At 63.7% G+C, this 50,359-nt stretch carries 36 protein-coding genes, 3 tRNA genes and 2 pseudogenes; 27 read left to right on the forward strand and 14 right to left on the reverse strand.

Annotated features, from left to right (window positions below):
• The first annotated feature begins 256 nt into the window (after positions 1-256).
• The 4 genes from AC1AZA_RS06365 (at position 257) to AC1AZA_RS06380 (ending at position 5,538) form a co-directional block, all read left to right on the forward strand.
• Positions 257-1,567, forward strand: coding sequence for a sugar ABC transporter substrate-binding protein (locus AC1AZA_RS06365; RefSeq protein ID WP_043164773.1), 1,311 nt, complete (start codon positions 257-259; stop codon positions 1,565-1,567).
• 10 nt (positions 1,568-1,577) lie between these two features.
• Positions 1,578-2,513 carry a carbohydrate ABC transporter permease gene (locus AC1AZA_RS06370; RefSeq protein ID WP_170114959.1) on the forward strand — a complete coding sequence of 312 codons (936 nt, stop codon included), beginning with the start codon at positions 1,578-1,580 and terminating at the stop codon, positions 2,511-2,513.
• Positions 2,513-3,382 (forward strand): carbohydrate ABC transporter permease, encoded by an 870-nt coding sequence (locus tag AC1AZA_RS06375; RefSeq protein ID WP_043164770.1) that lies wholly within the window; start codon positions 2,513-2,515, stop codon positions 3,380-3,382. The genes AC1AZA_RS06370 and AC1AZA_RS06375 overlap by 1 nt, the downstream gene beginning before the upstream one ends.
• A 134-nt stretch (positions 3,383-3,516) precedes the next feature.
• Entirely contained in the window at positions 3,517-5,538 is a 2,022-nt protein-coding gene (locus tag AC1AZA_RS06380) for a beta-N-acetylhexosaminidase (RefSeq protein ID WP_150378756.1), read from the forward strand.
• 123 nt (positions 5,539-5,661) lie between these two features.
• Here the strand turns inward: AC1AZA_RS06380 and AC1AZA_RS06385 are convergent, their stop codons facing one another.
• Complete coding sequence (locus AC1AZA_RS06385; protein WP_150378757.1) at positions 5,662-6,939, reverse strand: tyrosine-type recombinase/integrase; 1,278 nt, start codon at positions 6,937-6,939, stop codon at positions 5,662-5,664.
• A 384-nt stretch (positions 6,940-7,323) separates the two neighbouring features.
• On the opposite strand from AC1AZA_RS06385, the gene AC1AZA_RS06390 reads away from it, so the two are divergent.
• The 4 genes from AC1AZA_RS06390 (at position 7,324) to AC1AZA_RS06405 (ending at position 10,534) form a co-directional block, all read left to right on the forward strand.
• A complete protein-coding gene (locus AC1AZA_RS06390) occupies positions 7,324-7,701 on the forward strand; it encodes a hypothetical protein (protein WP_094667167.1) in 378 nt (125 codons plus the stop codon).
• A gap of 114 nt (positions 7,702-7,815) precedes the next feature.
• Positions 7,816-8,778 carry a hypothetical protein gene (locus AC1AZA_RS06395; RefSeq protein ID WP_476513841.1) on the forward strand — a complete coding sequence of 321 codons (963 nt, stop codon included), beginning with the start codon at positions 7,816-7,818 and terminating at the stop codon, positions 8,776-8,778.
• On the forward strand, positions 8,775-9,845 hold the full coding sequence (locus AC1AZA_RS06400; RefSeq protein WP_044089003.1) for a hypothetical protein: 1,071 nt from the start codon (positions 8,775-8,777) through the stop codon (positions 9,843-9,845). Before AC1AZA_RS06395 ends, AC1AZA_RS06400 begins: the two co-directional genes overlap by 4 nt.
• A 14-nt stretch (positions 9,846-9,859) precedes the next feature.
• On the forward strand, positions 9,860-10,534 hold the full coding sequence (locus AC1AZA_RS06405) for an ABC transporter ATP-binding protein (protein WP_052382033.1): 675 nt from the start codon (positions 9,860-9,862) through the stop codon (positions 10,532-10,534).
• A 50-nt stretch (positions 10,535-10,584) separates the two neighbouring features.
• Here AC1AZA_RS06405 and AC1AZA_RS06410 read toward each other — a convergent pair whose 3' ends face one another.
• From AC1AZA_RS06410 to AC1AZA_RS06420, 3 genes are all read right to left on the reverse strand, one after another.
• The gene (locus AC1AZA_RS06410; RefSeq protein ID WP_223847562.1) at positions 10,585-11,322 is read right to left on the reverse strand and encodes a hypothetical protein; all 738 of its coding nucleotides are present in this window, start codon (positions 11,320-11,322) and stop codon (positions 10,585-10,587) included.
• Positions 11,319-11,819 carry a hypothetical protein gene (locus tag AC1AZA_RS06415; protein WP_476513842.1) on the reverse strand — a complete coding sequence of 167 codons (501 nt, stop codon included), beginning with the start codon at positions 11,817-11,819 and terminating at the stop codon, positions 11,319-11,321. Before AC1AZA_RS06415 ends, AC1AZA_RS06410 begins: the two co-directional genes overlap by 4 nt.
• Before the next feature lie 296 nt (positions 11,820-12,115).
• Positions 12,116-13,360 (reverse strand): tyrosine-type recombinase/integrase, encoded by a 1,245-nt coding sequence (locus AC1AZA_RS06420; protein ID WP_094667163.1) that lies wholly within the window; start codon positions 13,358-13,360, stop codon positions 12,116-12,118.
• An 853-nt stretch (positions 13,361-14,213) separates the two neighbouring features.
• On the opposite strand from AC1AZA_RS06420, the gene AC1AZA_RS06425 reads away from it, so the two are divergent.
• The gene (locus tag AC1AZA_RS06425; RefSeq protein ID WP_476513843.1) at positions 14,214-15,557 is read left to right on the forward strand and encodes an NAD(P)/FAD-dependent oxidoreductase; all 1,344 of its coding nucleotides are present in this window, start codon (positions 14,214-14,216) and stop codon (positions 15,555-15,557) included.
• A 554-nt stretch (positions 15,558-16,111) separates the two neighbouring features.
• On the opposite strand, the gene AC1AZA_RS06430 is transcribed toward AC1AZA_RS06425, so the two are convergent.
• Positions 16,112-16,184: transfer RNA gene (locus AC1AZA_RS06430), tRNA-Arg, on the reverse strand.
• A gap of 438 nt (positions 16,185-16,622) precedes the next feature.
• On the opposite strand from AC1AZA_RS06430, the gene AC1AZA_RS06435 reads away from it, so the two are divergent.
• Positions 16,623-17,678 (forward strand): endonuclease/exonuclease/phosphatase family protein, encoded by a 1,056-nt coding sequence (locus tag AC1AZA_RS06435; RefSeq protein WP_476513844.1) that lies wholly within the window; start codon positions 16,623-16,625, stop codon positions 17,676-17,678.
• A gap of 183 nt (positions 17,679-17,861) precedes the next feature.
• Complete coding sequence (locus AC1AZA_RS06440) at positions 17,862-18,062, forward strand: hypothetical protein (RefSeq protein ID WP_476513845.1); 201 nt, start codon at positions 17,862-17,864, stop codon at positions 18,060-18,062.
• A 385-nt stretch (positions 18,063-18,447) separates the two neighbouring features.
• Here AC1AZA_RS06440 and AC1AZA_RS06445 read toward each other — a convergent pair whose 3' ends face one another.
• Entirely contained in the window at positions 18,448-18,753 is a 306-nt protein-coding gene (locus AC1AZA_RS06445) for an exodeoxyribonuclease VII small subunit (RefSeq protein ID WP_476513846.1), read from the reverse strand.
• Positions 18,750-20,027: an exodeoxyribonuclease VII large subunit gene (xseA, locus tag AC1AZA_RS06450; protein ID WP_476513847.1), complete on the reverse strand. Its 1,278-nt coding sequence runs from the start codon at positions 20,025-20,027 to the stop codon at positions 18,750-18,752. Before xseA ends, AC1AZA_RS06445 begins: the two co-directional genes overlap by 4 nt.
• Before the next feature lie 286 nt (positions 20,028-20,313).
• Between xseA and nrdD the strand changes: the two genes are divergently transcribed.
• Both nrdD and nrdG read left to right on the forward strand, forming a co-directional pair.
• Positions 20,314-22,704 (forward strand): anaerobic ribonucleoside-triphosphate reductase, encoded by a 2,391-nt coding sequence (gene nrdD / locus AC1AZA_RS06455; protein WP_476513848.1) that lies wholly within the window; start codon positions 20,314-20,316, stop codon positions 22,702-22,704.
• A 175-nt stretch (positions 22,705-22,879) separates the two neighbouring features.
• Positions 22,880-23,578, forward strand: coding sequence for an anaerobic ribonucleoside-triphosphate reductase activating protein (gene nrdG / locus AC1AZA_RS06460; protein ID WP_476513849.1), 699 nt, complete (start codon positions 22,880-22,882; stop codon positions 23,576-23,578).
• A 162-nt stretch (positions 23,579-23,740) separates the two neighbouring features.
• Here the strand turns inward: nrdG and AC1AZA_RS06465 are convergent, their stop codons facing one another.
• The 3 genes from AC1AZA_RS06465 to AC1AZA_RS06475 are packed head-to-tail and all read right to left on the reverse strand — an operon-like array spanning position 23,741 to position 26,613.
• Positions 23,741-25,102 (reverse strand): ferric reductase-like transmembrane domain-containing protein, encoded by a 1,362-nt coding sequence (locus AC1AZA_RS06465; RefSeq protein WP_476513850.1) that lies wholly within the window; start codon positions 25,100-25,102, stop codon positions 23,741-23,743.
• Positions 25,103-25,124: 22 nt separating this feature from the next.
• Entirely contained in the window at positions 25,125-26,075 is a 951-nt protein-coding gene (locus AC1AZA_RS06470) for an FAD:protein FMN transferase (protein WP_476513851.1), read from the reverse strand.
• Between the two features lie 13 nt (positions 26,076-26,088).
• The gene (locus AC1AZA_RS06475) at positions 26,089-26,613 is read right to left on the reverse strand and encodes an FMN-binding protein (RefSeq protein WP_476513852.1); all 525 of its coding nucleotides are present in this window, start codon (positions 26,611-26,613) and stop codon (positions 26,089-26,091) included.
• 638 nt (positions 26,614-27,251) lie between these two features.
• Between AC1AZA_RS06475 and AC1AZA_RS06480 the strand changes: the two are divergent.
• The 6 genes and pseudogenes from AC1AZA_RS06480 to AC1AZA_RS06505 all read left to right on the forward strand — a co-directional run.
• A pseudogene (locus AC1AZA_RS06480) lies at positions 27,252-30,629 on the forward strand (acyl-CoA dehydratase activase-related protein); the annotation flags it as partial.
• Positions 30,630-31,076: 447 nt separating this feature from the next.
• Positions 31,077-32,435 (forward strand): annotated as a pseudogene (locus AC1AZA_RS06485) (acyl-CoA dehydratase activase-related protein); the annotation flags it as partial.
• Between the two features lie 464 nt (positions 32,436-32,899).
• On the forward strand, positions 32,900-34,171 hold the full coding sequence (locus AC1AZA_RS06490) for a glutamate-cysteine ligase family protein (RefSeq protein ID WP_476513853.1): 1,272 nt from the start codon (positions 32,900-32,902) through the stop codon (positions 34,169-34,171).
• A gap of 312 nt (positions 34,172-34,483) precedes the next feature.
• Positions 34,484-34,984, forward strand: coding sequence for a MarR family winged helix-turn-helix transcriptional regulator (locus AC1AZA_RS06495; protein WP_476513854.1), 501 nt, complete (start codon positions 34,484-34,486; stop codon positions 34,982-34,984).
• Positions 34,981-36,846, forward strand: coding sequence for an ABC transporter ATP-binding protein (locus tag AC1AZA_RS06500; protein WP_476513855.1), 1,866 nt, complete (start codon positions 34,981-34,983; stop codon positions 36,844-36,846). The genes AC1AZA_RS06495 and AC1AZA_RS06500 overlap by 4 nt, the downstream gene beginning before the upstream one ends.
• Positions 36,846-38,879, forward strand: a complete 2,034-nt coding sequence (locus AC1AZA_RS06505; protein ID WP_476513856.1) for an ABC transporter ATP-binding protein — start codon at positions 36,846-36,848, stop codon at positions 38,877-38,879. Before AC1AZA_RS06500 ends, AC1AZA_RS06505 begins: the two co-directional genes overlap by 1 nt.
• A 99-nt stretch (positions 38,880-38,978) precedes the next feature.
• Here AC1AZA_RS06505 and trmB read toward each other — a convergent pair whose 3' ends face one another.
• Positions 38,979-39,866, reverse strand: coding sequence for a tRNA (guanosine(46)-N7)-methyltransferase TrmB (trmB, locus tag AC1AZA_RS06510; protein WP_476513857.1), 888 nt, complete (start codon positions 39,864-39,866; stop codon positions 38,979-38,981).
• Positions 39,867-40,013: 147 nt separating this feature from the next.
• Here trmB and galE point away from each other — a divergent pair, with 147 nt between their 5' ends.
• The 6 genes from galE to fucO all read left to right on the forward strand — a co-directional run bounded on the left by galE (position 40,014) and on the right by fucO (position 44,810).
• Positions 40,014-41,027, forward strand: coding sequence for a UDP-glucose 4-epimerase GalE (galE, locus tag AC1AZA_RS06515; RefSeq protein WP_476513858.1), 1,014 nt, complete (start codon positions 40,014-40,016; stop codon positions 41,025-41,027).
• 209 nt (positions 41,028-41,236) lie between these two features.
• Entirely contained in the window at positions 41,237-42,094 is an 858-nt protein-coding gene (locus AC1AZA_RS06520; RefSeq protein WP_476513859.1) for a YwqG family protein, read from the forward strand.
• A gap of 46 nt (positions 42,095-42,140) precedes the next feature.
• Entirely contained in the window at positions 42,141-42,845 is a 705-nt protein-coding gene (locus AC1AZA_RS06525; RefSeq protein WP_476513860.1) for a DUF4190 domain-containing protein, read from the forward strand.
• A 158-nt stretch (positions 42,846-43,003) separates the two neighbouring features.
• Positions 43,004-43,077, forward strand: a tRNA-Asp gene (locus tag AC1AZA_RS06530).
• Positions 43,078-43,102: 25 nt separating this feature from the next.
• A tRNA-Phe gene (locus tag AC1AZA_RS06535) sits at positions 43,103-43,178 on the forward strand.
• 480 nt (positions 43,179-43,658) lie between these two features.
• Positions 43,659-44,810 carry a lactaldehyde reductase gene (fucO, locus tag AC1AZA_RS06540; protein ID WP_476513861.1) on the forward strand — a complete coding sequence of 384 codons (1,152 nt, stop codon included), beginning with the start codon at positions 43,659-43,661 and terminating at the stop codon, positions 44,808-44,810.
• 101 nt (positions 44,811-44,911) lie between these two features.
• Here fucO and AC1AZA_RS06545 read toward each other — a convergent pair whose 3' ends face one another.
• Positions 44,912-45,793 carry a glycosyltransferase family 2 protein gene (locus AC1AZA_RS06545; RefSeq protein WP_476513862.1) on the reverse strand — a complete coding sequence of 294 codons (882 nt, stop codon included), beginning with the start codon at positions 45,791-45,793 and terminating at the stop codon, positions 44,912-44,914.
• A 79-nt stretch (positions 45,794-45,872) separates the two neighbouring features.
• Between AC1AZA_RS06545 and AC1AZA_RS06550 the strand changes: the two genes are divergently transcribed.
• Both AC1AZA_RS06550 and AC1AZA_RS06555 read left to right on the forward strand, forming a co-directional pair.
• The gene (locus AC1AZA_RS06550; RefSeq protein ID WP_476513863.1) at positions 45,873-47,342 is read left to right on the forward strand and encodes an AI-2E family transporter; all 1,470 of its coding nucleotides are present in this window, start codon (positions 45,873-45,875) and stop codon (positions 47,340-47,342) included.
• A complete protein-coding gene (locus AC1AZA_RS06555) occupies positions 47,342-48,565 on the forward strand; it encodes a glycosyltransferase family 2 protein (RefSeq protein ID WP_476513864.1) in 1,224 nt (407 codons plus the stop codon). The genes AC1AZA_RS06550 and AC1AZA_RS06555 overlap by 1 nt, the downstream gene beginning before the upstream one ends.
• 180 nt (positions 48,566-48,745) lie before the next feature.
• On the opposite strand, the gene AC1AZA_RS06560 is transcribed toward AC1AZA_RS06555, so the two are convergent.
• Together AC1AZA_RS06560 and AC1AZA_RS06565 are read right to left on the reverse strand one after the other, a co-directional pair.
• The gene (locus tag AC1AZA_RS06560; protein ID WP_476513865.1) at positions 48,746-49,312 is read right to left on the reverse strand and encodes a hypothetical protein; all 567 of its coding nucleotides are present in this window, start codon (positions 49,310-49,312) and stop codon (positions 48,746-48,748) included.
• Positions 49,313-49,620: 308 nt separating this feature from the next.
• Positions 49,621-50,067: a hypothetical protein gene (locus AC1AZA_RS06565; RefSeq protein ID WP_476513866.1), complete on the reverse strand. Its 447-nt coding sequence runs from the start codon at positions 50,065-50,067 to the stop codon at positions 49,621-49,623.
• Between the last annotated feature and the right edge of the window lie 292 nt (positions 50,068-50,359).

The following is a 50,359-nucleotide window of genomic DNA, read 5'->3' on the forward strand; positions in this document are numbered from 1 at the left end:
TGAAACCAACTAAGGGAATTAAGCAAGGATGACTAACAAAATTCTGGTCATTCATGCCGTGATGTCATGTCGAGGAACGATGTGACATCACGTTCCCAGGCGCTGTTTCGGGCGCCGGCGACGGCGTCCGAAACAGCATCGTCCACGCATGGCAGCGCGGGCGGATACGGACCCGGGACCGTCGTGCGCAGCGGCACGTCGCGCCATTCCTCCGAACGGCGGCGTCGGGCAGGCATTCCAGGAAAAGGAAACCACCATGAGAACGAAGAGGATTTCCGCGGCCATCGCCTTGGCGGCCGCGTCAGCGCTCACCCTGTCGGGATGCTCGATGGGAGCCCCGTCCGGCGGATCGCAGCAGGATGCGTCCGCGGGCGGCAAGCTGACGGTGTGGATCATGCAGGGCGACCAGAGCGAGGACACCATCAAGGCGATCAACGAGCGGTTCACCAAGGAGACGGGCGTCAAGGTCGATGTGCAGACCCAGGTGTGGGCCGACATCAACACGAAGGTGACGACCGCGCTGTCCACGGACACGCCGCCGGACGTTATCGATCTGGGCAACACGCAGGTCGCCGGGTTCGCCGTGAGCGGCGGCCTGCTGGATCTGACGGACAAGGCCGACGACATGAGGCAGGGGCACACCTGGCTGTCCGGTCTTGAGGAGCCCGCCACCATCGACGGCAGACTGTACGGCATCCCCGCGCTGGGGGCCGCCGGCGCCGTGATCTACAACAAGAAGATGTGGTCCGCGGCCGGAATCGACAATCCGCCGAGCACGTACGAGGAGCTTGAAGCCGACCTGCAGAAGCTCCGGGACGCGAACACCGACAAGGACTTCTCCCCGTTCTACATGCCCGGCCGCGATTGGAAGTCGGCGGCACGGTGGATCTGGGATGCCGGCGGCGACTTCGCCGAGCAGCAGTCGGACGGAACCTGGAAGAGCACCCTGTCGAGCGACAATTCGCTCAAGGGCATCGACCAATGGCTGGAATTCCAGCACAAGTGGTCCTCCGAGGCGTCCCGTTCGCTGGATACCGGCAACCCCGACTTCAGCCAGCTGCTGGCCGAAGGCAAGACCGGCGCGATCCTGAACAACAGCGCCGGCATCCGCACCATCCAGCAGTACAACCCCGACCTCACGACCGACGATCTGGGATCGTTCCCCATGCCCGGCGCCAGCGGCAAGCTCCAGCCGGCGATGATGGCCGGTTCGGTGTGGGGCGTTGCGCAGAAGAGCAAGCGTCAGGAGCTGGCGCTCAAGTGGATCAAGATCGCCGCGAGCCCCGAGATCCAGAAGGACTACGTGTTCGCCAAGGACGGGTGGATGCCCAACTACGTCGAAGGCCTCGACGAGGTCATGAAGTCCGCGGACTTCCCGTCCTACCTGACCGGCTTCTTCGAGTCGGCGAAGAACACCAAGGCCACGCCGGCGTCCCCGCAATGGCTGACCATCGAGAACGACAGCTCCCTGAACTGCTTCGGCGACATCGCCACCGGCGCGACCACGGCCAAGGCCGCGGCCAAGTCGTTCGACGAGCATGCGGACTCCCTGTACGCGAAGAAGTAGGGGAAGCGTGATGAGCAATGCGCAATCGACGGCTGCCGCCGTCCCCGTGGTGAAGCGGCGTCGCAATCTGACGCCCCTGTGGCTGCTGACGCCCGCCGGCGTGATCATCGTCGCGCTGGTCGTGGTGCCGTTGGTCTTCCTGGTCTTCACGTCGTTCACGGACTTCAACCAGAAGACCCTGTTCACGGGCTCGTTCAACATCGTCGGGTTCGACCAGTACGAGAACGTGCTGGCCGACCCGGAGTTCTACAAGTCGCTGGCCCGCACGTTCGGGTTCGCGGCCGCCCTCGTGGCCGGCAGCGTGCTGATCGGCATGGGCGTGGCCCAGCTGATGACCAAGCTGGGGCCGGTGATGCGCTGGCTGGTCACGTTCGTGCTGATCTTCGCGTGGGCCATGCCGAACGTCGCCTCGTCGGTGGTGTGGAAGTGGCTGTTCCAGCCGGGGTACGGCGTGGTCAACTGGCTGCTGACCCAGACCCGGCTGTTCGGCGACGTGACGAACCTGTCGTGGACCGACAACACGTGGCTCGCGTTCCTGGAGATCTGGCTGCTGGTCGTCTGGCAGGCCGTCCCGTACATCGCGATCAACCTGTACGCGGCGACCACGCAGGTGGACAAGTCCTGCCTTGAGGCGGCCCAGCTGGACGGCTGTTCGAAGCTGCGCTGCTACTGGCAGATCACCGTGCCGCTGATCAAGCCGAGCCTGATGGTCATCACGATGCTGTCGGTGATCTGGGACTTCAACGTGTTCAACCAGATCTGGCTCGTCTCCCAGGGAGGACCCCGCGAGACGACCGCGACGATCGGCATCTTCACCTACAAGAAGGCGTTCGTGTCGTTCGACATCGGCACCGGCGCCGCCGCGAGCGTGCTGGTCACGCTCATCCTGCTCGCCCTGACGAGCGTGTACATCCGCTACCTGCTCAAATCCGGGGAGGACCTGTGATGACCACCGCAACCATAACCTCTGCCGCGCCGCGAGCCAAGCGCAGCCTTTCCTCACGGCTGCGCCGCATCGGCACGATCGTGTTGGCCGTCGCGTTCTGCATCGTGTGGATCTTCCCGGTCTACTGGATGTTCGTCACGTCGATCAAGCCGCGCAACCAGATCATGACCGCCACTCCCGTGTTCTGGCCCGCGAAGCTGTCGATCGACAACTTCATGGTGGCCGTCACCCAGACGTCTTTCCTGACGAACCTGAAGAACAGCGTGATCGTGACCGCCGTGTCGATCGTCCTGTCGATCGTCCTCGCGTTCTTCGCGTGCGCGGCCCTGACCCTCTACCGGTTCCGCGGCCGCAAGGCGATCATGGTGTTCGTGCTGGCCATCCAGATGACCTCGGGCGGCATCATCCCGCAGTTCATCATCTTCAACCAGTTCGGCCTGCTGAACAAGTACAGCGGCCTGATCCTCGCGTACATCGCCATGGTCCTGCCGTTTGCGATCTGGAACATGCGCGGCTTCTTCCTGAACATCCCGAAGGACATCTTCGAGTCCGCGGCCGTTGAGGGGGCCAACGACTGGCAGATCCTGTGGAAGATCACCTTCCCGCTGGCCGCGCCCGGCATCGTGTCCACGTCCGTGTTCGCGTTCATCAACGCGTGGAACGACTATATGACCGCTTACACGTTTATGAAGGATCAGGCGAAGTATACGTTGCCCGTGTGGCTCTCCTCGTTCTCCACGCCCACCATGGGCACCGACTTCGGCGGGCAGATGGCCGCATCCGTTATCTTCTCCCTGCCCGTCGTGATCTTCTTCATGATCATTCAAAGGAACATCATGAAGGGCGTCACCACGGGAGCCGTCAAATAACCCAACCGAATCGATCGGCAGCATGTGCGGTGTCGGGACCATATCCGCGAAATGGCCTCGACACCGCACTGCCATCTCAGGGCCAAACGAACCTCACAACAATCCTTAGCGATATGCCAAGAAAGGAACTTCCCATGAACGGCCAAATACTCCTGCAAGGATGGACCATCATCCCCACGCCGCAAACCATGCAGCATAAAGCAGGCATCGCATTGCTGCCAATGTGCGGACGAATCAACGAAGCGCGCACGGTCGGTGACGATCGGCATATACTCGCCGCACAACTCATCGACGACATCCGCGCAGCCACCGGATTGGAATGGGACATCGCGACGGGCGACCGCTGGCCGGGATTCATCACCCTGACCATACTTGACAATCCCCATGCACACCCGTCCGGCTCGTATACGCTCGATGTCACCCCGGATGGCGTGACCGTCGCGGGCGTGGACTTCGAGGGCGTGCGCAACGGCGTGCAGACCCTGCGCCAGCTCATCCGCCAATGCGGCGCCGCCCTGCCCTGCCTGCACATCGAGGACCGGCCCGCCTTCGAAACGCGCGGCTACTACCTCGACGTCACCCGCGGGCGCGTCCCCACCCTCGACTGGCTCAAGACCTGGGCCGACAAACTCTGCCTCTACAAGTACAACCAGCTCCAGCTCTACGTCGAACACACCTTCGCCTTCGACGGGATGAGCGAGACCTGGCGCGGCTCCAGCCCGCTCACCCCGCGCGACATCCTCGACCTCGACGACTACTGCGCCGAACGGGGCATCGAGCTGGTGCCGTCGGTCTCCACGTTCGGCCACCTCTACATGGCCCTGCGCACGCAAAGCCTGCGCGACCTCGGCGAATTCCCCGAGAGCGCCGACGAGCCGTTCGGGTTCATCGACCGCATGCGCCACCACACGTTGAACATCAGCGACGACCGCGCCTTCACCCTGTCCACGAAGCTCATCGACGACTACCTGCAATTGTTCCGCTCCGACAAATTCAACATCTGCGCCGACGAGACCTTCGACCTCGGCAAAGGCCGCTCCAAACCCCTCGCCGAGAAGGTCGGCGTCGCCGCCATGTACGCCGACTACGTCACCCGCCTGTGCCGCCACCTCGAAACCCAGGGCAAAAAGCCGATGATGTGGGGCGACATCACCCTCGAACACCCCGAAATCCTGAAAAGACTCCCCGAAACCGTCACCCTGCTCAACTGGCAGTACGACCCGCAGGTCACCGACGAGAAGGTCCGCACCGTCGCCCGATCCGGCGCCACGCAGATCGTATGCCCCGCCGTATGGTGCTGGAACGCGCTCCTGCCGCGCATCGACGACGCCTGGAACAACATCACCCGCATGGCCCGCTACGGCACGCAATACGGCGCGCAGGGCATGCTCGTCACCGACTGGGGCGACCTCGGCCACGTCAACGACCCGCGCATGGCCATCCCCGGAATGATCATCGGCGCGCAGGAGGCATGGAACCCCGGACGCATCCCCGACGAGGCCGACATGCTCCGCCGCATCTCCCGACTCGAATACCGCGACGCCAGCGGCGAACTGCTTGATATCCTCACCCATGCCAGTCATGCGGCCAGCTTCGAATGGAACCATCTGATCACATGGCTGGAACTTGATGACGGACGGGGCGGCGTCAACACCGGGGTCCTGCAAACCATCCCAGGACTGCTGCCGGAAGACGAACGACCGGACGACGTGGTCCGCGCCCTTCAGGACGGAAGCCGGGCACCGTCACTTGCGGAATCCCGACGGATGCTGTTCCGCTATCTGAAACATCACGTCACGCTCGGCGAAACCGCAGATCACCTTCTACAGACCAGTGCCCGTCGAATCTCCGCAATCGCCGCGACCTCAGGACCTTGGACCAACGGGGATGCCGCTGCATTTCGCGTAGCCATCGAGGGGCAGCGACTTCTGAACCGAGTTGGCCTCCGACTCGCGTCCGAGACCGGGGTCATTGGCACTGTGCAATCGGGTGAGGCGATTCAGCATGACGACGCGGTGAACCTTGCCGAAGCATTGGAGATCTGGATGGAGGCGTATGCGGCGCAATGGCGTACTCTCAGCCGAGACTCCGAACTCCGTCGGCTGCAAGATACGGTGTGGGAGTTAACGGACTATCTGCGCTTCCAATCCGTCTGATGCTGCGATTGTGAGACTTCGACCAGTCAGATACCGAAATGCCGTGAGGGACCAGATTCAGATCCCTCACGGCATTTCCTATACGAAGGTGAGTCACGTATCGCGATGGTGCATCACTTTGGTCTAGAATTCACGCCGCTGGATACCGCTCATAAATGATTCGGCAAGCTCGTCAACCACTTGACTCTGATGTGAGGCGACGGTGAGCTGGTAGTACCGGATGGCAACCTTCTCACTGACGTGTCCCAATTGATTCATGACTTCCCGCAACGTTCCACCCTGAATCATGAGTAATGTTGCATGGCTGGCTCGTAATGCTTGGAATGTCAGATCAGGGCGTCCTGCTTTCAACCGGGCTTTGGCGAACTGGCCGTCCAGCGTTGTCTGGGACATGATTCTTGCACGTTTGGGCACGAACACCGGCGAATCCGGTCGGGTCAGATCGCAGTAATCAGAAAGGTGCTGTCGAATAAGAGAAATCAGCGTATCCGGGATGTGTACGTTCCTGATGCTGGATTCCGTTTTCGTCTTACCGAATTGGAGATCCCCTCTGTCAGCGTCACCGCGATTCACGGAATGCCGGACGTGAAGTATCTGCCTGTTCAGATCGATGTCTTGCACCTGCAGCCCACATAGTTCGCCACATCGCAGACCACCCACTAAAGTCGAGAGGAATACGGACAGTCTGGTGTAATCGGGCATGGCATTCGCCAGCAGGATCAATTCGGAAGGAGTCACCGGCGGCACGTTGATGCGGGCGGGCTGTGGCGCTGGCGGAATATGGAATATGAAGGGATTGAAGGACAGCAATGGCTCCGAACCATCCAATCCGCCACGGGTGGCTGACTCAAGTACCGCCTTCAGCCGCATGCATGAGCGTCGGAATGCCCACCGGCCTTCCGGGTGAGGCGCATCATACCAAGCCTTGATGATGGACGGAGTGATCTCGTTAAGCGGCAGGTCTCCAAGACTTGGCAGAAAATGGCCAATGTCCAGATAAAGATTGCGACGCGTGCCACCGGCGATGCCATTGCCGTCGGGCAGCCGGTATTCCTCGGCCCATCGCATCACATAGTCGCGGAACAGCATATTGCGTTGTGTCCGGCTCTTTTCCGCGACGGCTTTTCGTCGGCTTCGTTCTGTTGGATGAACCCATTCGGCGATGCCGTTACGATGGAGGCTGACAAGGTACTTTTCGGCTTCCAGCCATCTACGGGCTTCGAGCTCCTGATCCGGCTTGAACTGGCGTTGGACGCGTTTGCCGGGTTCTAATGGATTCGGATATCGAACCTGCCATGCGATTAGCATGCCGGTTCTGTCATAACGGGCCAGCACGGTTCCCCACTTGCTTCGCGGCGGCTTCTGCGGATGGTTTCCATGGGAATGCCTGATTTTCGGCATATTGATCTCCCTCGATCGCGAAAAGGCGCACCCTGCGTGCGCCTTGTGGGGAGATTGAAACCAAGGAACAGTGTAAGTGAATATGCTGAAAGAGCCGTTGTTTGTTTTTGTCATCTTGAGATGACAAAAACAAACATAATCAGTATTAGGTTGGCTATAGAAGCAGCTAGTTGTAGCTTTCCCCTTCTCCGATTGACGTATTGCGAGTCATCTCTAGATGTCAATAACTCCTTCTCTGATTGTTTCTATCTCGCTGGGGTAGAAGACTGAATCTTGCAAGATGAAGTCATAGGGCTTCGACACCTAGCAGAAAGGAAAGTAATTATCATCTAGTTTTTTTACGCATGTCTTTACACATTCCAAATTTCCAACAAAGGAGTAATCATGATTGTTCGAAAGAAATTTACGGCAATTGTCCTTGCGGCAATTCTGGGTATCGCTGGCATCGCATTGCCTTCTACCGCTTTTGCCGGCGGTCCGAATTATGGTCGCACATGGGAAAGCAGCATTGGCGGCATCAAGGTGAATGGCTACGTACAGATTCAGGCTTCCTATAATGATGGCGGGCGTCACGCGCGTCGCGGATATCAGCGTTTCACCCGACAGGCCGGCCCCAGCTTGGATACCGGACGACTGTATACATCAGCCGCTTCCTATTCAGGAGACACTCAGGTTCGAAGCAGGACGGACTCCGTCTGGGATTCCGTATTGTGGGGCGATAAGTACGTCACGCACTATTACTGGGGTGTTGAATACTTCTGACGCATTTCTTATTGCACCCATCTAGAAATACCGTGATTGGAAAGATACGGAATGCTAAAAATTACCCGTCATCTAAAGTTTTTTTCTACATCCATTTGCGCAATATCGTTGCTGTTGGGTGTGTTGTCTTCGTTTCTTGCCTGGGCGGTGTACTGGAGCGTTCTTGATTGGCGTGGATCGCAATGGGGCATGTCCGATGCGCGGACGCAACTGGTGCTGACCGCGTCGGCGGATGCCGGGCACGACGACGGGAAGAATCTTGAGGCGACGCGTGATCTGGCCGAGTATCTTTCCGGTCACGGTATTTCCCTGTTGGAGGGTTCCGTGGGGGACGGTTGGCCGGCGATCGTGTTCCAGTCGTCGGGGGCCTCCATCGGATGGGCCGATGCGCTTCCGCGCGGATGCCGGGACATGGACAGTCGCGTGGCTTGTGTGATCGAGTCGTCGTTCTCGGCCGGGCAATGGCGTGAGCATGGGGATGCACCGCTATTGCCCGCCGGGTTTTCCGTCGGCGGTGTCGTCAGGGTTCCGGGGGTGAACGTGGGCGGCAATCTGCAGTATGTGCTCCCGTTGGGGGCGGTTCCCTTGTTTCCCGGCAGCGTGTATGTGAACACGAGCGACCCGCAGCGGCTCCGGGAGATTTCGGATCTGTTCGCGCGCTGTGGCATGGACGTGACCCAACCGCAGGCGCAGTCGTTGTGGTCGTCCCTTGCCGGTGATTCCTTCGTGGGCGTCACCTTGTTGTTCCTCGTACTGGCGTTGGTCTGCGCCTGCGTGTGCGTGACGACGATGGAGACGGCGAGGAAGGCCGACCTGCATGTCAGGCGATTGTTCGGTGCCACTGGCAGGCAGGTGTGGGCGGGCCGGGTGCGCGGGGCCGTTGCCTCGATTGTGACGGGCGTGCTGGCGGGAACCATGTTGAGTGCCGTGCTCATCACCGTGGTGTCGGGCAGGACCGGCATCGGCCCGGCTGTCGCGTTCGCCGCGGCCTTCATCGGCGGGACGGCCCTGACGGTGCTGGTGACGGGTCTGGCCGAATGGTTCGGCATACGATCGAATGACGAGGTGGAACGATGATCCATGAACTGATGACCGGCGTCCGTATGGGATTGAGGCGATGGGGATCGATTCTCGGCATCACGCTGCTCGTCGTCTTCGCGGGAAGCGTGTTCACGATGACGCTCAGCGATGTGCTGACCGAGTCCAGCGTGATCGGCGGCGAGGCTCGTCTGCGGGCCGTCGACGCGGTCACGTTCTCCCCGCAATACCTCCTGCAGTCCCCGAGCAAGACGGACCCCAAGGTGGCGGATGGCCTGCGGGACATGCTGGAGCAGGGCAGGGCGTACTCCGCGATCGTCAACAACGTCGAGATCGACGATCCCGGGTTCGCCAACGGCATACCGGCCATCGTCCTGATGGGCAACGTCGATGACGTGTTCCCCCGATTGGGCTTGTGCTCCCACGCGCCCTGCGCGTCCATCGGCTACCGGGTGGACCGGGCGCAGGCGCCCGACAGTGTGCATATCGCCGGCACCGACGTCAGGGTAACCGGCACGCTGCCGGCCTCGGCGGCCATATTCGACCCGAACACCGCCGGCATCAACCTGGACCGGTATCTCGTCATCCGGCTCGACCCGAGTTCGTTGAACCGGCTCAACGACATCGAACTCGAAGAGGCGGTGACCAAAACGGTCATGTTCAACCCGTCCCGGACCCGGCTCGACGGTTTCATCACGGGAAGCCGCGACGCCGGCCTGATACTCGTGCCGCACCGGCTGAACACGGAGCAGCCCCAACGCGACAGGGATCTCATCGTGCGCGCGCTGATGTACCTGCTCGGACTGTCCGCCTTCCTCGCGCTCACCGTCATCGTGATCATCCAATCATTGTCCGTGACCCTCGCACGGGAGCGGCCGGCGATGCTCGTCCGCCGGCTCTACGGCGCCACCGCCGCGGACGAGGCGATCCGCGTCGCCGGACTCATCCTCATCATGCTGCTGCCCGCCGCCGTGGTGCTGGCATGCTTCCAGCTGATAGGGGAACCGGTGGCCACCGCATCCCGGACGATGATCGCCGTCATCCTCGCCATGGCGGCCCTGGTCTGGACGATCGCCGTACGACGCGCAACCACACACATTCAATGAAAGAAGCACCGACCATGCCACAGACGACCATAGACGCCCGAAACCTGACCAAACGATACACGGACGGGCAGGCGCAGCTCCTCGCCGTGCGCGACGTATCCCTGCACGCCTCGGCCGGGGAGTCGATCGCCATCATGGGACCGTCCGGATGCGGCAAATCCACCCTGCTGCGCATGATCGGACTGTCCATGCAACCCACCTCCGGCTCCCTGCTCCTGCAAGGACGCCCGACGCCGGAAAACGACAAGGACCGGTCCGCATGGCGCAACCGCATGTTCGGCTTCATCCCGCAGGACTACGCGATCCTCGAAGACGAGCCCGCATGGGCCAATGTCGCCATCCCCATGGAATACGCGAAACCCAAGATCAAGCGCGCCGAACGCCGGCAACGCGCCACAGCCGCTTTGGAACAAGTCGGGCTCGCCGGCAAGGCGCGACGCATGCCCGGGCAACTGTCCGGCGGCGAAAGGCAACGCATCGCCATCGCCAGGGCGACCGTGATGCACCCCGCCATCATCATCGCCGACGAACCCACCGCGGCACTCGACACGCACACCGCCGACACCATCATGACCATGCTCCTCGCGCAATGCAGGCAAGGCGCCACGCTCATCCTCGCCACCCACGACCCACGCGTCGCAGCCCAATGCGACACCACCCTCACCATGCGAGACGGCGCATTCATCTGAAGGTTTTCGCAAGGTACAACTGGATCTGCAAGAAAAGGAATTGCCGACAATTACCATGTGGAGAGCGTTTCAATAGTGTCGAGCCCGTCTTGACGGTGTGATTCATCGAGGTTGTCCCAGTACGGGGAATCCTCGATGAGCTTGTCGTGCAGGAGTCTGATGCGTTTGCGGTCGGTGCCGCTGTGCAAGCGTGCGAGCTCCGCATCGGGATCCGGGATGAGGGATGCGAGCATGGCTGCATCATAGAGGTGACGGTCACCGTAGCCGGCGTGGTCGGCGCTGTAGGCCGCGCTCTTGAGTATCAGCGCGCCGAGCAGGTCCGGGATGCGAACCACGACTTCGGCGCCGTCCTTGTCATCGATGAGTTGGACCTGCATGCTGCGTTCCACTGCCTGCGCGCCGCCCGGCATGGATAGCACCGGTGTGCCGGCGATGGTCGCGTCAGCCCCAAGGAACTTGGGAAGGTGATCGGCGACCAGCAGGTCCACGACGTCGCCGTTCGGCGCGATCATGCGGGTCGTGTATCCGGTCAGCGTGCCCGGCTGCGTCTCGAACCCGCGAGAGGTGAGAATGCCGCGCAGTCTGGCGATGCCGCGTCGATCCGCCATGAGGTCGGCGAGCAGGTCGGCGTCGGTGGTGGGTCGTGCTGTCAATCCGCCCATGATGGCGTGCAGCTGGACCATGAGCCCGCCCGTAAGCAGCCATGATTCCGGGATGTTCGCCGCGGCTACCGCGTACACGGTATTCCACGGATGGCCCGTGTTGGGGATGCGGATTGTCGGAATCATGCCTGGTGCTCCTTGCGATGATATTCGTCGATCAGCTGTTGAAGGGTTTCCATGCCGGCGCGGCGTTCTCTCGGGTCGTTGGATTCAGCCAGGTCGGCCGCGCATACGCCGAGAGGCATCGGCCCCTCGCCGGCGGGAAGATCGTCGGCGACGTGGAGCCGTACCCGGACCGGAGTCGCGCCTTGCTTCAACCGGCATTGCCGAATGGCGTCGTTCAGAGCATCGGCGGTGACGTAGCCTTCCACCACGTCTGTGGCGGTCAATTGGAACGAGGCGGCCAATGCTCCGGTGGCGGCGGAGGGACGGATGAGGGTTTCGACCTTGTCGAGGTTGGAGCCCCTGCACCAGTATTCGACCGTCGTCGCACGCCTGCGCGCGAGACGGGTCAGATTCTCCGCATCCATCTGCCTCAGGTATCCCCTGAGCCGGTATCGCTGCTGTCGGCCCAGCCATGGCGCGTCGAGCCCGCTGAGCATGTATAGCGCCCCGAACGCCATGTCTGGTGAATAAGGACGCCCATCCGCACCCTGCCACTGTGCTTGGCGACGTACGGAATCCTCCGTAATCAGCGAGCCGCCTCCCACGGAAAGAGATTCAAGCCGGCCAGCAGCGCGAAGCGCGCTGACCCGTCGCTCGCTCACTCCGAGTCTACGGGCGGCTTCCCGCCGTGTGAGCAGCGTCCGATTCGTTCTGATAGCCATATTCCTATTGTATACAGAACTATTCCAGATTGGGAATAGTTCTGTATACACAGGGCAACAGGGCGTCTCAATCCGTATTCGTCTGCATGTGGTCATTGCGCTGCTTTGATGAAGTCTTCGGCGAGTTGGTTGACGATCTGGTTGCGGTGTCGGGCGACGATGCGCTGGTAGTGCTTGATGGCGACCTTCTCGCTGACGTGACCGAGTTCGTCCATGACTTCCCGCAGGGTGCCGCCCTTGAGCATGAGCAGTGTCGCGTGACTCGCCCTCAGGGATTGGAAGGTCAGGTCGGGGCGGCCGGCTTTCTCCCTGGCTTTGCGGAACTGGGCCTCCAAAGTGGTCTGGCTCATCACCGAGGCTCGTCTGGGGCGGAAGACCATGGCTTCCGGGTCCGTCCATTCGCAGTGCCTGAGCAGGTGGTCGTGAATCAGGGGCACGAGCCCGTCGGGGATGGGCACGGTGCGCCGGCTGGAGTCGGTCTTGGTCCTGGCGATGCGTGTCGAACCGCGATCCGCATAGCCCCTGTTGACGGAATGTCGCACGGTCAGGCGTTTGGCCTTCAGGTCGATGTCCTTGATCTGCAGGCCGCACAGCTCGCCGCAACGGAGGCCTCCGACGAGCGTGGCGAGTATCACCGCCAGTCTCGTGTAGTCGGGCATGTTCTCCGCGATCAGCTTGAGTTCCAGCGGCGTGACCGGTGGAACGTCCTCCCTGGCGGATCGTGGCGCGGGTGGTATGGGCAGGATGAACGGGTTGTCGCGGATCAGCGGCGGGGAGCCGTCCATACTCATCTTCGTGGCGCTGGCGAACGCCGCCTTCAGGCGCATGCATGAGCGGCGGAACGCCCATTGCCCCTCAGGGTGCGGCGCGTCGTACCAGCGTTTGATGTCCTTCGGCGTGATCTCGGTCAGGAGCTTGCCCTTGAAGCCCGGCATGAAGTGCGCGATGTCGAGATACAGGTTCCGGCGCGTGCCGCCGGCTATCCTCTCGCCGTTCGGCAGCCGGTATCCTTCCGCCCACCGGGTCACGTAATCCTCGAACGAGATCAGGTTCGCGCGCTTCCTGCGGCGGCGTTCTGACGGATGGACCCATTCCTGGATGTTCTTGCGATCCAGTTCCACCAGATGCCGTTCCTCTTCGAGCCACTGGTGCGCCTCGTGCTCCATGTCCGGCTTGAACTGACGCTGGACCTTCTTGCCCGGTCGTTTCGGGTCCGGGTACCGCACCTGCCAGGCGACGAGATTGCCTGCGGTATCGTAGCGCGGCGTCACGGTGCCGAACCTGCTCCGCCGTCCCGGCGACGGCCCCATACTGTCCTTCTTCGTCCTTGCGGACATGATGATGCTCCTTGTGCTGAATCCAAGATCGATGGCATGGCATAACGGCCTCGGAAAAATGCCACCAAAAATGCCACCAAGTGGCCGAATACGCTCTCAGTGAGCCATTGCACCTAAAAATGCACCTCTAGTGCCTTAGGCCTTGCAATCATTGAGGTTTAGGCTGATTCGATCACTCGTCACAGGTCGTTTCGACCATCAGCCGCATGAAGATGACGATAAGGAGCAACACTGCTTGCGTGTCTATTGGAAGAAAGCGGGAACCGTTGCTATGATTGATTTTGTAAGTAATGAAGGTAAATTTATTTGCCCCCGGAGTGGTGGAGATGGACCTGTACGACGCTGGGCCGTATCCCCCTCTCTGGGGGTACTTGCGGCATCTGCCATGAAAAGCACCGGAATCCTTGGGTTCCGGTGCTTTTCTGTTTTTCTTCCCTGCTTTCCGGACTGGACGGAGCCGTCCGCTCGCTCAATTGTCCGCTCAATCGGTCCAACCTGTGCCCTCAAATTCGCAGGTTGGACCGATCGCGTGATTTTCGGCCCCGAAAACGGCCGACTTTTCGCATGATCGGTCCAACCTTTGCGAAAGCAGGCGCAGGTTGGACCGATCGGACAAAAAGGAGGGCGATTTCGGCATGGCAGTGCTCGGGCTGCGGGTCCGGGCTGCGGCGGTCGACCCCGCCATGCCGACACGGTATGCTGCATTCGCGGTATCTGGTCAACGAGCCGGTCGGTTGCCTGATCGTGGGGCATGACGGCTGTCTCCTCATGGGCCTGCTCCGCATCATCGCCATGCCTTGCTAGGCTGGAATGCGACAGACATCGCAGTCCTCGAGACAAAGGAGCCCCTCACATGACCACCGTAGCTGTGATCGGATGCACGCACGCCGGCACGTTCGCCGCGCAATCCATTCTGCAGGAACACCCCGATTGGCAGGTGCACGTGTTCGAACGCAACGCCACGCTGTCGTTCCTATCCTGCGGCATTGCCCTGTGGGTGGGCGACCACGTCTCCGACCCGAAGAAGATGTTCTACTCGTCGCCCGAGGCGCTTGCTGCGGCCGGAGCCACCATGCACATGCGCACCGACGTGACCGCCGTGGACGCGGCCGGCAAGACTCTGCACGCGCGGGATCTCGAAACCGGCGAGGAGAAGGACTACGCGTTCGACAAGCTCGTCGTGACCACCGGCTCCAAGCCCGTCATCCCGCCCATCCCCGGAATCGACTCCGAGCATGTGCTGCTGTGCAAGAACTGGGACCATGCGCTGGCCATCAAGGAGCGCGCGAAGCACGCCAAGTCCGTGGTGGTGGTCGGCTCCGGGTACATCGGCGCCGAACTGGCCGAGCAGTTCAGCCTCGCCGGCGTGAAGACCACGCTCGTGGACGCCATGGACCGCGTGCTGGCCAACAACTTCGATGCGCCGATCACCTCGCAGGTGGAACGCGCCTTCACCGATCACGGCGTGGAATTGGCGCTCGGCCAGAAGGTCACCGCGTTCGAGGACACAGGCGACGGCGTGACGGTCGTCACCGAAAAGGGGCGTCATGCCGCCGACTTCGCCATTCTCGCCGTCGGCTTCCTGCCGGCCACCGAATTGCTCAGGGGACAGGTGGACATGCTGCCCAACGGGGCGATCGTGGTGGACGAATACATGCGCGCCAGCATTCCGGACGTGTACGCGGCCGGCGACTCCGCCACCGTGTTCTACAATCCCACCGGCAGGCACGACTACATTCCGCTTGCCACCAACGCCGTGCGGCAGGGTCTGCTCGTTGGCCGCAACATCGCCAAGCCCACGCGCAAGTACATGGGTACGCAGGCCACGTCCGCCGTGCAACTGTACGACCTTTCGCTCGCCGCCTCGGGGCTCACGCAGGGCGGTGCCGAGCGTCGCGGCCTTGACGTGCGGCTCACCGAACTCACCGAGGACTACCGGCCCGAATTCATGCTCACCACCACGCCGGTGACCAGCCTGCTTGCATGGGACCCCGCCACCCGCGAGGTCAAGGGCGGACAGTTCCTCTCCCGTGCGGACATCTCCGGCGCGGCGAACGTGATTTCCATGGCCATCCAGGCGCATTTCACCGTCGACGATCTGGCCAACGTGGACTTCCTGTTCCAGCCGAACTTCGATAAGCCCGTCTATTACGTGGGTGCCGTGGCCATGAAGGCCGCCGCCGAAGCGGGGGAGTAGCGCAGAGAGCCCGAGTCGGTGCCTCTCAAGCTGCCGCTGTGTGCCTATCTCGCGTTCCGGGGGTATATTTCGGCCGTTGCGGAATGCTATCTGCGTTCTTGGGGTACCTTGAGCGGCCCATCGCCGGGTCAAACCCGCTGTCCGTGCTGTGGGATTGACGGAATTCCGCCAATCCCACAGCAGTCATTCGGGTGGCTGTTCGACGAGAAGTACCCCAGGAACGCAGATAGCATGCTGCAAGAGGTGAAATCTACCCCACGAACGCAGATTGCGCGCAGAATGCGCGCGAGAAGTGAGCGGAAGGGGGTGCGGCCGCTTCGCCACACATTTGTGCCGGTTGCGATGCGGTCGCGTTCGCACCCGTATTGCCGGGACATTCCGACGTGACGGAAACCCTGAACAAGTACGCCGGGCTATGGCCCGATCGCATGGACGAGGTGAGTGAGGCTCTGGAATTGGAGCGTGCGGCTGTCATCGTTCCCCATCGTCCCCGGAAGGAAGGCGGGCAACAGGGTGCGACAGCTAGGAATCCCCATGGTTCCAATGGCTCAGAGTGCCCCGGATGCGATTCGAACGCACGACACCTTCTTTAGGAGAGAAGTGCTCTATCCCCTGAGCTACCGGGGCAACGGTGTTCCATTGTACATGGATTTCGCACGGGGACGCGCTGGCGCGGCTCAAATGTTCCAATCTGCGGCCGCCATTTTGCAGATTGGAAGGAATGACCGCAACACGGGCTGTTCACGTGGCCGATCGTGGCGCACTCTTTCCAACCGGCATTGCGCGAACCACGGATTGGAAAGCGTGGACGGTGGAAGTGCGGTAAATGATTCTCGGGGATGATGGCGGGCAGGCGTGCGAGGTCGGTAGGGTGTCGCAAGTCGATGCAGAAAGGTGGCGGGCATGATACGGGAATCCGCGAAACGAGGCACAAGGCGGGCTGGAGGGAATGCCGGGGTGACCGTCGCAACTGATGCAAGGGCGAACGTTGCAGGTCGCTCTGCCGGAATGCCGCATTCCGTATCGCGCGACGGTGCCGGCAGGCGAACGCGGCGTACACACGATATGCGGGACTCCGGTCGGGCTTCCCGGCCCTCCGGGCGGCAGCCCCGTCGCTCGCCGCTGCGCATCGCACTCGGCTGGCTGGCGCTGCCGCTCGGCGTGCTGACGGCGCTGGGTACGCTGGCCCGCACGCTGCCGGGCGAGCTCATGGCACTGCCGTACGTGCCGATCGTGGTTTCGTTCGAGCCGTGGTTCGCGCTCGCTGCGCTCCTCGTGCTGCTGCTGGCGCTGGCATCCCGCCGTTGGTTGACCGCACTTGTGATGATCGTATGCATCGCGGCGCAGGCGTGGTGGCAGTACCCGTTCTTCCAGCCGTCCGCCACATTGCCCGCCGGGGCCACGCGCGCGTTCGCCACGGCCAATCCGAATCCGATTGATGACTATGCCCGCGTGATGACCTGCAACGTATATAAAGGTGCGGCGGACGCAGAGGCGATCGTGGAAACCGTGCGCGACGAACGCGTGGAGGTGCTGGCACTGCAGGAGACCACGGCGGATTTCGTGGCGCGGCTTGAGGAGGCAGGCATCGGTCGGTATCTGCCGTACAGCAAGGTGTCGTCGTCGGACGGGGTGTATGGCAACGGACTGTGGTCGGTGACTCCGCTCGGCAACGTGACGGACGACGAGGTGCATTCGAGTGCGTCGGCCATGCCGGCTGGCACGGTCATGTTCGGCGACGGCAAGACGGCCATCCGCTTCGTTTCCGTGCACACCACGGCTCCGGTGCCGAAGTATTGGGGGTTGTGGCGCAAGTCGATTGACGAACTGGGCATGATGAAGTCGCGCACGGACCAGCGCTACGTGTTCATGGGGGATTTCAACGCCACGTTCGACCATGCGCCGTTCCGGGAGTTTCTGGGCGAACGATTCGAGGATGCGGCGCGGCAGACAGGGCGCGGGCTCGCGTTCACGTGGCCGGCGGACAAGTCGCCGGTGCTGCGGTTCGCCGGCATAGACCATGTGGTGGTCGACCGGGGGATTGTGACCGGACGCGTAGAAACCAAGGTGATCGCGGGGTCGGACCACGCCGCGTTGCTGGCGACGATCGCCGTGCCCTGACGGTGGGCATCGCGGTCGTGGACGGCTGGCTGGCGGAAGGTGCCAGTGGCAAGCGTGCGGGCAAACGGTGGCACGTTGTTTTGCTATGGGTGAAATCTCTGGCTGCACGTTGTGCGACGGATTAATACGGGAGGTGACAGGAGCCTGTGATGGAAACGGGCCCGGAAGTGATTGGAGTTTCTCATGGCTGAGAAGGAATTGATCGCTGAATTGAGCAACGCTCAGGTGGTTCAGGATGTGCTGGCCATCGCCGAGAAGCACGGCAAGAAGCTTTCTTTCGAGCAGGCCGATAAGCTGTTCGGCCACATCCTGCAGACCAAGTCGGATACCGCCGCTCTGGATGGTGATACGCTGGAGAAGCTGGTTGACGAGGTCTTCGCCTGATCGCCGCACACGGTACGTCAGAGGCCGGTTCGCATGGTTGCGAGCCGGCCTTTTGCGTTTCCGGATATCTCAGATATTTCAGGAGATTGTCCTGGGCCGAGCCGTGGGGCGCGTAGCCCTGTGGGCTGCGCGTAGGCTCGGCCTGAGCGGCCGTTGTGGCCGCGAAGGTTGGGTTGCGTCTCGCCTGTGGGGCGAGTCCATAGTTGCGGGGCCGGAGGTGAGCCGTGGGGCGCGTAGCCCTGTGGGCTGCGCGTAGGTGAGGTGAGGGGCCGCTAAGGCCCCGAAGGGTACTCAGGACAGATTGTTCTGGGCCGAGCCGTGGGGCGCGTAGCCCTGTGGGCTGCGCGTAGGTGAGGTGAGGGGCCGCTAAGGCCCCGAAGGGTACTCAGGACAGATTGTCCTGAGTACCAGCAGTCGCCTCGTTGGCGCGTTGCTCGGCCTGGGCGGCGTCGAGCTTGGCGCGCACCTCGTCGAGCAGGGTTTGCGCGCGCTTGGCCAGCGCCTCGCCCAGTTCCCACTGGCGCATGGACTGGTCGAGGTCCAGTCCGCCGGTTTCCAGCGCCTGCACGGCCTTGATGAGTTCGTCGCGCGCCTGCTCGTACGGCATCTTCGCGATGGCCTCGCGCTCCTTGTCGGTCAGGCTGGATGCGGGGGCGGGGCTTGCTGCGGAGGTCTTGGTTTCGTCGGTCATGATTGGTCTCCTTCGTTGATGGTGTTTGCGGTGGCAACGATGTGGCCGCGGCGTAGGGTGAGGGTGAGTTCGTCGCCGGGACGGACCGTCGAGGCGTCGGCAAGTACGTGTCCGTTCGCGCCCTGCACCACCGCGTAGCCGCGGTCCAGCGTGGATTGCGGACTCAATGCGGTGAGTGAGGCGCGCAGCTTTTCCACGGTCATGGTCTCGTAGTCCGTGGTGCGTCGCAGGGCGATGTCCATGCGCTGGTGGGCGTCATTCACGAACCGCTGGTAGGGTTCGAGCATGGTGAGCGGCTGGGTGAGGCTCGGCCGGTTTGCGTAGCCTTCCACCAGACGGATCTCCCCGGCGATCCGCCCTTCGATGCGCAGACGCATCTGTTGGCGCGCCCCGGCGATGAGCTGCATCTGTTCGTGTACGTCCGGCACCACTCTCTTGGCGGCATCGGTGGGGGTGGAGGCCCTCAGATCGGCGGCCAGATCGATGAGCGTCCAGTCGTCCTCATGGCCCACGGCGGTGACGAGCGGGGTTTCGCAGGCGGCTGCGGCGCGCACCACGCCCTCGTCGGAAAAGCCGATGAGGTCCTCGAACGAGCCGCCGCCTCGCGCCACGATGATCACGTCCACGTCCGGATCGGCGTCGAGCATGCGGATCGCGGCGATCACGTCCGCAGGGCATTGCTCGCCCTGTACATGCACGTGCGCCACCTTGAACCGGGTGGCCGGCCAGCGCAGCTTGACGTTGGTGATCACATCGCCCTCCGCGCGGGCCTGCGGCGCGCAGATGAGACCGATGCAGCGGGGGAATTCGGGCAGCGGCACCTTGCGGTCCGCGTCGAACAGGCCTTCGCCCTTGAGCGTTTTGCGCAACTGGTCGATCTGCGCCTTGAGACTGCCTCCGGCGCCCACGCGAACGATCGCGTCGCCACGCAGGCTCAGAGACGTACGTTTCATCCACACGTTCGGCCGGCCGTGGATGGTTACGCGGTCGCCCTGCACGAACGCGGAGGCCGCGGCGGCGAACTGACCGAAACCGTTGACCTCCAGCGCCACGTCCTCGAAGTCGTCGCGCAGGGTGAGATATACGGACCCGGCGCGCCGCGCGTTGATCTGTGTGATCTGGCCGGTCACCCACGCCTCGGGCCAACGTTCCACGGCGTCGTGGAACTTCCGGGAGAGCACGCTCACCGGCCATGGCCGGTCCACCGTCGTGTCCCGGGCGAGACGCGGCAGTTCCGGCGTTGCGCCGGTGGTGGTGTTTGACATGTCGATCATGGTCATTACTTTGGGTCACCGGCCCGACAATCATGGGGCGCTTTCGCCGGGCACGGAGCCTGTCCTGACACCGGGGCGAGCAACACGCCGGGTGTTTCGCGGGCAGGGGGTGAGGTTTTGGCGGAATGACGCCGAAATCACTAACTCTAGTGGTTGCGTGGAAAAAGTGAACTAGATATTGGGGTCGGGTTGTCGTACATTCTTCTATAGAACCCACGACTTACACGAATGTAATTTGCCGCGCCTCGGGGAGGGGCGCGGTCCAGAGAGGAGCATCAGAAGCGCCATGGAGACCAACATGCTTGAGCGTCCGCGGACCAACGCCGCAGCCACCACCGTGCTGGTGGAGAAGCGCGACGGCCGCGTGGTGGACTTCGACCCGGTGAACATCATCAATGCGGTCAAGGCAGCCTTCGGCGACCTCAGCAAGCAGGTCGGTCCCGAAGAGGACGCCATGATCCGCGGCTTCGCCAATCAGGTGGAGGGCGAGATCAAGGAACGCTACGCCGGCCCGGCGAAGATCGAGGACATCCAGAACCTCGTGGAGCATGCGCTCATCGACGCCCACCTGTACGACGTGGCCCGCGCCTACACCAACTACCGTCTCGACAAGGACATCCAGCGAGCCAAGGCCACGGACGTCAACGAGGCCGTCGCCCGGTTCATCAACCAGGACCCGACCCTCATCCACGAGAACGCCAACAAGGACGCCAACGTCTACGCCACCCAGCGCGATCTGCTGGCCGGCGCGGTCTCCAAGGCCGCTGCGTTCAACATGCTGCCCCCGGCCGTCTCCAACGCGCACATGAAGGGCGACATTCACTTCCATGACGCCGACTACTCGCCGTTCACCGCGCAGTCCAACTGCTCGCTGCCCAACTTCTGGGATATGCTCGCCAACGGCTTCACGCTCGGCAACGCGCCCATGGCCTCGCCGAAGTCCATCGCCATCGCCGCCACGCAGATCACGCAGATCATGAAGGACGTGGCTTCCAGCCAGTACGGCGGGCAGACCGCCAACCGCGCGGACGAGCATCTGGCCGCCTACGCGAAGAAGGACTACGAGAAGTTCCTCGAAGAGGCCCGCGAGACCATCCCCGACGGCATGCCGGTGGAATTCGCGCGCCGCCAGGTGGAGAACGCCAAGAAGAACGAGCCCGCCAAGCTGCACTTCGGCTCCCGCGAGCCGTTGCCCATGGACACGCCGTTCCATACCGACGTGGACGAGCTCGAGCAGGAGCGCGAGATCCTCGCCAAGATCCGCACCCGCAAGTCGATCTACGACGCCATGCAGACCATGGAGTACCAGATCAACTCCAACCGCGTCTCCAATGGCCAGACCCCGTTCGTGACCGTCGGCTTCGGCCTCGGCACCGACTGGTTCGCCCGCGAGATCCAGCGTGCGATCCTGCTCAACCGCATCCGCGGCCTCGGCAAGGAGCATCACACCGCCATCTTCCCCAAGCTCGTGTTCACCCTGAAGCACGGTGTGAACGCGGATCCGGGCGACCCGAACTATGACCTGAAGCAGCTGGCCCTCGAATGCGCCACCAAGCGCATGTACCCGGACGTGGTGTTCTACGACAACATCGTGAAGATCACCGGCTCCTTCAAGGCGCCGATGGGCTGCCGTTCGTTCCTGCAGGGCTGGATCAACCCCGAGACCGGCAAGGACGAGGAGGACGGCCGCATGAACCTCGGCGTCGTCTCCGTGAACGTGCCGCGCATCGCCATCGAGTCTCACGGCGACAAGGCCCGCTTCTGGAAGCTGTTCAACGAGCGCATGGAAGTGGCCCATCAGGCACTCCAGTTCCGCATCATGCGTTGCAAGCAGGCCACGCCGGTCAACGCGCCCACCCTGTTCCGCTACGGTGCGTTCGGCCGCCTCGGCGCCAACGACAGCGTGGACAAGCTGTTCCGCGGCGAGCGTGCCACCGTCTCGCTCGGCTACATCGGACTGGCGGAGGCCACCGCCGTGTTCTACGGCAAGAACTGGATCCGCGACCACGGCTGGGACCCGGAAGGCAAGGAGTTCGCGCTGTCCATCGTCAAGCGCATGAGCGAGCTGTGCAAGCAGTGGAGCAAGGCGGAGGGCTACCACTACTCCGTGTACTCCACGCCTGCCGAGTCGCTCACCGACCGCTTCAACCGCATGGACCGCGAGAAGTTCGGTGTGATCGAAGGCGTGACCGACCACGACTTCTACACCAACTCCTTCCACTACCCGGTGTGGCTGCAGCCCACCCCGATGGAGAAGCTCAACTACGAGAAGGACTTCCCGTACTACGCGTCCGGCGGTTTCATCAACTACTGCGAGTACCCGTGCCTGCAGGACAACCCGAAGGCGCTCGAGGCCGTGTGGGACTACGCGTACCACATCGGCATCGGCTACCTCGGCACGAACACCCCGATCGACCACTGCTTCGTGTGCGGCTTCCAGGGCGACTTCGAGCCCACCGAGGAAGGCTTCAAGTGCCCCGAATGCGGCAATGCCGACCCGGACAAGTGCAACGTGACCAAGCGCACCTGCGGCTACCTGGGCAACCCGGTGCAGCGTCCGATGGTCCACGGGCGCCACGAGGAGATCGCGCACCGCGTCAAGCACATGGCCGGCGAGACCGGGCGCGTGACGCTTGCCAACGGCGAGACGCGCGAATGGTTTGAAGATACGAAGTGACGCGTCAATAGCAATAGGCGCTCCACACGGATCGGGACACATGTCCTGCGACCGTAGGCTCGGCCGAACGGCCTCGAGTATGTCGCGGGGCTTGTGTCCCGATCCGTGTTCCGCTATTCATTGAGCGTCACGGGTTCGGTGGAGCGCAGGAATCCGGAGCAGGGAGGAGAGTGCCATGCCGGGAAGGGACTTTGCGGCCGGGGAGGCCGATCGCGGGCCGGGCGTGCCCTCGCGCGGGCTCGCCAACGATCCGAAGGCCGGTCAGTGGGACGGGCGCGTGCTCTCCAAGTGCATGATCGCCGACTACAAGCCGTTCGTGGTGACCGACGGCGAAGGCATCCGCTGCTCCCTGTACGTCTCCGGCTGCCCGTTCCACTGCGACGGCTGCTTCAACGCCTCCATCTGGGACTTCCGCGCCGGCCACGAGTACACGCCCGAGCTGGAGGCGAAGATCATCGCGGATCTCGCCCAACCGTGGGTGCAGGGCATCACGTTCCTCGGCGGCGAACCGCTGCTCAACACGCCCGTCCTGCTGCCGCTTGCGCAGCGCATCCGCCGCGAATTCGGCCATGCCAAGGACATCTGGTGCTGGACCGGGTACACGTGGGAGGAGCTCATGCGCCCGGGGGAGACGCCGGACAAGCGCGAACTGCTGGGCCTCGTGGACATTCTCGTGGACGGGCGGTATTTGAAGGACCGTCACGACTCGCTCCTGCAGTTTCGCGGCTCCTCCAACCAGCGCATCCTCGACGTGCCGGCCTCTCTCGCCGCCGGCAAACCGGTCATCTGGGCCAAGCTGCACGATCAGGAGCGTGACGTGCCCGAAATCTACCTGAAGGACCGCGTGGCAGGGGAGTCGCAGCAGGCGTCCTGAGCCTGACCGTGTGCGTGTCGGCCGCGCAGCATGACCGTCCGTCCGATCGCGGCCAAACTCGAATCGGTGGCGATTCGGGACACGGAAGGGGCCGTTCCTGTCTCAATCCGCCACCGGAATTGTCGCCGGGGAGTTGCCGCTGCGGTGACGGACCCCGCTCGACTACATGCTGAACGGCTCGTAGTAGATGGCGTCGGCCGGCACGCCATGCGCGGCGAGGATGCGGCGTACGGTGACCATCATGGCGTGGGGCCCGGCGACCAGATAGGCGGCTCCCGGGCGGATCATCGGCGCGATCGTTGACTCGTCCGGACGCTGCGCCAGCAGGCGTACGCGCACGGAGGGGTCGTTCGTGCCGAACCGCTGCAGCTCATCACGGTAGATGAAGTCACGTTCGCTGCGGGCCGTGTACAGGAAGTCGACGGGACGGCCGGTACCGGCGTATGCGGTGAGCACGCCGAGCAGCGGGGTGATGCCGATGCCGCCGCCGATGAGCACCAGCGGAACGGCCTTGCCGGTGCCCGTGCCGCTGGTGGCGGCATGCCGATCGCGCTCGGCTATGAACTGCGCATACCGGCCGTACGGCGGCATCACGCGCACGGGCGTACCCGGTTCGAGCGAGGCGATGCGGGCGGTGAAGTCGCCATCGGCGCGGATGGCGAACGTCATGGTCGGGGTTGCTGCGGCGTCTGCCTGCTCACCGGCGGCACCCGGCCGCACGCGCGCATTGGTGAGTGAGAACGGATGATATTCGTGCATGCCCGCGACGGTCGGGAACGCGATGAACGCGAAGTCGCCCGGATTCCACGTGGCCTGCCGTTCGGAACGGCCGGGTAGCGCGATCGCCAGCTCGCTCACCCTCTCCGCCAACGGCCGTACGGAGGCTACGCGCCCCTGCAGCGCGTACGCACGGCGGCTCACGACGCTCCACACGTAGTAGGCGAACACGGCGATGGTCAATGCGTCGAACAGGAAGATGAACGGCTTGACGGCCGCAACGTAGTCGATCACGTGCACGTGCAGCACGATCAGCGCGATCGCCACCAGATTGAGCCTATGCAGCCATACGCTCATCTCATGGCGGAACAGACGCTCCAGCGTGCGCTTGAGCCGGGCGAGCCACGCCACGCGGCTCGTGAGCCAGCCGGCCAGAAACACCAGCGACCACACCGCCACGGCCATGAACAGGTAAAGCCCCGCATGACCGGTCAGCCCGATGAGCGCGCCCGCGCCCGGCAGCAGCGACTGATGGAGGAAGGCGGCGGCGATGGCCAGAATCGCCAGCATGCCGTGGATCATATACATGTGCGGCAGCCCCACGGTCCGGTCCACCCATCGCGGTCGGCACGCCAGATACACGGCGGCCAGCATCCACGTGTAGGCGACCACACCGATCTCGATGCCGAACAGCTGGCCGGCATAGATGGATGGCAGACCGTAGGCGAGCGTGGCGAGCAGCGGTAGCGGCACAACGAATAGGATGACCGCCCAGGCGAGCGTGACGGTGGTGTTGAAACGTTGCATGATGCGAAACTCCTTTGAAGGTTTACGGTCGGGAGACGTTGCTGGCTGACGGGATGTTGCAGGATGACGGGATGTTGCCGGCGGATGGCGTCGGCTGTACGGGCGGCGCGGGCTGCGCAACGGGTCCGTCCGGCCCGGGCAGTTCGGCCACGGAACGGTCGGCGCGCACGAGCACGGCCATGACCCGTCCCCGGCCGTGGCGGTCCAGCAGGTCGCGGAACGTGCGTTCGCCGGCGGCGACGGCCGCGGTGGCCCACACGTCTGCGAAGGTCAGCCGATTGTCGATCACCGTCGCTTGGACGAGGTCATGCGCGGTGCGGGTGATGTGCTCGCCGCGGCGCGAGGTACCGGACGTGGCCACGGCACCGTTGCGCAGACGGACTGTGCGCAACGTGGGGAAGCGCTGCCCGGTACCGTCCGCGCTCGCGGAGAAGGGATCGTCCACGCCGATGCGCCAGACGAAGTCGGAGTCGTCCGCCACCGCCGTCTGAACGTCCCCGCCGCCGCCCAGCGCGGCCGCCGCAATTTCGCCGGAGCGCACGAGTGGCATGAGGAAGCGTTCGTGAGCCCGCTCCACGGCCCATCCCTTGACCAGTCCGGTCGGGTCGTAGACGCCGGCATGCGTGGCGTTGAAATGCCCGCGGGTGAGCTGCTCCGCCTGCTTGATGAGCATGTGCACTTCGGCGAAGTCGGGATCCGTCAGCAGGGCGGACCAGTCACCGAGCCGGGCGCGGGACACCGCTGAATCCGCGCGGAACGGGGAGAACACGGTTTCCGCATGGTCGAGCCACGCCTTGCATTGCACTGCGGCCCGGTCGGCCAATGCCTCCAATCGGTTCGGCGGCATGCCCGGGGCGGCGACCAGCTGCAGGGTGAACGGGACGGTCATGGCGTGCACCACGCGTGCGCGGATGAGCGGTGCGGGCACGTGTGCTGCACCTGTGGGGGCGGGTATGGATGGGCTGACGGCCATGGCTGGGCTCCGTCTACTTTCCGGCGTTGAGCGACTGGTTGATGGCATCCTGCAGCGAATTGGCGAATGCCGTGGAGGTCTCGGTCGCGCCGGAGACGAACTGGATGTCCGAGCTTTGCGCGCTGATTGCCCGGTCGATGAGCTGCGGGATGGCCTGCGCGCTGATGCCCTGCGACCGGCTGGTGTGGTTCGGGTAGGCGATGGCCGCGATGTCGGTGATCCTGCCGCCGGAGACGGTGACCTGTAGCTGCACCTCGCCGTATTCGTTGGGTGTGGCGACGCTGGTGTACGTGCCGTCCGCCAATCCTGCGTCGGTCGTGTCTGTGCCGGAGGAACCCGAGGCCGAAGAACCGACCGATGGGGAGGCGGACCCGCCGGTCCCCGACCCGGCGGACGATCTTCCGATCGTGCCCGAAGCGGATGCGGAAGCGGAGCCCCCTGCGTTCAGATGCGGCTTGACGAGCAGCAGGAAGGCATCGCCGATCACGGCGAGTCCTGCAACGACGGCGATGAGCGTTTTCGTGGCGTTGGCGTTCATGCGTTCCCCCCTGACGAAGCGATGATGCGATGCGAATGGTTCTGCGGTTTGCGCCGCGTGGCGGGACGGCTCCCGACCGTCCGACGGTTCCGAGCCTAAAAATTGCGGTTGGGCGTTCGGTGTAGGAAATCTGGGAACCGGCTGAAAATCAAGCCAGTGTGAGATATGTCTCAATTCGAGGGATTATGTGGCCGTGCAGGGTGACCGGGCACGGTGGCTGTGCGTGGCGATCGGGTGCAGTGGCCACGTGGAACGGCCGTGCGCGGAATCGGTGGCGATTCGAGACGCGGGAGGGGCCGTTTCTGTCTCAAACCGCCTCCGTTACGTGGATCGGTGGCGATATGAGACACGGAAGGGGTGCGCAAGTGCGCCGTCATACGCCCGTGATCGCCGCCGCCGTTCCCGTCAATGCGTGAAGCACTGTCGGGTTTGGCGTTCTTTGTTGGCTAAATCACACCGGGAGGTTCGGCGCTTGGCACGGCGCGGACTAGATTAGCTACTAGTGGGCAGCCGGGCCCAAGGACGGTTTACGCCCGCACGTCCGTCGTACGCCACCCGTACGGCATTCGTGCGGCGGACAGTGCGGCATTCTCGTCGCAGGCCGTCCAGTCCCGGACCAAGAGACGATTGAGGTAAGTATGGTTGAAGCGACGGGAACGCTGCGCGTGGGACTGGACATCGGTTCCACGACGGTCAAGGCCGTGGTGCTGGGCGACTCCAACGATCTTGCGGACGCCCTGTTCTCCGATTACCGCCGCCATCACGCGAACGTGCGTCAGGCCGTGTCCGGTCTGCTCTCGGACGTCAAGGAATCCCTGAAGGCCAAGGGCATGGAGAACCGTCCGATCCGCTTCGCCATCACCGGCTCCGGCGGCTTGGAGCTCGCCAACCAGCTCGGTTGCGAGTTCATCCAGGAGGTCATCGCGGAGACCGACGCGATCAGCGCCACGCATCCCGAGGCGGACGTGATCATCGAGCTCGGCGGCGAGGATGCGAAGATCACGTACCTGAAACCCGTGCCCGAACAGCGCATGAACGGCTCGTGCGCGGGCGGCACCGGCGCGTTCATCGACCAGATGGCCACGCTGCTCAACACCGACGCGCCCGGCCTCAACGAATACGCCAAGCACTACAAGACGCTGTACCCGATCGCCTCCCGCTGCGGCGTGTTCGCCAAGTCCGACCTCCAGCCGCTCATCAACGACGGCGCGGACAAGGAGGATCTGGCCGCCTCCATCTTCCAGGCCGTGGCCACCCAGACCATCGCCGGCCTCGCCTGCGGGCGCCCGGTCAAGGGCAACATCGTGTTCCTCGGCGGCCCGCTGTTCTTCATGTCCGAGCTGCGCGAGGCGTTCAAGCGCATCCTCGAAGGCAAGGTGGACAACTACATCGTGCCCGAGAACGCCCACCTGTACGTGGCGTACGGCGCCGCGCTGGAGGCCGGCGAGGCTGCCAAGGCGACCGTGGAGCGCACGGCCGGCGTGGAGGGCAACCCGCTTTCCGAGGACGTGAACGACCCGTTCGGCCCCGCGTTCTGCATGCTTGAGGACATGAAGGACGGGCTTGCCACGCTCAAGGTCAAGCGCCACGGCGACGGCAAGGCCTCGCAGGAGACCGCGGAGGCCGTGGATGCCAGCAACCCGCTGCACTTCTCCAACGAGGAATCCCAGACCCTCTCCGAGGTCGAATCGCAGGGCCACTTCGACCTTGCTACCCTCGACGGCGTGCTCGCCGCACTGGACTCGCTCAAGAACCGGCCCAACACCGCGCGCACCATCCGTCCGCTGTTCCTCAACGACGCGGAGAAGCGCGAATTCGACGAACGCCACGCCAAACAGAAGATCGCCGTGGGCAACCTCGAGGGCGCGCACGGCCCGCACTTCCTGGGCATCGACGCGGGCTCCACCACCATCAAGGCCACGCTCGTCAACGACGACAAGACCATCGTGTGGTCCTCCTACGCCACGCACAAGGAGAACCCGCTGCTGGCCGCCGCGGACATCGTCAAGGCCATCACCGCCGCCATGCCCGAGGGGGCGTACATCGCGCGCGCTTGCGCCACCGGCTACGGCGAGGGCCTCATCACCGCCGGTCTGCACATCGACGAGGGCGTGGTCGAGACCATGGCCCACTACCGCGCGGCCGAGGAGATCAGCCCCGGAGTCACGGCCGTGATCGACATCGGCGGTCAGGACATGAAGTACATGGACGTCAACGACGGCGTGATCGATTCGATCTGCGTCAATGAGGCCTGCTCGTCCGGCTGCGGCTCGTTCCTGCAGACCTTCGCCCAGTCACTGGGCCTGACCATTCAGGAGTTCACCCAGGAGGCGCTGCGCTCCAAGGCGCCCGCCGATCTGGGCTCGCGCTGCACGGTGTTCATGAACTCGTCCGTCAAGCAGGCGCAGAAGGAGGGCGCGGCCCCGGAGGACATCGCCGCCGGACTGTGCTACTCCGTGGTGCGCAACGCGCTGTACAAGGTGATCAAGCTGCGCGACGCCAACGCGCTCGGCCCGGTCGTGGTGGTGCAGGGCGGCACGTTCCTCAACGACGCCGTGCTGCGCGCCTTCGAACTGCTCACCGGACGCGAGGTGACGCGACCGAACATCGCCGGCCTCATGGGCGCGTACGGCGCGGCCCTCACCGCCCGCATGCACTGCCCGGCCGAGTCTGAGGACGGCAGCCACCCCGTGTCCACCATGCTCACCGGCGAGGCGCTCGACCACCTGAGCATGACCACCACGCACGACGTGTGCAAGCTGTGCCAGAACCACTGCAAGCTCACCATCACCGAATTCGAGGACGGCTCGCGCTACGTGACCGGCAACCGCTGCGAGCGCGGCGGCGACAAGAACAGGAAGCGTTCCGACCGGCCGAACCTTTACGACTTCAAGTACAAGCGCGCATTCGCCTACCGCCGCCTCACTCCGGCCAAGGCGACCCGCGGGGACATCGGCATTCCGCGCGTGCTCAACATGTACGAGGACTACCCGTTCTGGTTCACGCTGCTGACCAACCTGGGCTTCCGCGTGATCATCTCCGGGCGCTCCGACCACAAGATGTTCGAGGAGGGCATGGATTCCATCGCCTCGGAGAACATCTGCTACCCCGCCAAGCTGGTGCACGGCCACATCCGCGACCTGATCGCCAAGGGCGTCAAGCGCATCTTCTACCCGTGCGTCTCCTACGAGCAGCAGCTTGTGCCGGACACGCAGAACCGCTACAACTGCCCGATCGTGGCCAACTACCCGGTGGTGATCGAGGCGAACATGCCGGACCTTCAGGCCGACGGCGTGGAATTCATGCGCCCGTACTTCAACCTCGCCAACAAGGACAAGATGGTCGACCGCATCGCGGAGGTGTTCGCCGCGGACGGCGTGACCCGCGAGGAGGCCGAACTGGCCGTGACCGCCGCCTACCGCGAGGACGCCGTCTTCAAGAACGACGTCAAGCAGGAGGGCCTGCGCGCGCTCGCCTACATGCAGGAGCATCACGTGCGCGGCGTGGTGCTCGCCGGCCGCCCGTACCACATCGACCCGGAGGTCAACCACGGCATTCCGGAGACGATCTGCGCGCTCGGCATGGCCGTGCTCTCCGAGGATTCGGTGTGCGAGCTCGACCCGCACCACATGCCCAAGATCACCGAATACCTCAACGACGACAAGGCCCAGCGCGCCCTCGAGGCCAACCGCGAGGCCGACGGGTTCCGCAAGACCGTGCCCTCGTTCGACGCCGACCACAAGATGCCGCTGCGCGTGTTCAACCAGTGGGCATACCATTCGCGCCTGTACGAGGCGGCCCGCTTCGTGTCCGAATACCCGAACCTGCAGCTCGTGCAGCTCGTGAGCTTCGGCTGCGGCGTGGACGCCATCACCACCGATCAGGTGCAGGAGATCCTCGCGGACAAGGGCGACGTGTACACGCAGCTCAAGATCGACGAGGTCTCCAACCTGGGCGCGGCGAAGATCCGCCTGCGCTCGCTCAAGGCCGCCATGGAGGAGCGCGACCGCCGCGACCGGATGGCGCTGGGCGCCGGCGTGACCGCCATACCCACCAAGCGCGAGGGGCTGAGCGACGGCACCGGAGAAGCCGATGGCGCTTCCGGCCGCGAGCCCGGCAGGACGACCGGGTGGGTGAAGACCTCCCGCGAGCCGTTCGATCAGGCGATCATCGACACCTCCACCAAGCCGCGCCACCCGCTCGCCGGGCAGTTCGCGCCGGCCGCGGGCGCTGATCGGGCCGCTGATCGGGCCACCGCAGACCAGACCACGGTGGACATCGTGGCCAAGGGCATGACGAGCGAGCACGTGAGCCTCGACGAAGCCAAGGCCACCATAGCCGAACTCGCCGGATTCGTGGCCAAGCGCGACATCTCCGAAACCTCCGGTATTGCCGTCGGCGCCTCCAAGCGGGGCGTGCAGGGCGGAGCCGTCTCGCACGGCTGCCCTGCCTCTGATTCCGCTGGCTCCTCGGCCGGAACCGAAGGAGTGAAGGAACCGAAGAGCTCCGCGGATGTCAAGCCGTCGCTGACCAAGTACAAGACGCTCCACCCGTTCACCAAGGCGATGTCGCGCACGTACACCGTGCTCGCCCCGCAGATGAGCCCGGTGCACTTCTCCCTGCTCAAGAGCGTGTTCACGTCCGGCCACTACAAGTTCGAACTGCTCACGCACGCCAGTCAGGAGGACATCGAAACCGGCGTGAAGTACGTGAACAACGATGCCTGCTTCCCCGCGATCATCGTGGTGGGCCAGCTCGTCAACGCGTTCCTCACCGGCAAGTACGATCCCCACCGCTGCGCGCTCGTGATTACGCAGACCGGCGGCATGTGCCGAGCCACCAACTATCTGGCGCTGCTGCGCAAGGCGCTTGCGGACGCCGGCTACGACTACGTGCCGATCATCGCACTGTCCGTGCAGGGATTCAACGACAACCCGGGCTTCTCCGCCACGCCGGCGCTCGCCCACCGCGCGGTCAAGGCGTTCTATCTGGGAGACATCCTCTCCCAGCTGTTGCTGCGCGTGCGCCCGTACGAGGCCGAACCCGGCTCCGCGAACCGGCTGTACCGCCTGTGGGACACCATCACGCGCGAGACCATCGAGCACCACGGCTACTCCGCCACGTACGCGAAGCACTACCGCCGTCCGGGTCTGCTCACCTACGGCCATCTCATCCGGCGCATGACCGAAGCGTTCGACAAACTGCCCCTGCTGGACATTCCGCGCAAGCCGCGCGTGGGCGTGGTGGGCGAGATCCTCGTCAAGTACCATCCGGACGCCAACAACCATGTGGTGGACCTCATCGAGGAGCAGGGCTGCGAGGCCGTGCTGCCGGGCATCTGCGACTTCATGCTCAACGGCATCTACTCGGCCGACTGGAACGAGGAGCATCTCGGCACCGGCGGCAACCTCAAGATGAACCACATGATCCGCCGCATCGCGGACCTGTATCGCCGGCCCATGGTCAAGGCGTTCGAGGCCAGTCACGGCAAGTTCGAGGTTCCGTGGCCCGTGGACAAGCTGCGTGACAAGGCGGCCACCGTCACGTCCATCGGCGTGCAGGCCGGCGAAGGCTGGCTGCTCACCGGCGAGATCGTGGAACTCATCGAGACCGGCGCCCCGAACGTGGTGTGCGCGCAGCCGTTCGCCTGTCTGCCCAACCATGTGACCGGCCGCGGCATGTTCGGCAAGATCCGCCGCGTGTACCCGCAGGCCAACATCGTGTCCATCGACTACGATCCTGGTGCCTCGGAGGCCAACCAGCTCAACCGGTTGAAGCTCATGATTGCGGCTGCAAAGAAGAACCTGACCAAGGCCGACTGATTTCTCGGCGGCCCCGGGGGTTTGCTTTGCAGCCGCCTTCGCCGTCGTGGCGGATGATCGTGTTGCTGACGGGCCGAGGGGCCGGTGATACGAAAACGTACGCTGACGGCGGCTGGGTGGCGTGATTTGTATCGTGCGATATGAAAACGTACATGGGGAGCGGTCAGATGGCGTAAAACATATCGGCCGATACGGAAACGTACACGTATGGCGGCTCAGTGGCGTACATTGTATCGGCTGATATGAAAACGTACGCGTAGGAGGGCCGGAGAGAGAGGGGTGGAGGCGCGAGTTTTCCTCCTGCCATCCTTCACTTCCGCCCTAACCGGCTCCGCTCGGGATGACGGAGTGGGTACTGTTTTTCGGCGTCTCATGACCGGCGGTTGCCAAGCAAGAGCCCGTTATCGATTTTCCGTATGGACAGGCCGCCGCCCGTCCGCCCGCCGTCCGCTAAGCTGAGTCCCATGAGCGCACCGAGAACCAGTTATGCACATCTGCTGACCAAGCCGAACCCCAAGCACGTCGCCAGCCTCCTCAAGTTCTTCGAGAACGGCAAGTCGAAGCGCGGCACCGGTGGTTTCGGCGTGGAGATCGAGCATCTGCCCGTGCACAATGCAGACGACACCGCCGTCAGCTACTACGAGCCCAATGGCATCGAAACGCTGCTCAAGCGCATCGCCCCCTACTACGACAAGGATAAGGAGTACTGGGAGAACGGGCATTTGGTGGGGCTCGGCCGCGAAGGCATCGCCGTGTCGCTGGAGCCGGGCGGGCAGGTGGAATGCTCCCTGGGCATTCTCTCCAAGCCGAGCGATCTGCACGCCCTGTACCGCTCGTTCCGCCGCGAGGTGGATGCCGCGCTCGAGGACCTCGACTTCCGTCTGGTCAACTACGGCTACCAGCCCAAGTCCAGCTACGCAGATGTGAAGGTGAACCCCAAGGATCGCTACGACGCCATGACCGCCTATCTGGGCCGTGTGGGCCAGTTCGGTCCGTGCATGATGCGCTGCTCCGCCTCCACGCAGGTGAGCATCGACTTCGTGGATGAGCGCGATGCGATCGACAAGATGCGCCTCGGCACGGTGATCGGCCCGATCCTTGCCTGGTATTTCCGCAACACCCCGTACTTCGAGGGGCAGGAGAACCCGTGGCCGCTGCTGCGCCAACGCATGTGGGACTTTCTGGACTTCCAGCGCACCAACGTGATCCCCGGCCTGTTCGACCCGCGCTTCGGCTGGGAGGACTACGCGGTGGACGTGCTGTCCACGCCGCTCATGTTCGCCGACCTCACGCACACCCCGGAGGCCGAGGGCCTTTCCGGCAAGGAGCTGCACCACCCGGCGTTCTACGAGAACGCTGCGGACGTGTACCCGGACCGCGAACTCAACCCGTACGAGATCAATCATGTGATCTCCACGCACTTCAACGACGTGCGCCTCAAGAACTTCATCGAGCTGCGCCACTGGGACTCCCTGCCCATCCTGCGTGCCGAGCGTCTGACGGAGATCATCGGCTCGCTGTTCTACGATCCGGCGAACCGCGACCGGTTGGAGAGTTACTTCGACGGCATCCGCGAGGAGGACGTGCTTGAGGCCAAGTGGAATCTTCAGGCGCATGGGGCGGATGCCACGCCGTACGGCCAGCCGCTCGAATTCTGGCACGCCTTCTTGGGGCTGGAGGGCCTGTTGACCGATGAGCCGGGCGATCCGAAGCATCCGGACGTGTTCCAGCGCTGAACCGGGGCGGTTTGCCGGTTCACGCGTTTGTTTCGCATAAAACGTGTGAACCGGCAAGCGCACACATCTGCGCATGCCTGCACATCGCAGTGCGGGAGAAGTGCCGGAATTGCAGGGAAGGCCATAATCCATTCGAACATGGGCCCGGTTCACACGTTGTCCGCCGAAAAAAGGCGTGAACCGGATTTCGTTTTTTCCTCCCCAACACGCCGATTGTTGCATCTGCAACTGTTGTATATGGGACGCATTACACTGCTCTCAGTGCATGAATCAGTTGCATATGCAACAAAAACGCGCGGCAGGGGTGATGCGATGGACCAACACGTACTCAGCATGGAAATGAGGGCGCTCGGCAAGGCCGTGAACCGCTATCTCGGCGAGTCGATGCCGGAGAGCGCCCGGGAGGCCACCGGCGGCAACGCGCACATCATCCTTTTTCTGGCGCGCAACCGCGACCGGGAGATCTACCAGCACACCATCGAGGAAAAGTTCTGCATCACGAGGTCCACCGCGTCTCGTGTGCTCGCCCTCATGGAGAAGAAGGGTCTCATCGAGCGGGAGCCGGTCGCGCACGACGCCCGGTGCAAGCGCATCGTGCTCACCGGCAAGGCCGATGCGATCGTGAACGACCTCAAGGCCAACGGCGAACGCATGGAAAGCCTTCTCGTCGCAGGCTTCACCGACGGGGAAAAGGCCGCGCTCCACGATTACATCCACCGTATGCGCGCGAACATCGACGCGGCGCAGCGGGCCTACGAAACCAAGGAAACGAACACATTCACAACGAAGGAAACGAAGGAGGAAGGCAAGTGACCGACGCATCAGTCGAACGGCGCGGGCGGGCGGACGAGCCCGCCAAACCCAGGCATCTGTTCCGCACACTGGGCGCATCCCTGCGCGAATACCGGAAGGCGAGCGTGCTCGCGCCCGCATTCGTGGCCGTGGAAGCCATTCTGGAGATCCTCATCCCCACGGTCATGGCCTCGCTCATCGACGAGGGCATCACCGGCGGGTCCATGCCGGCCATCATCAAATTCGGCGTGATCCTGCTCCTGTGTGCCATGGTCTCCCTGGCCTGCGGCTTCATGGCCGGACGGTACTCGGCCATCGCCGGCGCCGGATTCGCCAAGAACCTGCGCCACGACCAGTTCGAGCGGATGCAGGCGTTCAGCTTCACCAACATCGACCGTTTCTCCACCGGATCGCTCATCACCCGCCTCACCACGGACGTGACGAACCTGCAGATGGCCTATTCGATGATGATCCGCATGGGCGTGCGCGCGCCGATCATGGTGGTGGTCGCTTGGATCTTCTCGTTCCGCATCAGCCCGTCCATCTCGCTGGTATTCCTGGCCTGCGTGCCGATTCTGGCGATCGGCCTGTGCGGACTGGCGGTGCTGGTCCACCCGGTGTTCAAGCGCGTGTTCCGCACGTACGACAAGCTCAACAACGTGGTGGACGAGAACCTGCAGGGCGTGCGCGTGGTGAAGTCGTTCAACCGCGAGGACTTCGAGATCAACAAGTTCACCCGCATCTCGCAGCGCATCTTCAAGGACTTCTCCAAGGCCGATCGCATCATGAGCTTCAACATGCCCATCATGATGCTGTGCATCTACGGCTCCATGCTCATGATCTCCTGGATGGGTGCCAACCAGATCGTCGCTTCCGGCAACGATCCGGCCGTGGGCCTGACCACCGGTGACCTGACCGCGCTGGTCACCTATGCCATGCAGATCCTCATGGCCATGATGATGCTCTCCATGATCTTCGTCATGGTCATCATCTCCCAGGCCTCCGCCGAGCGCGTGTGCCAGGTGCTGCAGGAGAGGAGCACGGTCACCAACCCGGACCATCCGGTCGAGACCGTGGCGGACGGCTCGATCGCATTCGACGACGTGACCTTCCGCTACTCGGACAACTCCGAGAAGCCGGTGCTCGACCGCATCAATCTCACGATCCGCTCCGGCATGACCGTGGGCATCGTGGGCGGGACAGGCTCCGCGAAGTCGAGCCTCGTGCAGCTTGTGCCCCGCCTGTACGACGTGTCATCCGGCTCGCTCAAGGTGGGCGGCCGCGACGTGCGCGAATACGATCTGGAGGCGTTGCGCGACCAGGTGGCCATGGTGCTGCAGAAGAACGTGCTGTTCGCCGGCACCATCGCCGAGAACCTCAGGTGGGGCAACCCGAACGCCACCGACGAGGAGATCCGCCACGCCGCGCAGCTTGCGCAGGCCGACGGATTCGTGCAGGAGTTCCCGGACAAGTACGACACGATGCTCGAGCAGGGCGGCACCAACGTCTCCGGCGGTCAGCGCCAGCGTCTGTGCATCGCCCGCGCGCTGCTGAAGAAGCCGAAGATCCTCATCCTCGACGATTCGACGAGCGCCGTGGATACCAAGACCGACCGGCTCATCCGTCAGGCGTTCCGCGACGAGATCCCGGACACCACGAAGATCATCATCGCCCAGCGCCTCGCCTCAGTGGAGGACGCGGACATGATTCTCGTCATGGACGAGGGGCGCATCATGGACCGTGGCACCCACGCCGAACTGCTGGAAACCTGCGACGAGTACCGGTCCATCTACGAATCCCAGACCAAGAACCAAGGCCGGCCCGAGGAAGCGGCCGCGCCCGCCGAACCCCAGGAAGGCACCCAGGAAGGAGGCGCCCTGTAATGGCCGATACCAAAGTCAACACGGACAACCGCAAGTTCTCCCAGCGCAAGCCCGCCATGGGCAAGGCCGCGCCCGGCACCACCAAACGCATCTTCGGATACATCATGCGGTACCGGTGGCGCGTGGTGGCCATCGTGGCGTGCATCCTCGTGGGCGCCGCCGCACAGGCCGGCTCCGCGCTGTTCCTCCAGTCGCTCATTGACTCATACATCCTGCCGATGGTGGGGCAGGCAAACCCGGACTGGACGCCGCTCATCCGCGCCCTGACGCTCATGGGGTGCCTGTACGCGGCCGGCATCATCGCCGGATGGCTGTGGATGTGGCTCATCGTCACCGTGGAGCAGGGCGTGCTCAAGAAGATCCGCGACGACATGTTCGCCCACCAGCAGCGCCTGCCGATCCGCTACTTCGACGCCAACGAGCACGGCGACATCATGAGCCGCTACACCAACGACACGGACACGCTGCGCCAGGCGATCAGCCAGTCGTTCCCGCAGATGTTCTCCTCCATGATCTCCGTGATCGCCGCCGTGATCTCCATGCTCTGGCTGTCGGTGCCGATCACCCTGTTCGTGATGCTGTTCACCGTGCTGCTGTTCGTGATCATGCGCAAGGTGATCTCCCGCTCCGGCCGCTTCTTCGTCAAGCAGCAGCACTGGCTGGGCGACGTGAACGCCTTCGTGGAGGAGTCGGTCAACGGCCAGAAGGTCATCAAGGTGTTCAACCACGAGGCCGCCATCCAGAAGACCTTCGACGAGAAGAACGAGGAGCTGTTCGAGGCGTCCGCCGAGGCGAACACGTGGGGTAACGTCACCATGCCGATCGTGGGCAACATGGGCTACGTGCTCTACATCCTGCTCGCCATCGTGGGCGGAGCGATGGCGCTGTCCGGCGTGGGCAACTTCGGCCTGTCCGGCGCTGGCCCGCTCACCCTGGGCACGCTGGTTTCGCTGCTGACCCTTTCGCGCTCGTACATCAACCCGATCGGTCAGGTCTCCATGCAGTTCAACATGGTGATGATGGCGCTCGCCGGCGCCTCCCGCATCTTTGCGCTGATGGACGAACCCGCGGAGGCCGACGGCGGCACCGTGACGCTGGTGAACGTGGAGCTCGGCTCCGACGGCCGCACCATGACCGAAACCGACCGCGAAACCGGTCACTGGGCGTGGAAGCGCGAGGCCGGGGATGACGGCACGCGTTCGCTCAGGGCGGCGGAGCAGCTCAAGGGCCAGTCCCGCGAGGTGGCCGTCAAGGCTAGGGAGCAGGCGGTCACCTCGCCGGACGGGCGGCTCACCCTGCTGCGCGGCGACGTGCGCTTCACGGATGTGACGTTCGGCTACGACCCTGCCAAGCCGGTGCTGCACGACATCACGTGGTTCGCCAAGCCCGGCCAGAAGATCGCCCTCGTGGGCGCGACCGGCGCCGGCAAGACCACGGTGACGAACCTCATCAACCGGTTCTACGACATTCAGGAAGGCCAGATCCTCTACGACGGCATCTCCGTGGCGAACATCCGCAAGCCCGACCTGCGCCGCTCGCTCGGCGTGGTGCTGCAGGACGTGAACCTGTTCACCGGCACCGTGATGGAGAACATCCGTTACGGCAAGCTCAACGCCACCGACGAGGAGTGCATCGAGGCGGCCCGGCTGGTGAATGCGGACGGCTTCATCCGCATGCTGCCGGACGGCTACCAGACCGTGCTGGAGGGCGACGGTTCCGGCCTGTCACAGGGTCAGCGCCAGCTCATCTCCATCGCCCGCGCCGCCGTGGCCGACCCGCCCGCGCTGATTCTGGACGAGGCGACCAGCTCGATCGACACGCGCACCGAGGAAGTGGTGCAGGCCGGCATGGATGCGCTCATGAAGGGCCGCACGGTGTTCGTGATCGCGCACCGGCTGTCCACCGTGCGCAACTCGGACGTGATCATGGTGCTCGACCACGGCCGCATCATCGAACGCGGCTCGCACGACGAGCTCATTGCGCAGAAGGGTGAGTACTACCAGCTCTACACCGGAGCGGTGGAGCTGGAGTGAGCACGGGTCCGTCGGCGTCCGAGCCGCTCTGAAAGCCAGCGAGGGGTTGCATGGGAGAATGTCCCGTGCAACCCCTCATTCGTTGGCGGCTTGTGACGGCTAGGCCTTGCGGTAGGTGAAATCGTGGATCACGCGGCCCGCCGCAAGGCCTTTTTTCTCGAAGTTGGTGAGGATGCGCCCCTCGAAGCGTTCCGATTCCGTGAAGTCGGCGTGGGGGAGGGCGGCGGCCTCGTCCGCGTTGCCCTTGCCCACGTGCTCGGTGGGCAGATTCACGGTGATCGAGCCCGCGTTGACGAATCCCAGCGAACCGTCGTCCATCACCTCATGCACGTGCAGCGCGTAGTCCTCGATGTCCGTGGCGATGCGCCACACGCCGCCGTCCGCAAGGGCCCGGTGCACGTGCGCGGCGAACGACGGCTGCACGATCCGCCGCTTGTGGTGGCGCATCTTGGGCCACGGGTCCGGGAAGAACGTCCAGATTTCCGCGGCCACGCCGTCCGCCAGATGGGCGAAGAAATTCTGGGCATCCACCTGCGCCACGCGAAGGTTTTCCAGACCGTCGCGCCCGGCGAACAGCAGCGCGTGGGCCACGCCCGGGTCATACACCTCGAGTGCCAGAAAGTTCAGTTCCGGATGCGCCTTGGCGGCGGCGGCCACGTTCTCGCCCTGCCCGCTGCCCACCTCGATCACGAGGTCGTGGTCGTTGCCCCACGCCCTGCGCGCGAAGTCGCGGTCGAACGTGAAGTCGTCGGCCACTTCCAGATCGCGCGCGCCGGCGGGCATGGCGAGCAGGAAGTGGCCGGCGTAGCGGTCCCACGCGCGCTGCAGGCGATCGTCCAGACGGGCGGACCGGCGCACGAAGGACTTGACCGGATGCAGGCGCTGCAGCTCCTCGCCGGTCAGTGTGCCGTGCTCGTAGGTCGGATGGTCCGTAAGCGCCATGTGCTCGCTCCTTGTACTGGGAATGGTTGCAATATCACCAAACATCCTGTAACCGCGAGACAATGGTATAGGTATGCGGGCGGTGTGTGTTTGCGCTGTGCGCATGCTATACTCGAAACTGTCAAAAGATAACAAAATCGGAGCAAAATCGAACATTTTTCGTGCGATGCAAAGCTCCAAGGAAGGCTACACATGACTGTACTCGTCACTGGCGGTTGCGGCTACATCGGCGCCCATGTGGTCCACGCCCTTCATCAGGCCGGCGAAAACGTCGTCGTCGTCGACGATCTGAGCTTCGGCAAGCCCACGCGCATCGAAGGTGCCCGGCTGTACGGCATGGACATCGCCGCTCCGGGCGCCGGCGAGCGTCTGGCCGAGATCCTCGACGCGGAGAACGTCGAGGCCGTCATCCATTTCGCCGCCCGCAAGCAGGTGGGCGAATCCGTCGAGAAGCCGCTGTGGTACTACCAGCAGAACATCAACGGCATGCTCAACGTGCTCACCGGCATGACCAAGTCCAAGAACGCCAAGAAGCTCGTGTTCTCCTCCTCCGCCGCCACCTACGGCGTGCCGCCGGTCGACGTGGTCCCCGAGGACGTGGTTCCCATGCTCCCCATCAACCCCTACGGCCAGACCAAGCTGTTCGGCGAGTGGATGGCCCGCGCCTGCGAGGGCACCTACGGCATCCGCTTCTGCGCGCTGCGCTACTTCAACGTGGCCGGCTGCGGCCCGGTGGAGCTCGAGGACCCGGCCATCCTCAACCTCATCCCCATGCTGCTCGACCGCCTGAAGAAGGGCAAGGCGCCGCTCATCTTCGGCGACGACTACCCGACCTCGGACGGCACCTGCGTGCGCGACTACATCCACGTCTCCGACCTTGCCGACGCGCATCTGGCCGCCCTGAAGTATCTGGACCGCGACGAGCGCAAGTACGACGCCTTCAACGTGGGCACCGGCGAGGGCACCTCCGTGCGCCAGATCGTCGACGAGCTCAAGAAGGTCACCGGCCTGCCGTTCCAGGAGCACGTGCAGGGCCGCCGCGCCGGCGATCCGCCGCACCTGATCGGCTCCCCGAAGCGCATCAACGAGGAGATGGGCTGGCACGCCAAGTACAACGTGGAGGACATCGTGAAGTCCGCGTGGGACGCCTGGCAGGCCAACCCGGAGCACCACATCGACGTGGAGCACTGGAAGCAGGCCGACTGATCTGATCGGCTGACCCTCCGATCGGTCGCCGCCGACGGAACGGCTGCATTCGCACGGGCGGGACGCGTGCGGGACTATGGCCCTATGGCCGTGGCCCCGCGTGCGTCCCGCCCGTTGTCGTTGCGCGCGGCTGCCGTTGCGTTCGGATATGCTGGGATCAAGGTCGGGAACGATGGCCGTTCCATGCACCTTGACAGGAAGGGGTCACCATGAGTGTGAACGATATCCGTACGGTGGAGGGGCTGACCGAGCAGCTGGCGACCATGGTGAGGGAACGCACCGCCATACCCGCCGTGGAGCTGTACGTGCAGGCGGCGGACGGCTCTCTCGTCCGTGAATCCGGGGCGCTGCGTTCCATGCCTGTGTCCGCATTGGCGCGGCCGGAACTCATGGACACGAAGTACGGCGGTCCGTACCCGCTGCCCGCAGGGTGGGACGAGCCGCGTGACCCGGCCACGGGCGCCCCGCTTTATCTGCTGGCGCAATGGAACTTCGCCCTGCTGCCCAAGCTGGACGGCTACCCCGACGATGGTCTGCTGCAGGTGTTCCTTGCCGCGGACGCCGAGGCCGACCTTCCCTGGCAAATCAGGTACGTGCCTGCGGCGCTGCTTGCCGGCGCGCGTGCGGTGGAGCCGCAATGGCCTGACGAGGCGTACAATCTGCCGTTCACCGGCCCGGACGTGACCTACAAGTTGTGCGGTGAGTCCGTGATGAGTGCCATGGATACCACGGATGCGGGCTTCGAACCGCTGCTGGACGAATGCCTCGACCTGCTGGGAGGCGACGCTCGGGACCTGTACGACGAGGAATACGACGAGGCTTCCGAGCGGATGTTCCAGCTGCTCAGCGCGGACGGGCATCGGCTTGGCGGGCATCCCATGTTCACACAGGACGATCCGCGCACGTGGATGGATGACGGCGGCGATCTGGTCATGGTGGCGCAGATCAACAGCATCGAGTTCTCCATGATGCTGGGGGACAACGGCATAGGTCACGTGTTCATGCCTGCGCAGGCGCTGCGCGAGCGGGATTTCACCAAGGCCGAATACCAGTGGGACTGCTACTGAGCTATGCCGGGTGGCGTTTACGGGGGATCGGTTCTAGACTTGGCGTATGAGCGAAAACAACATCGATTCTCAGAACCCTTCCCCGGCACCGCAGCCGGTCCAGCCTCAGCCTTCCCAGACGCAACAGTATGCTCAGACGCCGCAGTACGGTCAGCCGGCTGCGGCTCCGAATCCGGCCGCCGCTGCCGCTGAGCGCACCGAGTCGGCGCAGTCCGAGTCTCAGCGGCCGTATACGCAGCCCACGTACGTGCATCAGCCACAGTACGACCAGTATGGTCGGCCCGGTCAGGGGCAGCCGTACCCTCAAGGGGTGTACAGCCAGTACGGGCAGACCGGTCAGCCGGGGGCGGCCCAGACCGGCCAGCCCACGTATGGCGGTTACGGGCAGTACGGCTATCAGGGTGGCTACGCTTCGCCCATTGACCGGTGGAACGTCCTGTCGATCGTCGGATTCGCGCTGAGCTTCATCCTTGCACCGGCCGGCCTGATCGTCTCGATCATCGCGCTGGTGCAGATCAACCGCACGGGGGAGAAGAGCAAGGGGATGGCGATCGCCGGCATTGTGGTCGGTGCCGTCATCACGCTGATCGGCATTGTGGGCATAGTGATGTTCATCGGCCTGTTCATGCAGGTGATGGAGCATCCCGAGCTGTACAGCGACTTTTACTACGGCAACAGTTCGGATGCCGAGGATCTCTACGACATGGCGCAGCTGACCGTCGCCCGCGTGTCGGGATTCGCGGCGCTCTGACGCGGTGCTGCGATGCCGGTGGATTCTCCGGAGTTGGCCGGCGGAGCGGCTAAAACCGCGGAATCATGCGGCAACACGCCGTGTGGTGTTGCGACTTGCGCGATGGAATGATTCCTGTAATATATTCATTCGTTGCCTCGCGCAAGCGAAGTACACACGGCCCCGTAGCTCAGTTGGTTAGAGCGCCGCCCTGTCACGGCGGAGGTCACCGGTTCAAGTCCGGCCGGGGTCGCTGGAATGGTCAACCACTATTCTCTGGCTCTGTAGCTCAGTTGGTAGAGCGAGCGACTGAAAATCGCTAGGTCAGCGGATCGATGCCGCTCGGAGCCACCACGGGAAACCCCGCATGCCTTGCAATGCTTGGCCTGCGGGGTTTTCGCATGTTCGGGCCAAGGCCAGCATAAACCCGGCAGGCCAGCATAAACACGGCAGATTCAATGGCAAAGGCGCGGCACGCGATGCCTGTTTTCGTTCGACCGGTCCAACCTGTGGTGCCACCGGTGCAGGTTGGACCGAACGTGCAGTTTTCGGCCTCCAAAACGGCCGTTTTTTCGCATGATCGGTCCAAGCTGCGAATTCGGACGTGCAGGTTGGACCGATCGTGCGCAGGAAGGACGCGGGAAGACTGCGAGAGGGAGCGGACCGTCAGTCGGCCCCACCGCGGGTCCCAACATCTGGGATTCTCGTTCAAATCTTATCGGTTTTGAGCGGGAACGCTCAATCGGCTCACTATTATGGAAGCCGATGGGCTATCCGCTATGACGGCGTGGAGCCCATGTAGGTATGAAAGTAACCAGCTTAAAGGAGAGCGTTATGGTGTACAGGATGATCTTCAACCAGACGGCATACTTCGGACGCGGTGCCATCAAGGAGATCCCCGAGGTGGCCAGGAAGCATGGCTTCACGAAGGCGTTCATCGTCACCGACCCGGTGCTGCTCGAGACCGGCACCGTCAAGAAGGTCACCGACGTGCTCGATGCGGCCGGCCTGCCCTACGACGTGTTCGACAACGTGAAGCCGAACCCGCCGGTCGAGTGCATCCAGGACGGCGTACTGCGCTTCAAGGCCTCCGGCGCGGACTTCCTGATCGGTCTGGGCGGCGGCTCCCCGCAGGACACCTGCAAGGGCATCGGCATCATCACCGCCAACCCGGAGTTCGGCGACGTGCTGAGCCTCGAGGGCGTGGCGGACACCAAGAACCCGTCCGTCCCGATCTTCGGCGTGCCCACCACCGCCGGCACCGCCTCCGAGACCACCATCAACTACGTGATCACCGACACCAAGAACAAGCGCAAGTTCGTGGCCGTCGACCCGCACGACATCCCGATCGTCGCCTTCGTGGACCCGGACCTGACCGACTCCATGCCGCGCGGCCTGAAGGTCGCCACCGGTCTGGACGCGCTGACCCACGCCATCGAGGGCTTCATCACCCCGGGCGCCTGGGCGCTGTCCGACTGCCTGAGCATGCAGACCATCCGCATGATCGCCAAGAACCTCGCCAAGTCCGCGGACGGCGACGTGCCGGCCGGCGAGCAGATGGCGTACGCCTCCTACATCACCGGCATGGCCTACTCCAACGTCGGCCTCGGTCTGGTGCACGGCATGGCCCACCCGCTGGGCGGCCGTCTGGGCGTGGCGCACGGCGTGGCCAACGGCATTCTGCTGGCTCCGGTCATGGAGTACAACAAGGACTACACCGGTGAGAAGTTCCGCGACATCGCGGACGCGTTCGGCGTGGCGGACGCCTTCACCGGCGATCTGGAAACCGTGCGCGAGGAAGCCGTGCAGGCCGTCCACAAGCTGACCGTGGACCTCAAGAACCCGACCAAGATCTCCGAGGTGGGCGCCACCGAGGCCGATCTCGCCCCGCTGGCCCACGACGCGTTCAACGACGTGTGCACCCCGGGCAACCCGCGCAAGGCCACCGAAGAGGACATTCTGGCCATCTACAAGAGCCTGATGTGATCTGACGATCCTTGCATCGGACCACGCTCCGTAGCGATTGAGGCCCTCCGCCATGCGACGAACATGGAGGAGGGCCTCAGCCGTGCGAAACCGGCGGTGTCTCAGTGCGTCAGCTGGCTGGCTCCGGACAGCACGCGCGCCTGCTCGTCGCGCCACACGGCGGCCGCGCAGTCCACGTGTTCGCGTTCCATCTGCCGCTGGTAGATGGGGTAGAGGAAGTGGATGAACGGCCACATCACGCGCAGCAGGTACTCCGGGCGGAAGAAGCGCGTGTGGCGCGGATGGGCGTCGAACGTGTTGCGGAACCGGTCCGTGTAGTGCTTGAACGAGACGAACCCGGAGGCCATGCGTCGCGCGCTCATGCCGACGATCATGCGCGGGGAGTACACCGTCTTGAAATGCTTGCCGAGCAGATGCAGGGAGATGTCCACGTCCTCGTGCATCACGTCTTCGTAGTCGCGGCACACCTCGCCGCAAATGGCCCGCCATGCGGTGGCGCGCAGGGCCATGTTCGAGCCGAACAGCATGGTCTGGTTACCGTCCGCCCGGTAAATGAGCCGGCGTGTGCGGTTGTCGCCGCGAAGGCCGGTCTTCTTGAGCGGCATGTCGTAGTAAACCACCGGTCCGGAGGCACCCATGGCCTTCGGATCCTCGGTGAAAATGCCGGTGACGACTTCCACCCAGTCGGGTTTGAGCATGCAGTCAGCGTCCACGCGGCCCAGTATGTCGCCCTTGGCGGCGTTGAGACCGGCGTTGCGCGTGGGGATGAGCCCTTGTTCGGCGTCCTGATGGATGAGTCGGACCGGGGTGCCGGGATGGCTGGCGATGAAGCGTTCCACCACTTCAACGGTGCGGTCGGTGGACTTGTTGTCCACCACGATGACCTCGTAGGGTGCGCGTGTCTGAACGGTGGCGCACGTCAGGCAATCCTCGATGCGGTCCTCTTCGTTCCACGCCGGGATGATGATCGAAACCTTGAGCATGCCTCAATGCTACCCCAGCGGACCGTCGGCGGGAACGGACGATCGGGGCTTGTCAGCGAACGTCACAATAATGGGGTCTATGAGCGAACAAGGCAAGACGACACGACAGCATCGCGAGGACAAGCAGTTCGATCTGGCTTCGGTGTTTCCGGCGAAGGGGGATCCGCGCCGGCCTCCGGAATGGTTCGGCAGGGGACTGCTGTACATCGTGATCGCCGTGTATCTGGCCGTCATCGTATGGCGGTCCGCCGGCGAACTGGAATACCTCGTGGTGGATCTGGTCATCTCCGTGTTCATCGCGCTCGCCGTGGAACCGCTGGTGCTCGCCATGGTCAAGCACGGCTGGAAGCGCGGCGCGGCGTCCGCGGTGACGCTCGTCGGGCTCGTGGTGGTGATCGTCGGCCTGCTCGGCATGTTCGGCAACATGTTCGTCCAGCAGATGATCAGCCTGGTGCGGGGCCTGCCGGACGCCTACGACCAGATCGCCGCGTTCGTGGCCGCCAACACGACGTTCCGCATGCCCGCCATCCAAAACCTCGGCACCGAGATCATCAACAATATCCAGACCTCCTGGGTCACCAACTTCGCCACGCAGGCCGCCACCACGCTGGGCAGCATCGGCAGCATGCTGCTCAACGTCATGACGATCACGCTGGTCACCTACTACGTGTCTGCGTGCAGCCCGCGCATGCGCCGCAGCCTGTGCCAGTGGCTCAGCCCGGACAGCCAGCGCCGGTTCGTGCTCGTATGGCAGGTGGTGCAGGACCAGATCTCCAACTTCCTGTTCTCGCGCGGCATCCTCGCCATCATCAATGCAGTGTGCACGGCCGTCTTCCTCGAGGTACTCAACGTGCCGTACTGGCTGCCGCTCGCCCTGTTCTGCGGCCTGACCTCGCAGTTCGTGCCCACCGTCGGCACGTACATCGGCGGGGCGTTGCCCGTGCTCTTCGCCTGGATCAACGGCGGCATATGGTATGCCGTGGGCGTGCTCGCGTACATCATCGTCTACCAGCAGATCGAGAACCTCATCCTGAGCCCCAAGATCTCGCAGCGGACCATGGACCTGAACCCGGCGGTTGCGTTCCTGGTGGTGCTCGCGCTCGGCTCGCTGTTCGGAGCTCTCGGCGCGTTCCTTGCTCTGCCGGTCGCCGCGAGCTTCCAGGCGATCTTCACCGTGTACACCAAGCGCTACGAGCTCATCGACTCGCCGCTGCTGGGCGACCCGAAGCCGCTCAAGAAGTCGAAGCTCGTGGAGGGCGCGGAGGCGTTCACCGAACACGTGATCCAGCCGGTGGCCGACCACATGCCCCGCGCCGCGCAGGGTTCCAGCAGGCGCGTGATGGTGGAGGAGGAGCTCGACGACCTCAGGCGCAAGGCGTACAGCATCCCCACCGCGGAGGACCTGGACGCCTCCGAGACGGTGGCCATCCCGCAGCGCGGCAAGGCGCCGAAGCCGGCGAAGGGGCTCAGGGGAACCGAGGATGACAGCGACCCGTCCGAGGCGGATGACTCCGCCGATCCCGACAACCCCCGCGGCGGGTGGCGCTGATGGCGATCCTCAACGTGCTCGACTGGCTCATCATGATTCTGGGCCTGTGCGTGGTGGTCTATCAGGCGGCGTATGTGCTCGTCTCGTTCTTCGCCAAGCCCGAGGCGTTCCCGGACGCGCCGATGGACAAACGCTACGCGGTGCTCATCTCCGCGCGCAACGAGTCGGCCGTGATCGCGCATCTGATCGGCGACCTGCAGTCGCAGAGCTACCCGAGCCGGCTCATCGACATCTGGATCGTGGCGGACAACTGCACCGATGACACGGCGGACATCGCTCGTTCCATGGGCTGCCACGTGGTGGAACGGTTCAACAAGGAACAGATCGGCAAGGGCTACGCGCTCACCTACCTGCTCGACGAGATGGGGCGGCAGGGCATGGCCGAGTGCTACGATGCGTTCTTCGTGTTCGACGCGGACAACCGGCTCGACGTGCATTACGTGGAGGAGATGAACAAGGCCTTCCAGTCCGGCTTCAAGGTGCTCACCAGCTACCGCAACTCCGTGAACCTCAACGAGAACTGGGTGTCTTCCGGAACGGCCCTGTGGTTCCTGCGCGAATCCCGGTTCGTCAATTCGTCGCGCATGGTGATCGGCTCGAGCTGCCACGTGGCGGGCACGGGCTTCATGTTCTCGCGCGAGATCATGGAACGCAACAACGGCTGGAAGTTCCATCTGCTCACCGAGGACATGGAATTCACGATGGACTGCGTGCTGCACGGCGACCGCATCGGCTACTGCGGCAGCGCGATTCTGTACGACGAGCAGCCCACCTCGTTCCGCCAGAGCTGGCGGCAGCGCGTGCGCTGGAGCAAGGGCTACCTGCAGGTGTTCCGCTACTACGGGCCCGCCATGCTGCGCCACGGCATTCAGGAGCGCGACTTCTCCTCCGTGGATCTGACGCTGCTGGTATGCCCGTTCATGGTGTTCACCGTGTTGCGGCTCGCGCTCGGGGCCCTGTTCGCGGCGCTCGGGTTCGTCTCCTGGTCCAGCCAGCTCGGCGCGTTCAACGGATGGGGGCTGGGCGTGCTGGTCTCCATGCTCACCATGATGCTGCTCGCCGCGCTCACGGTGATCGCCGAGCGCGACAAGATCCGCGCCACCAACAAGGAGCTGTTCGCCTACTGCCTGAGCTTCCCGATCTTCGCGCTGAGCTACGTGCTCATCTCCTTCCAGGCCATCTTCGCCAAGCCCGAATGGAAGCCCATCGTGCATAAGGGCTGAACCGTAAAGCGGAAAGCCCGGTGGGCTTTCCGTAGGTTCAGCCTGAGCCGCCACTTCGGCGGCGAAGGTTGGATTGAGTCTTCGCCGTAGGCGAAGTCAGCAATTGCAGGGCCGGAGGCGAGCCGTAAAGCGGAAAGTCTGGTGGCTTCCGGCTGGCATCGGTCTGAACTACGACATGTTCTACCGCTTCAGCGGCGAATTCGCGATGTTGTGCAACGGATCCGAGACGCATGCCAGTACCTTTGCGGTCAGGGGGTCGGTCGAGGTACCGCCCTTGAGCAGAGGGACCGGACTGTTGCCTTTCAGCCGTTCGTACTCCTCATAGGAGTAGTCCTTCGCCAGCAGATCGTGCTCCCTGTAGCATTGATACCGATATGGTTCCAGATCCACGTTGTCCGGATTGCTGTATCCCTCGGAGTAATACGTGCCGATGACCGTATAGCCGGTATCGTCCATGCATACGGAAGCAACCTGGCCTACCTGATCCTTGGGTACATGGGACATGTCGAAGCTGAGTCCGCCCGCATCTCGGATGTACACCGTGGATCCCAATTCCAAGCCGTAGCGGTCCGCCAGACAGGTCACGGCCCGTCGTTCAAGGTCGTTCATCTCCTCGGCGGAAATGATGCCATCCGCCAGGACCTGATCGATGACGTCCCGTGCCTGGACATTGTGCGGTTCGTTCACGGCGTCATGAATTTCCTTCATGGTGGAGGCGTTCAGCCGTACGTCATCCGTATACGCCATGTATGTCGATTTAGCGCCGATCGGAGCATGCTCCAGTCTGACTTCACCGGGCCGTTCCCCCGAACCGGGATCGTTTCCCGGCGCGCCGCAAGCGCCAAGGGATGCCACCGTCAATGCGAACGCGAGTGCGAGCGCCGTGCGCAACGTACCTGATCTCATTGTTCCTCCGAGCGTGATGATCGGTAAAGAAATCGGCATCATGGCCGGTCGCACCGGGCACCCGTCATCCCTTAGGAAGACATGGATGAACCGGCCTATGATGCCATGGAGTAGGGGTTGGCGGGCTGGCCAATGACCGGGAACGATTGTCAGTAGAAGATGTTGCCCCAGTCATTGATGAGCGGTAATAAATCGGAGGCTACGAAAACGCAGCTTCCTCCAATAGTAGGGACCTTGATGGTCCCGTAGCTGTTAATACGAGTGCAGTCGTAATCCGATGGCGTGGACGGGCGGACAATTGATCGTCCTTCGTTGTACCAGCTCCCGATCGTGAACCAGTGCCGCAACCCGCCGTCGCAGGTGTTGTTGACTGCCCAACGGTGGTCTCCAACGGGTGGAGGCGTGTTGATTTGATAGTAATCGCAGCCTGCCAATGCACGGTTTCCATACCGGCCGCTCACCGACAGCACGCCGGCACGACCCGAGGGGGCATCCGCGGCCGACGCCCAGCCGGCCGCAACCCCAGACATCGATGCCGTGGCCAGAACAGCCGCCAGCGCGCCTGCAAGACGCATTCCAGATCGCTTCGCATTCATGGCACGTTCCTTTCCGCCGCCCGTCGCGTCCCCAAACAACCAGACACCATCGTTCGGCCGTGTTCCGCGGAACCCATCCTCGGATCCCGTCACCATCAATCGTATCCGCGCCGCCATAGCCTCCGCAAGGGTCCGTCTTCCCGATCCGTGAGGACACCGGCCGGCTCCGGGGGGGTGTTCCTATGTTTTTGTCAACCTTGTGAGGGGTTGATGTGGTCGTGTCCGGGTTGGTTGTGATGGGCGTGCTTCGCTTTGGCCTTGGCGAGGTGCGGCCGTGGCCGGCGCTGGTGGT

Source organism: Bifidobacterium sp. LH_389 (assembly GCF_056357235.1).

What these genes read in the sequence shown, in the direction of transcription:
- AC1AZA_RS06425 (WP_476513843.1), top strand. Translation starts at nt 14,214, where the DNA reads ATGACCACCGTAGCTGTGATCGGATGCACGCACGCCGGCACGTTCGCC.
- AC1AZA_RS06490 (WP_476513853.1), top strand. Translation starts at nt 32,900, where the DNA reads ATGAGCGCACCGAGAACCAGTTATGCACATCTGCTGACCAAGCCGAAC.
- fucO (WP_476513861.1), top strand. Translation starts at nt 43,659, where the DNA reads ATGGTGTACAGGATGATCTTCAACCAGACGGCATACTTCGGACGCGGT.
- nrdG (WP_476513849.1), top strand. Translation starts at nt 22,880, where the DNA reads ATGCCGGGAAGGGACTTTGCGGCCGGGGAGGCCGATCGCGGGCCGGGC.
- AC1AZA_RS06400 (WP_044089003.1), top strand. Translation starts at nt 8,775, where the DNA reads ATGATCCATGAACTGATGACCGGCGTCCGTATGGGATTGAGGCGATGG.
- AC1AZA_RS06475 (WP_476513852.1), bottom strand. Translation starts at nt 26,613, where the DNA reads ATGAACGCCAACGCCACGAAAACGCTCATCGCCGTCGTTGCAGGACTC.
- AC1AZA_RS06495 (WP_476513854.1), top strand. Translation starts at nt 34,484, where the DNA reads ATGGACCAACACGTACTCAGCATGGAAATGAGGGCGCTCGGCAAGGCC.
- AC1AZA_RS06375 (WP_043164770.1), top strand. Translation starts at nt 2,513, where the DNA reads ATGACCACCGCAACCATAACCTCTGCCGCGCCGCGAGCCAAGCGCAGC.
- galE (WP_476513858.1), top strand. Translation starts at nt 40,014, where the DNA reads ATGACTGTACTCGTCACTGGCGGTTGCGGCTACATCGGCGCCCATGTG.
- AC1AZA_RS06565 (WP_476513866.1), bottom strand. Translation starts at nt 50,067, where the DNA reads ATGAATGCGAAGCGATCTGGAATGCGTCTTGCAGGCGCGCTGGCGGCT.
- AC1AZA_RS06470 (WP_476513851.1), bottom strand. Translation starts at nt 26,075, where the DNA reads ATGGCCGTCAGCCCATCCATACCCGCCCCCACAGGTGCAGCACACGTG.
- AC1AZA_RS06445 (WP_476513846.1), bottom strand. Translation starts at nt 18,753, where the DNA reads ATGACCGACGAAACCAAGACCTCCGCAGCAAGCCCCGCCCCCGCATCC.
- nrdD (WP_476513848.1), top strand. Translation starts at nt 20,314, where the DNA reads ATGGAGACCAACATGCTTGAGCGTCCGCGGACCAACGCCGCAGCCACC.
- AC1AZA_RS06405 (WP_052382033.1), top strand. Translation starts at nt 9,860, where the DNA reads ATGCCACAGACGACCATAGACGCCCGAAACCTGACCAAACGATACACG.
- AC1AZA_RS06420 (WP_094667163.1), bottom strand. Translation starts at nt 13,360, where the DNA reads ATGTCCGCAAGGACGAAGAAGGACAGTATGGGGCCGTCGCCGGGACGG.
- AC1AZA_RS06365 (WP_043164773.1), top strand. Translation starts at nt 257, where the DNA reads ATGAGAACGAAGAGGATTTCCGCGGCCATCGCCTTGGCGGCCGCGTCA.
- AC1AZA_RS06520 (WP_476513859.1), top strand. Translation starts at nt 41,237, where the DNA reads ATGAGTGTGAACGATATCCGTACGGTGGAGGGGCTGACCGAGCAGCTG.
- AC1AZA_RS06410 (WP_223847562.1), bottom strand. Translation starts at nt 11,322, where the DNA reads ATGATTCCGACAATCCGCATCCCCAACACGGGCCATCCGTGGAATACC.
- AC1AZA_RS06435 (WP_476513844.1), top strand. Translation starts at nt 16,623, where the DNA reads ATGCGGGACTCCGGTCGGGCTTCCCGGCCCTCCGGGCGGCAGCCCCGT.
- AC1AZA_RS06370 (WP_170114959.1), top strand. Translation starts at nt 1,578, where the DNA reads ATGAGCAATGCGCAATCGACGGCTGCCGCCGTCCCCGTGGTGAAGCGG.
- trmB (WP_476513857.1), bottom strand. Translation starts at nt 39,866, where the DNA reads ATGTTTGGTGATATTGCAACCATTCCCAGTACAAGGAGCGAGCACATG.
- AC1AZA_RS06465 (WP_476513850.1), bottom strand. Translation starts at nt 25,102, where the DNA reads ATGCAACGTTTCAACACCACCGTCACGCTCGCCTGGGCGGTCATCCTA.
- AC1AZA_RS06550 (WP_476513863.1), top strand. Translation starts at nt 45,873, where the DNA reads ATGAGCGAACAAGGCAAGACGACACGACAGCATCGCGAGGACAAGCAG.
- AC1AZA_RS06390 (WP_094667167.1), top strand. Translation starts at nt 7,324, where the DNA reads ATGATTGTTCGAAAGAAATTTACGGCAATTGTCCTTGCGGCAATTCTG.
- AC1AZA_RS06525 (WP_476513860.1), top strand. Translation starts at nt 42,141, where the DNA reads ATGAGCGAAAACAACATCGATTCTCAGAACCCTTCCCCGGCACCGCAG.
- AC1AZA_RS06415 (WP_476513842.1), bottom strand. Translation starts at nt 11,819, where the DNA reads ATGGCGTTCGGGGCGCTATACATGCTCAGCGGGCTCGACGCGCCATGG.
- AC1AZA_RS06440 (WP_476513845.1), top strand. Translation starts at nt 17,862, where the DNA reads ATGGCTGAGAAGGAATTGATCGCTGAATTGAGCAACGCTCAGGTGGTT.
- AC1AZA_RS06385 (WP_150378757.1), bottom strand. Translation starts at nt 6,939, where the DNA reads ATGCCGAAAATCAGGCATTCCCATGGAAACCATCCGCAGAAGCCGCCG.
- AC1AZA_RS06505 (WP_476513856.1), top strand. Translation starts at nt 36,846, where the DNA reads ATGGCCGATACCAAAGTCAACACGGACAACCGCAAGTTCTCCCAGCGC.
- AC1AZA_RS06555 (WP_476513864.1), top strand. Translation starts at nt 47,342, where the DNA reads ATGGCGATCCTCAACGTGCTCGACTGGCTCATCATGATTCTGGGCCTG.
- xseA (WP_476513847.1), bottom strand. Translation starts at nt 20,027, where the DNA reads ATGATCGACATGTCAAACACCACCACCGGCGCAACGCCGGAACTGCCG.
- AC1AZA_RS06560 (WP_476513865.1), bottom strand. Translation starts at nt 49,312, where the DNA reads ATGGCGTATACGGATGACGTACGGCTGAACGCCTCCACCATGAAGGAA.
- AC1AZA_RS06545 (WP_476513862.1), bottom strand. Translation starts at nt 45,793, where the DNA reads ATGCTCAAGGTTTCGATCATCATCCCGGCGTGGAACGAAGAGGACCGC.
- AC1AZA_RS06380 (WP_150378756.1), top strand. Translation starts at nt 3,517, where the DNA reads ATGAACGGCCAAATACTCCTGCAAGGATGGACCATCATCCCCACGCCG.